General features: G+C 41.6%; 61 protein-coding genes and 1 pseudogene (1 of these 62 running past the window's edge). 36 read left to right on the forward strand and 26 right to left on the reverse strand.

Features of this window, described 5'->3' with window-relative positions; genetic code table 11:
• Positions 1–157: 157 nt before the first annotated feature.
• Positions 158–655, reverse strand: coding sequence for a phosphatidylglycerophosphatase A family protein (locus ACQKKK_RS17920; RefSeq protein ID WP_427617844.1), 498 nt, complete (start codon positions 653–655; stop codon positions 158–160).
• A 202-nt stretch (positions 656–857) separates the two neighbouring features.
• Between ACQKKK_RS17920 and yutH the strand changes: the two genes are divergently transcribed.
• The 5 genes from yutH to thrB all read left to right on the forward strand — a co-directional run bounded on the left by yutH (position 858) and on the right by thrB (position 6,343).
• Positions 858–1,859 (forward strand): spore coat putative kinase YutH, encoded by a 1,002-nt coding sequence (yutH, locus tag ACQKKK_RS17925; protein ID WP_427617846.1) that lies wholly within the window; start codon positions 858–860, stop codon positions 1,857–1,859.
• 108 nt (positions 1,860–1,967) lie between these two features.
• Positions 1,968–2,882, forward strand: a complete 915-nt coding sequence (locus ACQKKK_RS17930) for a L,D-transpeptidase family protein (RefSeq protein WP_427617847.1) — start codon at positions 1,968–1,970, stop codon at positions 2,880–2,882.
• A 190-nt stretch (positions 2,883–3,072) separates the two neighbouring features.
• Positions 3,073–4,368 (forward strand): homoserine dehydrogenase, encoded by a 1,296-nt coding sequence (locus tag ACQKKK_RS17935; protein WP_427617849.1) that lies wholly within the window; start codon positions 3,073–3,075, stop codon positions 4,366–4,368.
• On the forward strand, positions 4,368–5,429 hold the full coding sequence (gene thrC / locus ACQKKK_RS17940; RefSeq protein ID WP_427617850.1) for a threonine synthase: 1,062 nt from the start codon (positions 4,368–4,370) through the stop codon (positions 5,427–5,429). The genes ACQKKK_RS17935 and thrC overlap by 1 nt, the downstream gene beginning before the upstream one ends.
• Positions 5,426–6,343 carry a homoserine kinase gene (thrB, locus tag ACQKKK_RS17945; RefSeq protein WP_427617852.1) on the forward strand — a complete coding sequence of 306 codons (918 nt, stop codon included), beginning with the start codon at positions 5,426–5,428 and terminating at the stop codon, positions 6,341–6,343. Before thrC ends, thrB begins: the two co-directional genes overlap by 4 nt.
• Positions 6,344–6,569: 226 nt before the next feature.
• Here the strand turns inward: thrB and ACQKKK_RS17950 are convergent, their stop codons facing one another.
• Positions 6,570–6,806, reverse strand: coding sequence for a NifU family protein (locus ACQKKK_RS17950; RefSeq protein ID WP_034310199.1), 237 nt, complete (start codon positions 6,804–6,806; stop codon positions 6,570–6,572).
• 168 nt (positions 6,807–6,974) lie between these two features.
• Between ACQKKK_RS17950 and ACQKKK_RS17955 the strand changes: the two genes are divergently transcribed.
• Positions 6,975–7,304 carry a YuzD family protein gene (locus tag ACQKKK_RS17955; protein WP_427617854.1) on the forward strand — a complete coding sequence of 110 codons (330 nt, stop codon included), beginning with the start codon at positions 6,975–6,977 and terminating at the stop codon, positions 7,302–7,304.
• A 95-nt stretch (positions 7,305–7,399) separates the two neighbouring features.
• On the opposite strand, the gene ACQKKK_RS17960 is transcribed toward ACQKKK_RS17955, so the two are convergent.
• Positions 7,400–8,467 (reverse strand): NAD(P)/FAD-dependent oxidoreductase, encoded by a 1,068-nt coding sequence (locus tag ACQKKK_RS17960; RefSeq protein ID WP_427617856.1) that lies wholly within the window; start codon positions 8,465–8,467, stop codon positions 7,400–7,402.
• A gap of 305 nt (positions 8,468–8,772) precedes the next feature.
• Here ACQKKK_RS17960 and ACQKKK_RS17965 point away from each other — a divergent pair, with 305 nt between their 5' ends.
• The gene (locus ACQKKK_RS17965) at positions 8,773–9,009 is read left to right on the forward strand and encodes a YuzB family protein (protein WP_427617858.1); all 237 of its coding nucleotides are present in this window, start codon (positions 8,773–8,775) and stop codon (positions 9,007–9,009) included.
• A 52-nt stretch (positions 9,010–9,061) separates the two neighbouring features.
• Here ACQKKK_RS17965 and ACQKKK_RS17970 read toward each other — a convergent pair whose 3' ends face one another.
• Entirely contained in the window at positions 9,062–9,784 is a 723-nt protein-coding gene (locus ACQKKK_RS17970; protein WP_427618065.1) for a DUF2225 domain-containing protein, read from the reverse strand.
• A gap of 210 nt (positions 9,785–9,994) precedes the next feature.
• Here ACQKKK_RS17970 and ACQKKK_RS17975 point away from each other — a divergent pair, with 210 nt between their 5' ends.
• Positions 9,995–10,357 (forward strand): HesB/IscA family protein, encoded by a 363-nt coding sequence (locus tag ACQKKK_RS17975; RefSeq protein ID WP_061465461.1) that lies wholly within the window; start codon positions 9,995–9,997, stop codon positions 10,355–10,357.
• 628 nt (positions 10,358–10,985) lie between these two features.
• Here the strand turns inward: ACQKKK_RS17975 and ACQKKK_RS17980 are convergent.
• Positions 10,986–11,978 carry an NAD(P)/FAD-dependent oxidoreductase gene (locus ACQKKK_RS17980; RefSeq protein ID WP_427617860.1) on the reverse strand — a complete coding sequence of 331 codons (993 nt, stop codon included), beginning with the start codon at positions 11,976–11,978 and terminating at the stop codon, positions 10,986–10,988.
• Between the two features lie 466 nt (positions 11,979–12,444).
• Here ACQKKK_RS17980 and ACQKKK_RS17985 point away from each other — a divergent pair, with 466 nt between their 5' ends.
• From ACQKKK_RS17985 to ACQKKK_RS18000, 4 genes are all read left to right on the forward strand, one after another.
• Positions 12,445–13,662 (forward strand): NAD(P)/FAD-dependent oxidoreductase, encoded by a 1,218-nt coding sequence (locus tag ACQKKK_RS17985; protein WP_427617862.1) that lies wholly within the window; start codon positions 12,445–12,447, stop codon positions 13,660–13,662.
• A gap of 152 nt (positions 13,663–13,814) precedes the next feature.
• The gene (locus tag ACQKKK_RS17990) at positions 13,815–14,315 is read left to right on the forward strand and encodes an NUDIX domain-containing protein (RefSeq protein ID WP_427617863.1); all 501 of its coding nucleotides are present in this window, start codon (positions 13,815–13,817) and stop codon (positions 14,313–14,315) included.
• A gap of 108 nt (positions 14,316–14,423) precedes the next feature.
• Positions 14,424–14,741, forward strand: a complete 318-nt coding sequence (locus tag ACQKKK_RS17995) for a YuiB family protein (RefSeq protein WP_427617865.1) — start codon at positions 14,424–14,426, stop codon at positions 14,739–14,741.
• A 131-nt stretch (positions 14,742–14,872) separates the two neighbouring features.
• Positions 14,873–15,565 (forward strand): 3D domain-containing protein, encoded by a 693-nt coding sequence (locus tag ACQKKK_RS18000; protein WP_427617867.1) that lies wholly within the window; start codon positions 14,873–14,875, stop codon positions 15,563–15,565.
• Between the two features lie 99 nt (positions 15,566–15,664).
• Here the strand turns inward: ACQKKK_RS18000 and ACQKKK_RS18005 are convergent, their stop codons facing one another.
• On the reverse strand, positions 15,665–16,453 hold the full coding sequence (locus ACQKKK_RS18005) for a cobalamin-binding protein (RefSeq protein ID WP_427617869.1): 789 nt from the start codon (positions 16,451–16,453) through the stop codon (positions 15,665–15,667).
• Between the two features lie 11 nt (positions 16,454–16,464).
• The gene (locus ACQKKK_RS18010; RefSeq protein ID WP_061465453.1) at positions 16,465–16,947 is read right to left on the reverse strand and encodes a divergent PAP2 family protein; all 483 of its coding nucleotides are present in this window, start codon (positions 16,945–16,947) and stop codon (positions 16,465–16,467) included.
• A gap of 275 nt (positions 16,948–17,222) precedes the next feature.
• Between ACQKKK_RS18010 and ACQKKK_RS18015 the strand changes: the two genes are divergently transcribed.
• Positions 17,223–18,728: a leucyl aminopeptidase gene (locus ACQKKK_RS18015; protein WP_427617871.1), complete on the forward strand. Its 1,506-nt coding sequence runs from the start codon at positions 17,223–17,225 to the stop codon at positions 18,726–18,728.
• Positions 18,729–18,789: 61 nt separating this feature from the next.
• On the opposite strand, the gene ACQKKK_RS18020 is transcribed toward ACQKKK_RS18015, so the two are convergent.
• A complete protein-coding gene (locus tag ACQKKK_RS18020; RefSeq protein WP_427617872.1) occupies positions 18,790–19,185 on the reverse strand; it encodes a hypothetical protein in 396 nt (131 codons plus the stop codon).
• A gap of 252 nt (positions 19,186–19,437) precedes the next feature.
• Here ACQKKK_RS18020 and ACQKKK_RS18025 point away from each other — a divergent pair, with 252 nt between their 5' ends.
• The 6 genes from ACQKKK_RS18025 to ACQKKK_RS18050 all read left to right on the forward strand — a co-directional run bounded on the left by ACQKKK_RS18025 (position 19,438) and on the right by ACQKKK_RS18050 (position 24,345).
• Entirely contained in the window at positions 19,438–20,187 is a 750-nt protein-coding gene (locus ACQKKK_RS18025; protein WP_427617874.1) for a GTP cyclohydrolase II, read from the forward strand.
• Between the two features lie 14 nt (positions 20,188–20,201).
• Positions 20,202–21,302 carry a bifunctional diaminohydroxyphosphoribosylaminopyrimidine deaminase/5-amino-6-(5-phosphoribosylamino)uracil reductase RibD gene (ribD, locus tag ACQKKK_RS18030; RefSeq protein ID WP_427617876.1) on the forward strand — a complete coding sequence of 367 codons (1,101 nt, stop codon included), beginning with the start codon at positions 20,202–20,204 and terminating at the stop codon, positions 21,300–21,302.
• Between the two features lie 16 nt (positions 21,303–21,318).
• Positions 21,319–22,413, forward strand: coding sequence for an FAD-dependent monooxygenase (locus ACQKKK_RS18035; RefSeq protein ID WP_427617878.1), 1,095 nt, complete (start codon positions 21,319–21,321; stop codon positions 22,411–22,413).
• A gap of 15 nt (positions 22,414–22,428) precedes the next feature.
• Positions 22,429–22,992 (forward strand): 5' nucleotidase, NT5C type, encoded by a 564-nt coding sequence (locus ACQKKK_RS18040; protein WP_427617880.1) that lies wholly within the window; start codon positions 22,429–22,431, stop codon positions 22,990–22,992.
• Between the two features lie 128 nt (positions 22,993–23,120).
• Positions 23,121–23,513 carry a hotdog fold thioesterase gene (locus ACQKKK_RS18045; protein WP_427617882.1) on the forward strand — a complete coding sequence of 131 codons (393 nt, stop codon included), beginning with the start codon at positions 23,121–23,123 and terminating at the stop codon, positions 23,511–23,513.
• A 112-nt stretch (positions 23,514–23,625) separates the two neighbouring features.
• Positions 23,626–24,345 carry an MOSC domain-containing protein gene (locus ACQKKK_RS18050; protein WP_427617884.1) on the forward strand — a complete coding sequence of 240 codons (720 nt, stop codon included), beginning with the start codon at positions 23,626–23,628 and terminating at the stop codon, positions 24,343–24,345.
• Positions 24,346–24,397: 52 nt separating this feature from the next.
• On the opposite strand, the gene mnhG is transcribed toward ACQKKK_RS18050, so the two are convergent.
• The 8 genes from mnhG to ACQKKK_RS18090 form a co-directional block, all read right to left on the reverse strand.
• Positions 24,398–24,736: a monovalent cation/H(+) antiporter subunit G gene (gene mnhG / locus ACQKKK_RS18055; protein WP_125161579.1), complete on the reverse strand. Its 339-nt coding sequence runs from the start codon at positions 24,734–24,736 to the stop codon at positions 24,398–24,400.
• Positions 24,720–25,004, reverse strand: a complete 285-nt coding sequence (locus tag ACQKKK_RS18060; protein ID WP_061465443.1) for a Na(+)/H(+) antiporter subunit F1 — start codon at positions 25,002–25,004, stop codon at positions 24,720–24,722. Before ACQKKK_RS18060 ends, mnhG begins: the two co-directional genes overlap by 17 nt.
• Positions 25,004–25,480, reverse strand: coding sequence for a Na+/H+ antiporter subunit E (locus tag ACQKKK_RS18065; protein WP_427617887.1), 477 nt, complete (start codon positions 25,478–25,480; stop codon positions 25,004–25,006). Before ACQKKK_RS18065 ends, ACQKKK_RS18060 begins: the two co-directional genes overlap by 1 nt.
• Before the next feature lie 6 nt (positions 25,481–25,486).
• Positions 25,487–26,968 (reverse strand): Na+/H+ antiporter subunit D, encoded by a 1,482-nt coding sequence (locus ACQKKK_RS18070; RefSeq protein WP_427617889.1) that lies wholly within the window; start codon positions 26,966–26,968, stop codon positions 25,487–25,489.
• The gene (locus ACQKKK_RS18075) at positions 26,961–27,302 is read right to left on the reverse strand and encodes a Na(+)/H(+) antiporter subunit C (RefSeq protein ID WP_427617890.1); all 342 of its coding nucleotides are present in this window, start codon (positions 27,300–27,302) and stop codon (positions 26,961–26,963) included. Before ACQKKK_RS18075 ends, ACQKKK_RS18070 begins: the two co-directional genes overlap by 8 nt.
• Positions 27,302–27,724: a Na(+)/H(+) antiporter subunit B gene (locus tag ACQKKK_RS18080; RefSeq protein WP_427617892.1), complete on the reverse strand. Its 423-nt coding sequence runs from the start codon at positions 27,722–27,724 to the stop codon at positions 27,302–27,304. Before ACQKKK_RS18080 ends, ACQKKK_RS18075 begins: the two co-directional genes overlap by 1 nt.
• Complete coding sequence (locus tag ACQKKK_RS18085) at positions 27,721–30,126, reverse strand: Na+/H+ antiporter subunit A (RefSeq protein WP_427617894.1); 2,406 nt, start codon at positions 30,124–30,126, stop codon at positions 27,721–27,723. The genes ACQKKK_RS18080 and ACQKKK_RS18085 overlap by 4 nt, the downstream gene beginning before the upstream one ends.
• Positions 30,127–30,984: 858 nt before the next feature.
• Positions 30,985–31,155, reverse strand: coding sequence for a hypothetical protein (locus ACQKKK_RS18090; RefSeq protein WP_427617896.1), 171 nt, complete (start codon positions 31,153–31,155; stop codon positions 30,985–30,987).
• Positions 31,156–32,132: 977 nt separating this feature from the next.
• On the opposite strand from ACQKKK_RS18090, the gene kapD reads away from it, so the two are divergent.
• The gene (gene kapD / locus ACQKKK_RS18095; protein ID WP_427617897.1) at positions 32,133–32,756 is read left to right on the forward strand and encodes a 3'-5' exonuclease KapD; all 624 of its coding nucleotides are present in this window, start codon (positions 32,133–32,135) and stop codon (positions 32,754–32,756) included.
• 37 nt (positions 32,757–32,793) lie between these two features.
• Here the strand turns inward: kapD and ACQKKK_RS18100 are convergent, their stop codons facing one another.
• Positions 32,794–33,180: a kinase-associated lipoprotein B gene (locus tag ACQKKK_RS18100; RefSeq protein ID WP_427617899.1), complete on the reverse strand. Its 387-nt coding sequence runs from the start codon at positions 33,178–33,180 to the stop codon at positions 32,794–32,796.
• A gap of 178 nt (positions 33,181–33,358) precedes the next feature.
• On the opposite strand from ACQKKK_RS18100, the gene ACQKKK_RS18105 reads away from it, so the two are divergent.
• From ACQKKK_RS18105 to ACQKKK_RS18120, 4 genes are all read left to right on the forward strand, one after another.
• Positions 33,359–33,949 (forward strand): peptidylprolyl isomerase, encoded by a 591-nt coding sequence (locus tag ACQKKK_RS18105; RefSeq protein ID WP_427617901.1) that lies wholly within the window; start codon positions 33,359–33,361, stop codon positions 33,947–33,949.
• A gap of 133 nt (positions 33,950–34,082) precedes the next feature.
• On the forward strand, positions 34,083–34,307 hold the full coding sequence (locus ACQKKK_RS18110) for a hypothetical protein (protein WP_427617902.1): 225 nt from the start codon (positions 34,083–34,085) through the stop codon (positions 34,305–34,307).
• A gap of 194 nt (positions 34,308–34,501) precedes the next feature.
• On the forward strand, positions 34,502–34,978 hold the full coding sequence (locus ACQKKK_RS18115) for a GNAT family N-acetyltransferase (protein WP_427617904.1): 477 nt from the start codon (positions 34,502–34,504) through the stop codon (positions 34,976–34,978).
• Between the two features lie 26 nt (positions 34,979–35,004).
• Positions 35,005–35,619, forward strand: coding sequence for a PH domain-containing protein (locus ACQKKK_RS18120; protein ID WP_427617906.1), 615 nt, complete (start codon positions 35,005–35,007; stop codon positions 35,617–35,619).
• 41 nt (positions 35,620–35,660) lie between these two features.
• Here the strand turns inward: ACQKKK_RS18120 and ACQKKK_RS18125 are convergent.
• A pseudogene (locus tag ACQKKK_RS18125) lies at positions 35,661–36,332 on the reverse strand (manganese catalase family protein).
• 123 nt (positions 36,333–36,455) lie between these two features.
• On the opposite strand from ACQKKK_RS18125, the gene ACQKKK_RS18130 reads away from it, so the two are divergent.
• Positions 36,456–37,211 (forward strand): TraR/DksA C4-type zinc finger protein, encoded by a 756-nt coding sequence (locus tag ACQKKK_RS18130; protein ID WP_427617908.1) that lies wholly within the window; start codon positions 36,456–36,458, stop codon positions 37,209–37,211.
• A 42-nt stretch (positions 37,212–37,253) separates the two neighbouring features.
• On the opposite strand, the gene ACQKKK_RS18135 is transcribed toward ACQKKK_RS18130, so the two are convergent.
• Positions 37,254–38,429: a MalY/PatB family protein gene (locus ACQKKK_RS18135; RefSeq protein WP_427617910.1), complete on the reverse strand. Its 1,176-nt coding sequence runs from the start codon at positions 38,427–38,429 to the stop codon at positions 37,254–37,256.
• Between the two features lie 103 nt (positions 38,430–38,532).
• Between ACQKKK_RS18135 and ACQKKK_RS18140 the strand changes: the two genes are divergently transcribed.
• Entirely contained in the window at positions 38,533–38,793 is a 261-nt protein-coding gene (locus ACQKKK_RS18140; RefSeq protein WP_089361851.1) for a DUF1871 family protein, read from the forward strand.
• Positions 38,794–38,914: 121 nt separating this feature from the next.
• Here the strand turns inward: ACQKKK_RS18140 and ACQKKK_RS18145 are convergent, their stop codons facing one another.
• Entirely contained in the window at positions 38,915–39,757 is an 843-nt protein-coding gene (locus tag ACQKKK_RS18145; protein WP_427617912.1) for an alpha/beta fold hydrolase, read from the reverse strand.
• Positions 39,758–40,061: 304 nt separating this feature from the next.
• Here ACQKKK_RS18145 and ACQKKK_RS18150 point away from each other — a divergent pair, with 304 nt between their 5' ends.
• Together ACQKKK_RS18150 and ACQKKK_RS18155 are read left to right on the forward strand one after the other, a co-directional pair.
• The gene (locus ACQKKK_RS18150) at positions 40,062–40,562 is read left to right on the forward strand and encodes an Lrp/AsnC family transcriptional regulator (protein ID WP_427617914.1); all 501 of its coding nucleotides are present in this window, start codon (positions 40,062–40,064) and stop codon (positions 40,560–40,562) included.
• Positions 40,559–41,728: an aminotransferase gene (locus ACQKKK_RS18155; protein WP_427617916.1), complete on the forward strand. Its 1,170-nt coding sequence runs from the start codon at positions 40,559–40,561 to the stop codon at positions 41,726–41,728. Before ACQKKK_RS18150 ends, ACQKKK_RS18155 begins: the two co-directional genes overlap by 4 nt.
• Before the next feature lie 161 nt (positions 41,729–41,889).
• Here the strand turns inward: ACQKKK_RS18155 and ACQKKK_RS18160 are convergent, their stop codons facing one another.
• Together ACQKKK_RS18160 and ACQKKK_RS18165 are read right to left on the reverse strand one after the other, a co-directional pair.
• Positions 41,890–42,243 (reverse strand): helix-turn-helix domain-containing protein, encoded by a 354-nt coding sequence (locus ACQKKK_RS18160; protein ID WP_427617918.1) that lies wholly within the window; start codon positions 42,241–42,243, stop codon positions 41,890–41,892.
• Between the two features lie 141 nt (positions 42,244–42,384).
• Positions 42,385–43,728, reverse strand: coding sequence for a sodium-dependent transporter (locus tag ACQKKK_RS18165; protein WP_427617920.1), 1,344 nt, complete (start codon positions 43,726–43,728; stop codon positions 42,385–42,387).
• A gap of 345 nt (positions 43,729–44,073) precedes the next feature.
• Between ACQKKK_RS18165 and yugI the strand changes: the two genes are divergently transcribed.
• Positions 44,074–44,478, forward strand: a complete 405-nt coding sequence (gene yugI / locus ACQKKK_RS18170) for a S1 domain-containing post-transcriptional regulator GSP13 (protein WP_061465421.1) — start codon at positions 44,074–44,076, stop codon at positions 44,476–44,478.
• A gap of 140 nt (positions 44,479–44,618) precedes the next feature.
• On the opposite strand, the gene ACQKKK_RS18175 is transcribed toward yugI, so the two are convergent.
• Complete coding sequence (locus tag ACQKKK_RS18175; RefSeq protein WP_427617922.1) at positions 44,619–44,852, reverse strand: DUF378 domain-containing protein; 234 nt, start codon at positions 44,850–44,852, stop codon at positions 44,619–44,621.
• Between the two features lie 202 nt (positions 44,853–45,054).
• Here ACQKKK_RS18175 and ACQKKK_RS18180 point away from each other — a divergent pair, with 202 nt between their 5' ends.
• From ACQKKK_RS18180 to ACQKKK_RS18190, 3 genes are all read left to right on the forward strand, one after another.
• Complete coding sequence (locus ACQKKK_RS18180) at positions 45,055–46,218, forward strand: iron-containing alcohol dehydrogenase (protein WP_427617924.1); 1,164 nt, start codon at positions 45,055–45,057, stop codon at positions 46,216–46,218.
• A gap of 147 nt (positions 46,219–46,365) precedes the next feature.
• Entirely contained in the window at positions 46,366–47,712 is a 1,347-nt protein-coding gene (locus ACQKKK_RS18185) for a glucose-6-phosphate isomerase (protein WP_427617926.1), read from the forward strand.
• A gap of 298 nt (positions 47,713–48,010) precedes the next feature.
• The gene (locus tag ACQKKK_RS18190) at positions 48,011–48,415 is read left to right on the forward strand and encodes a YugN-like family protein (protein WP_427617928.1); all 405 of its coding nucleotides are present in this window, start codon (positions 48,011–48,013) and stop codon (positions 48,413–48,415) included.
• On the opposite strand, the gene ACQKKK_RS18195 is transcribed toward ACQKKK_RS18190, so the two are convergent.
• Both ACQKKK_RS18195 and ACQKKK_RS18200 read right to left on the reverse strand, forming a co-directional pair.
• Positions 48,412–49,404, reverse strand: a complete 993-nt coding sequence (locus ACQKKK_RS18195; RefSeq protein WP_427617930.1) for a potassium channel family protein — start codon at positions 49,402–49,404, stop codon at positions 48,412–48,414. The genes ACQKKK_RS18190 and ACQKKK_RS18195 overlap by 4 nt on opposite strands.
• A gap of 276 nt (positions 49,405–49,680) precedes the next feature.
• Positions 49,681–50,967: a glycosyl hydrolase family 18 protein gene (locus ACQKKK_RS18200; RefSeq protein ID WP_427617932.1), complete on the reverse strand. Its 1,287-nt coding sequence runs from the start codon at positions 50,965–50,967 to the stop codon at positions 49,681–49,683.
• A gap of 165 nt (positions 50,968–51,132) precedes the next feature.
• Here ACQKKK_RS18200 and ACQKKK_RS18205 point away from each other — a divergent pair, with 165 nt between their 5' ends.
• Complete coding sequence (locus ACQKKK_RS18205; protein ID WP_061465414.1) at positions 51,133–51,342, forward strand: alpha/beta-type small acid-soluble spore protein; 210 nt, start codon at positions 51,133–51,135, stop codon at positions 51,340–51,342.
• Positions 51,343–51,402: 60 nt separating this feature from the next.
• Here the strand turns inward: ACQKKK_RS18205 and ACQKKK_RS18210 are convergent, their stop codons facing one another.
• Positions 51,403–52,152, reverse strand: coding sequence for a glycerophosphodiester phosphodiesterase (locus ACQKKK_RS18210; protein ID WP_427617934.1), 750 nt, complete (start codon positions 52,150–52,152; stop codon positions 51,403–51,405).
• 147 nt (positions 52,153–52,299) lie between these two features.
• Here ACQKKK_RS18210 and ACQKKK_RS18215 point away from each other — a divergent pair, with 147 nt between their 5' ends.
• The 3 genes from ACQKKK_RS18215 to ACQKKK_RS18225 form a co-directional block, all read left to right on the forward strand.
• Positions 52,300–53,127, forward strand: a complete 828-nt coding sequence (locus ACQKKK_RS18215; protein ID WP_427617935.1) for an undecaprenyl-diphosphate phosphatase — start codon at positions 52,300–52,302, stop codon at positions 53,125–53,127.
• Positions 53,128–53,502: 375 nt separating this feature from the next.
• Entirely contained in the window at positions 53,503–54,825 is a 1,323-nt protein-coding gene (locus tag ACQKKK_RS18220; protein WP_427617936.1) for an APC family permease, read from the forward strand.
• A 165-nt stretch (positions 54,826–54,990) separates the two neighbouring features.
• A protein-coding gene (locus ACQKKK_RS18225) for an MFS transporter (RefSeq protein WP_427617938.1) crosses the window boundary here: on the forward strand, positions 54,991–56,060 show its 5' portion. It continues 124 nt past the right edge of the window; 1,070 of the gene's 1,194 nt are visible here — the first part of the coding sequence; its start codon is at positions 54,991–54,993; its stop codon lies beyond the right edge, outside the window.

Genomic DNA, 56,060 nt, shown 5'->3' on the forward strand with positions numbered 1-56,060 from the left:
AAGACGATTTCCATTCAAGTATCGAATGAGAATCGTCTTTTTTTAATTTGATTTACCGTACTAGTTAGAAAAACGTGAGTTTTTCAGCAGCCTCGCGAAAGCAGCCCTGTTTTTTTTATGTCGTAAAACAGTGAAAATCAATGAAATGAATGATTTGCTATTCTGCATTTTCAGTTCTATGGGCAAGCCGGCTTGAAGCGGCAGCTGCAATTGCTCCAACGATATCATCTAGAAAGGTATTTACCTTACCTGTGCTTTTATCGTTCAAATATTTTAAGATCCCCGGCTTTTGCTTATCAATGAAACCATAATTAGTAAAGCCAATGGATCCGTAAACATTCACAATAGAAAAAGCTAATATTTCATCCACCCCGTATAGGCCTTCATCTATTTCAATGATACTTAACAAGGGTTCCTCGAGCAATTTTTTCTCAGCTAGAATATCCAACTGAATACCTGTCAGTATGGCATTTTGGACCTCGCGTTTTGAAAGGACCCGTTCGACATTGTGAAGGCAATCGGACATTTGCAGATTTTCATGGTAACCTGCTTGTAAATACATGACAAGTTCAGCGATATCCTCCAATTTCACTCCTCTTTCACTTAACCATCTTCGAGCCGTTTGTTCAGATATTGATTGTTCAATATTAGCCATGTAATCACCCATTTCTCTATATTTTAAAGGGATGTTCTAATGCCGGCAGTTTTTAGTTGATTAAAATGAAAACCCATGAAAAATGTTTTAATGCGAATTTCCAATAAGGTTTCGATAATCATTCAGAAAACGGATTATTCCACATATATATAAGTATATGATGTCCAATATTTCTATATCCATTAATGAAGGGGGCCATTCCATGATAGAAGAAATCATTTTTAATAATTATGGTATACAGGTAGGGCCTGAAGAAGCCAATAGCAGGTTTCCAAGCTTCCGTTCAGGGAATATGGTTTACAGCATTGTTCCCATTGGAAATATGGAGCAGGAAGAATTAGTGGAACGGCATAAAATGTCTCAACACATGATTTCACAAGGAGATCGTCATGTATCGGTCTTTGTCCTTGCCAATCATGGAAGTTATGTTTCGGAAGCGGATGAACAGTTATTCATCCTTCTTGCTAATCAGGCTTTAGAAGGCCCGAAAAATTTCAACCCAGGAAGACGTCTGGCAAGATTTCACCAGCGCGGGAGAAATATTAATGCACCGATTCAAACATGTTCAAGGATTGGTAAATGGAAAGAACTTTGGGAACAAAGGATCGATCAGTTAGAAATGATTTGGAGGGATAAGCTCAATGCCCATCCTGATAACCAGTTTGAAAAATTATTTATAGAAACCTTTCCCTATTATATGGTACTTGGTGAAAATGCGATTCAATATTTAGTCGACACGGAAATTGATGATACCCCGGAAATTGTCGATAGTGGAACGGTATGTTATGAACGTTTTTTACATGATACCTGGAAAAACAATAAATGGATGAAAAATCCGTTTGATTGGGTATTCGATCACGGCACCAGGGATGTGGCGGAATGGGTGAGGGAACACTATTTTCAAAATGTGCATACTCATCAGCGAGGAATTGGCCATTTCTTTCACGAATATCAGACTATAGAACAATTCTCCAGCTTTTCAGCCCGGTTGTTATATTCGAGAATGCTATTTCCCATTCATTACTTTGAGACCGTAGAAGAATATTTTTCAAAACCGACGGAATCAAGGTCGAATGAATTGGAGGACAAAATATCGTCGATCACGAAATCCTCCCAACAATATGAATCATTCCTCAAACATTTTTATGAATTGGCGGAAGTTCCGGCCAAGCAATATAATTTGCCTCAAATTGACTGGATTTAGGAAAGAAATATGATTCATCCTTAATTACTATGTTATGATGATAACAAGATTTTTTTGAATAGTTAGATATTTAAAGCGAATTACTTAAAGATGTGGAAAGGTGAGTCCATGAAAAGATTGATAATGGCGGCCCTTTTATTCCTTTTAGTCATCCAGACGACAAATCTTGCTAAAGCTGAAATGAAAACAAATTGCGAAGCAACTCAATTCAAGATTGTTATGAAGTCTACTACGGATATGAAAGAAAAGGCATCGGCTGCAAGTAAAACATTAAAGAGCTATAAGAAAAATAAAGAATTATCGGCAAGTGGAAGAACTGGAAACTGGTATAAGGTCTGTCACTCAAAAGAGACTGCATATATCAAGATGGCAGATGCAAAAGAGGTTTTCAGTTCCGGTGAAGAAGCCCTTCTGCAGAAGTTCGATTCGAGAAAGGGCGTTAACCAAGTTGTATCGGTAAAAGGGAAATCGATGAGTGATACGGAGGTCACGATCCAAACCTATGAAAAGAAACAAGGTGAATGGAGACGGGCATTAAAGAAGATGGAGGGCGTCATTGGGAAGAACGGCTTCACGAAGAGCAAAAAAGAGGGTGATGGCAAATCCCCGGTTGGGATTTATTCATTTGGTACTGCCTTTGGAAGCAAAACGAAGCCGGCCGGAATGAAAATGAGCTATAGGAAAACGACCAATTATGACTACTGGATTGATGATCAAACATCCAAGGATTATAACAAGTGGAAAACCTATAAAGGGAATCCGGCAGATAAATGGAAGTCTTTCGAAAGGATGAATCATGAACTATATAGGTATGGGGCGGTCATCAATTATAATACGAATCCCATCATAAAAGGAAAAGGCAGTGCAATCTTTCTTCATATATGGAGAGGGGAAACAAAGCCGACGGCGGGATGCATAGCCACTGCCGAAAAGAACGTCCTGAGTTTACTGAAATGGATGGATCCCTTGCAAAAGCCACATATAGTAATGGGTACAAATGATTCATTAAAGAGCGTTAAGTAATAATCTTCAAAATGGTTTTCCCATAAAAAAATTAGTGCTATCCGTTCTTACTTATTCAAGGGATGGACCAAAAAAGTTCGTACATCCATCTTTTCTAACTATTGATAATTAGATGAATTAATCTTATAATGTCTACTATACAAATACAAATGTTTTCTTCAGGTAAACAGTTCTTAAGGGGGAACCAAATATGAAAGCCATCTCAATCGGTTTATTGGGGTTAGGTACAGTTGGATCAGGAGTCGTACAAATCATCGAAAGTCATCAGGACAAGCTCACGCATCAAGTGGGCTGTTCAATATCCATTAAGAAGATACTAGTCAAAGACACGACGAAGGAGCGGCTTGTCGATATTGATAAAGGTATGTTAACTGACAATCCTGAGGATATCCTTTCGAATCCCGAGATTGATGTTGTAATTGAAGTTATGGGTGGAATTGAAGAAACACGCGTTTATCTGATGGAAGCAATAAAAAATAAAAAGCATATCGTTACGGCCAATAAAGATCTAATGGCTTTATATGGACCGGAACTGCTGGAATTGGCCACCGAGAATCAATGTGATTTATTCTATGAAGCAAGTGTTGCAGGCGGAATTCCGATTTTACGCGGTCTTGTCGATGGATTGTCTTCTGACCGCATCACGAAAATGATGGGAATCGTCAATGGAACGACAAACTTCATTTTAACGAAAATGAGCAAGGAAGGCAGAGCTTATGATGACGTATTGAAGGAAGCTCAGGAGCTGGGATTTGCTGAAGCCGATCCTACAGCCGATGTAGGGGGATTGGATGCTGCCCGTAAAATGGCGATACTATCCACACTCGGGTTCTCAATGAACATTGGCTTGAATGATGTGGAGGTACAGGGCATCACCGAGATATCCGAAGAGGATTTGAGATATAGTAAAAAGCTTGGTTATACAATGAAGTTGATCGGCGTCGCTTCCAGGGCAGGGGATAGGGTCGAAGTCAGCGTCCAGCCTGCACTTCTTCCGGAGGCACATCCATTAGCATCGGTAAATAATGAATATAATGCGGTATACGTTTATGGTGAAGCTGTAGGGGAGACGATGTTTTATGGACCAGGAGCGGGAAGTCTACCGACCGCGACTGCAGTCGTTTCGGATATGGTGACGGTCATCAAGAATATGAGGCTGGGCGTAAATGGCCGTAGTGCCGTTTCACCGCAGTACCCGAAACAATTAAAAGCTGCTACTGAGATCTTCGCTAAGTTCTTCATTCGATTGCATGTTCAGGATGAAGTTGGCGTTTTAGCCCGAATCACGAATTTATTTGCCGAGCATGGGGTAGGGTTTGATAAAATCCTTCAATTGCCGCTGGATGAAAAGGAATCTTCCGAAATCGTATTAGTTACGCATACTGCCACATTGGCTGCATTTGAGCAAATAATACAGAAGTTACATGATTACAATATGGTAAGAGAAGTGAAGAGCACATACAGAGTTGAAGGAGAGGACATCTAATGAGCTGGCAAGGACTTATAAGCACATATAAAGACTTTTTACCTGTCAATGAAAATACACCTCCACTATCCCTTTTGGAGGGGAATACACCTTTAATTAGACTGAATCGATTATCCGAAGAGTGGGGAATCGACTTACATGTAAAATATGAAGGGGCGAATCCAACTGGATCTTTTAAAGACCGCGGAATGGTCATGGCCGTCGCCAAAGCGATCGAAGCGGGTAGCGACACGATCATCTGTGCTTCTACTGGGAATACATCGGCTGCTGCCGCAGCTTATGCCGCTCGTGCCAACCTGCGCTGTATCGTTGTCATTCCAGAAGGAAAAATAGCAATGGGTAAGCTTGCTCAAGCCGTTATGTACGGAGCGGAAATCATCTCGATCGAAGGGAACTTCGACCAGGCTTTAAAAATCGTCCGTTCACTTAGTGAGAGCTCACCGATAACTCTTGTGAATTCGGTCAACCCATACCGGATTGAAGGGCAGAAGACGGCGGCTTTCGAAATTTGTGACGCTCTCGGGTCTGCACCGGATATATTGGCGCTTCCAGTCGGGAATGCAGGTAATATCACGGCTTACTGGAAAGGGTTTAAAGAATATAATGAATCGAAACAAACGGGCCTTCCTGAAATGAGAGGGTTCGAAGCGGAAGGGGCGGCAGCAATTGTCAGGGATACCATTATCGAAAACCCCGAAACGATTGCAACTGCCATCCGGATTGGTAATCCAGCCAGTTGGAACTTCGCTGTGGAAGCAGCAAATGAATCCAAAGGTAAAATTGATGAGGTGACAGACGAAGAAATTCTGGAAGCCTATCATTTTCTCGCTAAAAAAGAGGGAGTATTTGCAGAGCCAGCATCATGTGCTTCCATTGCAGGCATCTATAAACAATTAAAAAGCGGTGAAATCAAAAAGGGCAGTAAGATCGTTGCGGTACTGACAGGAAATGGATTGAAAGATCCGAATGTGGCAGTCGATACAAGCACGATTCAACCGACATTGTTGCCAATGGATGAAGAGGTCATTTTAGGACATCTACAAGGTGTGAACCAGGCATGAGTGCAGATTCAGAGATGTTCTTGATCCGTGTACCGGCGAGTACGGCCAACTTAGGACCAGGATTCGATTCCATCGGTTTGGCGCTAGGACTTTACTTGGAAATACACGGATCTTCATCAGATCATTGGGAAGTCGTTCCGCTCTCAGAGGAAATGTCTGTTTTTCCAAGGGATGACCGTAATTATATCGTGCAAATTGCCAAGAAAACGGCTGCTTTTTATGGAAAGGAACTATCCCCATGCCGGCTTTTCGTCTCTAGTGAAATTCCACTGGCACGGGGGCTTGGAAGCAGTGCCTCTGCCATTGTAGCTGGTATTGAATTAGCGAACATCGTTGGTGAACTCCATTTATCCGATGAGGAAAAGAATAGGCATGCTTCCCTCTTTGAAGGGCACCCGGATAATGCAGGGGCATCTGTGTATGGTGGAATGGTTGTGGGTCTGCATTCAGAGGAAAGAACGGATGTCGTTTCATTTCCGATCGAGGGAGTTAAGGTGATTGCAGTCATTCCCAATTTTGAATTGCTTACTGAGGATTCAAGAGATGTCCTTCCGAATTCGCTTTCCTATAAAGATGCGATAAGCGGAAGTGCAGCCGCCAATGTTTTGCTTGCGGGAATTTTATCCAAAGACTGGAAGCTTGTAGGTGAAATGATGCAAAGTGATCGTTTCCATCAACCCTATAGGGCGGGGTTAGTCCCTCATTTAGCACTAATAGAAGAGGTTGTCCTTAAAGAAGGCGGATTTGGTACAGCCCTAAGCGGAGCAGGTCCCACGGTTTTATGCTTGGCATCCGCAGAAAAATGCGAAAGTGTGTTCACTGGATTGAAGGGGAAATTTCCGGAATTTCTTGTGAAAGAGCTGGAAATCGATAATGATGGCAGCCATACGGCAATCCTATCAGAACAAGAATAAAAGGAATTGAAATTTTTGAAATCGTAAGCCATGTTTGATTTAAACACAGTAGATTATAAAAAAGCTGACCCGCGTCAAGCCGTATCAAATCATTTGATAGGGCAAAAGCCGAGTCAGCTTTATTTTATAACAGTCCAGAAAAGGTTCCGGTCTGCACGAAAAAAGGTTGAACGTTTATAGATGAGGTGATCCTTCATCCATACGCTGCATGTTATTTAAAGGGCTATTAGAAAACTTGTTCAACTTCCACTACACCAGGGACTTCTTCAAGAAGGGCACGCTCAATCCCAGCTTTTAGCGTAATGGTCGAACTAGGACAGCTTCCGCAGGCTCCTAGTAATCGTAATTTTACAATTCCATCTTCTACGTCAACTAGTTCACAGTCACCGCCATCACGAAGAAGAAACGGACGAAGCTTATCTAGGACTTCTTGAACTTGAACTTCCATTGTTTGTTCAGACATTGCAATCGACTCCTTTCCTAATCATATTATAATGCGAAGGTAGTAAAAAATCCAACTGTAAACTTTGCGGAAATATAATCTATATTATTCTGGTAAGATGGAAACAGGTGAATGTTTCTAAAAAGTATTCAAAATGAAGTAAAAATACTAAAATGGTGGAGGAAGAGTATGGTAATGAAAGAAATTGAGATAGAAGTGTATGGAGCGGAGCAAATTTGCGCGAGCTGTGTAAATCTCCCCTCTTCTAAAGATACTTGTGAGTGGCTTGAGGCTGCTTTAACGAGAAAGTTTCCTGAGCAGAAATTCAAAATAACCTATATAGATATATATAATCCTCCAGAAAAGGTGAAGCAAAAGAGCTTTGCCATGAAGATGATCGAAGAAGATTTATTTTATCCACTGGTCCTCATTGAAGATGAAATCATTGAAGAAGGAAATGTGCGGCTAAAAAAAGTGGTGGAAACTATGGAAAGATATGGATATGTAATACAAGTGTGATATATAATGTAAGAAACAAAAAAATGACCCATGAATGAGCTGCACGCAGCTCCATGGGTCATTTATGAAATGTAATCGCATAAGAAGGTTTGGAATTAACCGTTATGGTATTTATACATCCAGAGAATGCCTGATTTCATTAATCGTGCCACTCTTCCAGTGATAGGGCGGTTTGCAACAAGACCAAAACCTTGTTTCTTCCCAAGAGAACCTAATGTCCCTTTTAATTTCATGGTAGGGAAGCTTTCTGGAAGTGGTTCATTTGCCCATTTTTTCACAAGGACTTGGACGATTTGCTCAGCTTGGGACTCCGCTAATTGAGCACTAGGTGCATGAGGCAGGCTTGCACAGTCACCGACCACAAAGATGCTGTCATTATTAGGAAGGAAATGCTGAGGAGTCAGAACCGCTCTTCCTTGACGGTCTTTTTCAATATCCATATCGCGGATGATTTTACTTGGCTGAATTCCAGCTGTCCAAACGATGACGTCACTCTGAATGGCTTCGTCGCCATTATAAAGAAGGTTCGGCTCAACTTTGGTTATATTTGAATGATGGATGATATCGATTGTATGTTTATCGAACCAAGACTCGACAAATGTGCTTAATCTTTCTGGGAAAGCAGATAGAATATGCGGTCCACGGTCAAATAACTTAACGTTTAAATCTGAACGGCTTTCAATCAATTCACTTGCAAGCTCAACACCGCTAAGTCCGCCACCTATGATAGAAACGGTTGCACCAGCCCCTAAATTATTCAAAGCTGAATATGTGCGGCGTGATTTATCGATTGTTTGGATACTATAGGTGTGTGTGTCTGCTCCAGGAATATTGTGGTATTTATCTTCACAGCCAAGGCCGATGACTAAATCATCATAAACGACAGGGTCTTGATTTTCTATAATGACTTGTTTATTTTCCATATCGATGGAAAGTACTTCTCCGTATACGTTCTTCAAGCGAGGATGTTCAGGAAATGCAACACGGATGTGCTGATCAGGAATGGTACCTGCTGCTAAAGCATAATATTCCGTTTTTAAGCAGTGATAAGGATTCCGGTCGATAAGCGTGATGCTCACATTTTCAGGAAGCTGATTAGGCAGCAATCTTTGCAACATGCGCATACCACCATACCCACCACCAAGTATGACTAAATTCTTCATATTATTTTCCCCTTTATTTGATCTCTTAAAAATTTGATAAATGCTTCACTTGTGAAAAACAACTATCCCATTATAGTATTTCCCCAAATGAACCTTTTAAAGTTATTTAAATATATATACCCCGATAGTAGTAAGAATAAAAAAATTAAATAATTTTCTTTTTTTACGTACCCCGACAAAAGTATAACGAATATAAAAGGAAATCACAACCTGTATCTTAAAATCGGCTTATTTTATATGCGTAAATATTGACTGTAACTGGGAAAAGTAATAAGATGGTTTGTTAGTAACTGTGAGGTGAAACAATGTACCCGATTATTGAATTTTGTGTAAGCAATCTGGCCAGCGGTGCTCAAGAGGCTCTGGAAAGATTGGAGCGGGATCCGAATTTAGATATCATAGAATATGGTTGTTTGGGATATTGCGGCAAATGCTCCAGTAACTTATATGCGCTTGTAAACGGTGAAGTGGTTTCCGGTGACACAACGGATGAATTGGTAGATAAAATATATAAGTTCATTGATGAATTTGACATGTTTTAATCATCAAGGACGTAAAAAGGCTGTCCCTGCCTGGGACAGCCTTTTCATTGCTTTATCCATTCATAGCTCCAGCAACGGGTGGGGTGTTGCCCTGTTCTTGCTTAATTTCCTGAAAGCGGTCCCTGGCCATCTGGATGATGGAGGTTTCCCGGGCATTTTTTTGTCTTTCGAATACTAACGAAAAGTACTTGATTGCTGCTTTTTCATTCCCTATTCTCTTGGAGATGTCGCCAGCGAGATATAGGATTCTGGCTTCAGATACCTGGGTACCGCTGAAGTCTCCCGTTGAATAGGATGCTTCATATTCCTTAAGTGCGAATCTCAAAAATCTTTCCTCTTGTTCCTTGGACCGATTGATCCTATATAGCCAGGCAATCCGTAAATGGATTCCGGCCAGGATAATATGTTTTTCCTTTTTTAAAGCCCCGCAATAACTTGCCAGCTTGTATGTATTGATAGCGTCTTTAATGGATCTCTCATTGCTGAAATGATGGGGAACCCATTGGGAGCTTACCTTTTCCATAATGATTTCCCTTGTGGCTGGAGGGAATTGCCGGGAGAAATCATCGGAATAGGAAAAGCCGCAGTGAGGGCAAACAAAAATATTATAGTAAAGGGCTTTAATGGCTGAATCAGCATAAATGGGGCAAAAGTCCGTATCATATTTAGCTACTTTTACAAAATGCGATCGTACCCTTTTTGTGGTTGATTTTTGTTTGCATAGAAGGCATTCCATGTTTTTGTCATATAGAGGCTGGATATCTTCGATGGAAATTACCTCCCTTCCTTTTTTTGATTAGGTCAAAGTATTCAGTTCGATATACCTATAATTCTTATTATAAACCATTTTTAAAATAATGTTGGTAAAATAGGTGCGGGAATATGAATTTTTTCAAGCCGGAAAATTGAGCGTGGGAAATTCTTTGGTATATACTATAAAGAGAAATAGTTCTATCTCACTTATAAGAAGAAGGAGGGATTTATTGTGAGTGAAGTTGTTCAAATAACGGAAGCTGCCGCTTTTCAGATAAAAGAAATGATGAAACAAAATGGTGAAGAGGGTTCCTTTTTAAGAGTGGCCGTCAAAGGCGGGGGCTGCAGTGGATTATCCTATGGAATGGGTTTTGAAAATGAGCCCGGAGAGAAAGATAGCCAGCTGGAACAGTTTGAAATTAAGATCCTTGTTGATAACGGGGATGCAGATATATTGAATGGAACGGTAATTGATTATAAACAAACGATGATGGGTGGAGGCTTTACGATTGAAAACCCAAATGCTATCGCTTCATGCGGTTGCGGGTCTTCCTTCAAAACGGCAAAAAACGCCGGTACACCGGAGAATTGCTAACAAACTCTGTTCATTTGGAAAAAAGGGGGGGCACTTTAACAAGTGCCCCCCTTCAGTTTGTAGACAAAAAGGAGTTCGGAATGTTCCCGAACCATTTAAAGAAATTTACGACACTCTGCCGAATAACTGGCTAGCGAGACACCAAAGGCGCTTGTGTCGAGGAGGCAAGGCAGAAAGTAGGCGGAAGGGGAGCGGATTATTGCGTGGACCGCAAAATAAATGCTCTGGAGAAGGTCGAATAAATTCGTGGACGGTCAAAAAAAGTGTCATGAAGGACGAAAAAGTGGTCCAGATCCTGCTGAAAAATGATGGCTTCGATGTTATCCACTCTTTATCCACATTTCCCTCTAAATCTGCAAGGATTGGATGCCCGCCGAGTTCTTTTATCGTTCGAGCCTGTTCCTTTCCGGATCATTCCATATCCATTCATTTGTGGATTTTTTGATGAGTTCCCCAATTATCTGTTTTCCGGTCGTTCCGTTTGCTCCTTCAATTAAAGTATATTCTCCTTTCCATCGAATAACATGGTTAGCACTGTGGATAACTAATGGGAAATAGTTATCCACAATCTTGGAATTGGGGACAAAAAAACCGGCTTAATGAAAGCCGGTTCTTTTTCGTAATATTGTTAAAACATTGAAGAACTGTGCATGGGCTGGACTTTTGCTTTTGGGTCAATATATTGCTTGGCATGATTGACAGCAGTGGGTGCCTCACCAAAACCACTTGCGATTAATTTGACTTTGCCATCATATGTTGCTATATCACCGGCTGCATAAATTCCTGGAATATTCGTTTCCATTCTTGAATTCACCAAAATACTGTTCTTCTGGATATCAAGTCCCCATTCCTTAATAGGACCAAGAGAAGAAACGAAGCCGTAGTTGACGATGACTGCATCTACCTCCATCGTTTCTGTATCTTCACCATTTGTATCCTTGATGACAACTGTATGGATCCGGCGGTCTGTACCAATCAACTCTGAAGGTATGTAAGGAGTCTTTATTTCAACTTTTGAATTTTTAAGGTTTTCTACACTATGTTCGTGGGCACGGAATTTATCTCTTCTGTGAATGATGCTCACTTTCTCGGCGATCGGCTCCAGCATAAGTGCCCAGTCCACTGCTGAATCCCCACCTCCGAAGATCACCACTTTTTTGCCAGCAAAATGATTGAGATCATCGATGAAATAGTGAAGGTTGCTGCTTTCATATTTTTTTGCATCATCAATTTCGATGCGGCGGGGTTGGAAAGCCCCATTTCCAGCTGTGATGATGATGGTTTTGGAATAATGGATTTCTTTATCCGTCGTTAACTTGAAAACTCCATCTGCTTGCTTCTCCACTTCTTGAACGGCTTGCTCCAAGACAACCTCTTGTTCAAACTTTGCCATTTGTTCTTTCAAATTATTCACTAGCTCCTGAGCACGCACTTTGGGGAAACCTGCGATATCATAGATATATTTCTCAGGATAAAGGGCCGACAATTGTCCGCCTAATTGTGGTAGGCTCTCGATGATTTTTACGGATGCCTGTCTCATGCCGCCATAAAATGCAGTAAATAATCCAACTGGGCCGCCGCCAATGATGGTGATGTCATAAACTTTTTCGTTAACTTCCAACTTTATCCCTCCGATATACTAGGTTTGCTGAAATTTATTCTCTTATTTTAACATAGATAATCTTTTAAAAAAGGGAGTAAGATTAGAAAAGTTAGAAAGTTTTGAATATAACTGAACGGTTGCATTATGAAGACTGGTCACCCCCTTTCATAAGTGGATAAAAATACTCTTTACCAAGGTTGAACATATAGTATGAATATGGTCCGTCACCGGGTGAAAAGCATCGTTTTTCAGCTTTATTTTTCACGAGAAAAAGTTCGGTTTGTTACTTGAAAAAGGTATGGAAAAAGACTAATATTTACTTATACATCATTTAGTGAATTTTTTATGACAATTACGAAGTATTACGTGAAATACGTCACAAATGTATAAGAGTGCTTTTTATAATGGAAATTAATAAGATAGACAATAGATTTTAGTTATGGAAAGCATCACAAGAAAATATCGTAAAGGTGGACGAATACTTTTGAAAAAGCCAACTATCGTTGTTTTAGGAGCAGGTTATGGTGGACTGATGACTGTTACTCGCTTACAGAAGGCATTAGGTCAAAATGAAGCAGAAATCGTATTAGTTAACAAAAATGATTACCACTATGAAACAACATGGCTGCATGAAGCATCTGCTGGTACGCTTCATCATGATCGTGTGCGCTATCCAATCAAAAGTGTCATTAACGGCAGCAAAGTTAAATTCATCCAAGATTCTGTTTTAAAAGTGAAAACAGAAGACAAAAAAGTCATCCTTGAAAAAAGCGAAATTTCTTATGATTACCTAGTGATTGGACTTGGACCTGAATCGGAAACATTCGGGATCCAAGGGCTAAAAGAATATGCTTTCTCTATCTCTAACGTGAACACTGCACGTGAAATCCGTGATCATATCCAATTGCAATTTGCTACGTACAGTTCTGAGGTCGAGAAAAATGAAGACCGCTTGACGATCGTTGTTGGCGGAGCAGGATTTACGGGTATCGAATTCCTTGGCGAATTAGCTAACCGTGTTCCTGAACTTTGTAAAGAATACGACATCGATTTCCAAAAGGTTCGTATGTATTGTGTGGAGGCAGCACCAGCCGTCCTCCCTGGCTTCGATCCGGAATTAGTGGATTATGCAGTTTCCTACCTTGAGAAAAAAGGTGTGGAATTCAAAATCGGTACACCGATCAAGGGGGCAACTCCTGAAGGAATCATCGTCGCTAGAGGCGAAGATGAAGTGGAAGAAATCAAAGCGGGGACTGTTGTATGGGCAGCTGGCGTGCGTGGTAACTCAGTGATTGAAGCATCAGGTTTTGAAGCAATGCGCGGACGTATTAAAGTGAACCTTGACATGCGTGCACCGGGTCATGATGATATTTTCATCGTAGGGGATTGCGCTTTGATCATCAACGAAGAAATTAATCGTCCATATCCGCCTACTGCACAAATCGCCATGCAACAAGGTGAGGTCATTGCGAAGAATCTGACTAAATTGGTTCGTAATGAAAGTGACCTTGAAACGTTCACTTTCGAAAACAAAGGAACGGTATGTTCACTTGGTCATGATAATGCGATTGGAGTTGTATTCGGCAAGAAAGTTACAGGCAAGACTGCATCATTCATGAAGAAAATGGTTGATAACAGGGCATTGCTAATGATTGGCGGAGCTTCCTTGGTTGCTAAGAAAGGTAAATTCAACGTCCTTTGATTTTTTGCGATATATAATGATGGCCATTTGGGGATTGTCCCTGAATGGCCTTTTCAATGGCATCAATCGATGAGCGTGCCATGGGCACCTTTTATATGTGGTACATCATCGTATGTTCACTAGCGATTTGGAATTTACACTACTTATAATGAATGAAGGGGAAGTGTGTTTTGGTGGAACGATGCAAAAATGTTTGGTTGGCAGTGTCCGGTCTTGTGATATCTGATAAAGGCGAGTGGCTGGTCGTGAACAAAAGGTATGGCGGATTGAAAGGGCAGTGGTCGCTTCCGGCAGGTTTTGTCAAAAATGATGAAACCGTTGATGAAGCTGTCGTAAGGGAAGTGTTGGAGGAGACGGGCATTCATACAGAAATCGAAGGAATTGTTGGAGTGAGAAGCGGAGTCATCAAAGGGGAAATAAGTGATAATATGTTAGTATTTTTACTTAAACCGATCAGTTTTGAAGTCACCGCTCAATTGGATGAGTTATATGAGGCTAAATTTTATGACCCTGATTTACTCATACAAGAGGGGAAGCAATCGTTATTATTGGAACAGCTTTTAGCTTTTAAAAAGGAAAGAATGCAGACGATGCTTGATGGGTTGAACCCGGGAGACCATTTTGGCTATACATCATATAAATTATTCATGTGATTTGGGTAATTATCTTTTCTTCGGTATTATTTGGCATTAAGTCGTTGACGTAGCAATTATTTTTTCAGTAAACTAAAGGTGTCGCTTTTAAGGAGGGTCAAGAATAACATGCCATTGCCTGTTTTAATTATCTCAATACTCTTATTTTTTATATTGTTTTTCGGAATTGGCTTTTTGCTGAATATGCTCTTCCGTTCTTCGTGGATCATGGTCATTTTATTTCCAATCGTCTTCATCATCATTGTCAATGAAACGAAGCTAATAGAATATTTTAGAAACCCGGGAATATCTTTTTCACATCTTGGAACGAACCTTACATCCTTGCATTCAGCAGACATCATTATTTTATCAAGCGGGCTGCTTGGTGCGGTTTTAGCTGGTGTGGTCATCAGGATTCTAAGGAATAAAGGATATCAAATGTTTTGATAATGGGAAGGGCCGTCATTTATGGACGGTCCTTTTTTTGTAAGGGAAAATTGGATCTTTTCATATTTTATGAATACTTTCACTCTGGAAAGGGAACAAATATCCTTGTGAGAGGAGTGGAATTAATACATATGAAGATTGTAAAGGCATTATTTTTGAGGGTTGCTATTATCATATTATTTATCTTGGCCATCGACTCAACCTTAAATCATGTTTTTGGGGCTGCGCCTGAAGATCATCCTTTTGAAGAGGCAATGAGACAACATCGAATGCTTGGTCTCGAATATAAAGCGATCCATAGTGGAGGTCAAGTGGCAACGCTAATGGCATCCGCATCCATGAGCAATGGTCCCACGACGATATTGGAGGCAATGGAGCTCTTGAAATATCCGAAGCATGAAGTTTTGGCTACAGGCTATACAGCAGGGTATGAATCAACCGGAAAGTATCCGGAAAGCCCATCCTATGGAATCACTTATTCAGGGGTGAAGGTGAAACGGGATTTGTTTTCCACCATTGCCGCCGATCTTGCCGTATTCCCTCTCGGAACCATCCTTTGGATTCCGGGCTATGGATATGGGGTTGTAGCGGACAAGGGCGGTGCGATCAAAGGAAACCATCTGGATCTATACTATGACACCGTACAAGATGTGTACGAAAAGTGGGGAAAGAAAACCCTTGAAGTATATGTTGTGCAGAAAGGGAACGGCGAATTATCTGAAGAACAGCTAAACAAGTTGAATGAAACCAAGATCAGGCAAGTATTCAAGCCTAAAATCGCCGGAAAAACATTGAACGAGAATGTATCTTCCTTTGCTTTTTAATGAAATGATGGAAAAAATCTATTAAAAGCCAAATCGGTGAAAGCGAAAGTAAAAAGGCTGCCTCAATTGGGGCAGCTTTTTTGTTCATTTTAAACGCCCTTAAGACATGCCTTTGTACTCTTCAGGATGCAGAGTCTTTGCCAATTTTGACAGCCCATCCAGTAAACGGGGGGAAGGCCGGCAGAATAAGGGTTCTTCCATAATGTGAATATTGTTAGCCCGGACTGCCTTCATATCGGTCCACCCTTTCCGTTTCTTGACAAGCGCCGGGTTGACTTTTCGTAAAGGGACACCGACCCAAGCTAAGCAAATATGGTCTGGATCCTTTTTCTGAACCTCTTCGGACGTGACTTGAATGCTTGCCATGTCCACATCTTCGAAAAGGTTATATCCTCCCGCAAGAAGGCTGATCTCGGATAACCAGTTAACTCCCCCAGGGCTGAATAAGGGATTTGGCCACCATTCCCAATATAGGGACGGCTTTGTTTCGATTTTGGCGGCGACGTTTTTATATTGAAGGATGGTATCCCGGAATTTTGCTGCCTGCTCCTCTGCTTTATCATTAAGATCCATGGCCCTGCCCAAGGTCAGCAAATCCTTTGCGATATCTTCAAGTGATTGCGGATTGAAGATAATGTGAGGGAGGTTCCGTTCTTTTAATCCTTCAATATTTTTTTCCATACCCGGTACACTGAGGGAAGCCAGCACCAAATCGGGTTTCAGTGATTTTACATGATCGATATCAATCGATAAATCCGGTCCCACTTTAGGAAGGTGCTGTATGGTTTCGGGCCAATCAGAATAGTCATCGATAGCGATCAGCTGATCTTCTATCCCTAGATATGTGCAGAGTTCCGTATTGCTTGGGCAAAGAGAGATTATTTTCAAAACTTGACCACCTACCCTTGAAAGATGAAAAAGTGAAGTGCCAGTGCAATGAATACTCCGGTCAAGGCTCCGAAAAATACCTCGATTGGCTTATGGCCCAACAGTTCCTTTAATTGTTGCTGTTTCTGTTTATCCGCTTTTTTCTGCCAGTTCTTTGCTTGCTCGACAAGTGTATTGAAGTCCGTGACGAGCTGGTTCAAGACGGCTGCCTGTTCTCCTGCCTGCCGTCTTACTCCTGTCGCATCGAACATCGTGATGACGGCAAAGATCGCGGCAACGGCAAATACAGGGGAATCCATTCCGGTTTCAATCCCTACTGCTACGGTTAAAGCTGACACGGCCGCAGAGTGGGAGCTTGGCATACCGCCTGTTGAGTTAAGAAGTGACCAGTTAACTTTGCGAAAAGCTATGAAGTGGATGGGTACTTTAATGAATTGAGCAAAGAAAATGGCAATCAATGCTGCGATTAAAGGGAAGTTGAGAAATAATTCCAAGAGTATCAGCCTTCTTTCTAGTTATAAGTAACGATGAAATCCATATATAGGTAAATAAGGAATCCTGCTCGGTACAAGGCCCTTATTATTAGTTCCATTCAGTCCTGCCGATTCCCTGCTGGTTATTAGTATTAAATATGGTCTTCCTTATACTATTACTCTAAAGTCACACATTCTAAACAATATCCCTTGTTATTATTATTTCCATGGGCCTTATTCGAAAATTTTGAAAGATTTCGTTATAATGAAGGTAATCGAATGGAGGAGGTAGCAGAATGTTCACAGTAAAAGATTCCTTGAATATAGATTTGATTGACGAATGCCTGATTCTAGGCGTATTTGACAGACCCGTAAAATTCTCAGGCATAGGGAAAGAAGCAGATGAACGATTAGATGGTCAGCTAACCGAGTTAGTAAAAGCGGGAGAAATCCCTTCCAAGAAAAAATCAGTAGTTAAAATACATACATTAGGTAAATTAGGCATAAAGAGATTGATTTTTGTAGGGTTGGGCAAGGAAAAGGAGCTATCCTTTGAAACGCTGCGCGAAGCGTTGGGGAAAGCGCGTAAAACGATTAAAGAATCCAAGCTTACGACGCTATCGATTGCTTTGGATACATTCACGACCGAAAACCTGGATGCATTGGACGCAGCGCATGCTTGTTCCGAGGCTTTTGAACTCGCTTCGTATAAATTTGATGGATACAAGCAAAAATCGAACCAGGTCGAAAAAAGCATTGAATCGATTACGGTTTACAGTGAATCGGATAAAGAAGAGGTCGGGGCCGCACTTCATGTAGGGAAGGTCTTCGGAAGGGCGACGAACTCTGCAAGAACATTGGTTAACACACCAGGCAATTTGTTGACTTCCACGGATATGGCGGATTATTCATCTGCTTTGGGCGAACGTTATGGCTTTGAAGTGGAGATCCTGGAGAAGGAAGATATGCTCAAATTGGGAATGGGAGCCCTCCTTGCTGTCAATCAAGGTTCCGCCGAACCTCCGAAAATGATCGTCCTGAAGTACCAAGGTAAAGATGAATGGAAAGATGTTATCGGGTTGGTTGGTAAAGGCATCACATTCGATACCGGTGGATACTCATTGAAAACGAAGGCCGGAATCGTTGGAATGAAGACCGATATGGGCGGTGCCGCAGCTGTTTTAGGTGCTATGGAAATTATCGGCGAATTAGGACCGGATCAAAATGTCGTGGCTGTCATTCCATCCACTGATAACATGATCAGCGGTGAGGCACTCAAGCCGGATGATGTGATCACTGCCATGAGCGGCAAGACGATAGAGATATTGAATACGGATGCGGAAGGCCGGCTCGTTTTGGCGGATGCCATAACTTACGCTAAACATCATGGTGCCGACTATCTTATTGACGTTGCTACTTTAACGGGTGGTGTTATAACGGCCTTGGGCATGGATATGACGGGTGCAATGACCAATGACGCGGATTTCTATGAACAAGTGGTTAAAGCCTCAGAGGAGGCCGGGGAGCCTATGTGGAGATTGCCTATTACAGAAAAGGACAAAGAGAGGGTACGCAATAGTAAAATAGCGGATTTAAATAATTCACCTGGCGGGGCAGGACATGCCATCATGGGTGGAGCCTTCATAGGCGAATTTGCCGAAGACACTCCGTGGGTCCATCTGGATATTGCCGGAACATCCACAACCTCGAGCAGCTCCGAATTGTGCACGCCGGGAGCGACAGGTGTGATGGCACGAACGCTTGCACTATTTGTTGAAACCTTTGAATCGAAAACAAGATGAACCAAAAAAGATCCGAAGCCGAAAATAGGCTTCGTTTTTTTTACAAAAAAGATGTTGGACGTTATATGTCCCTCCATTTCAAGCTGATGATGATATGACAATTTTCAGCCCCTGTTTTGGGATAGAAATCAAAACGGATCCCATCAGGGTTATACTTGATATCGGGTTCGTTTTTAATCCCTATCTTTCGAATCATATCAGCAACTAAACTCTGATTCGATGCTTGGGCGGCAGTCATCAACCTGTTTGAGAAAGGCTTGGATGTGGCTAATGTATCGATGACTTTTTTTACATCAACCAATAAAGCTTGCGATGACTTTGCCGATTTAACTAACAGATCTGGATTGGTTGCCGAGTATGGACGCAATGTTCCTTCCAGTTCCCGATTCATGTTCACTGACCCGACGGGAAGCGGAAATAGGTCAGGGTCATATAAAAAATAAGGGAAATCCTCCAAAAGGTTTCATTCCTTTCCTTAAGTCTGTCTATAGACACGTTTTCTTTATACGTTAAACTATGTATAAAGGCCAGCCGTTATGATTAGATTATGGATCACCCTTTTCCGAAAAAAATCTTCTTGAATTTATGAAGAAAGACACACTATTATTTGTAAACTGCTTCATTGACAGGTATAGTGTATAGTAATATACTTACTTACCTAAAGTAAGCAGAAGGCACACTATAAAATTATAAAATAGGTGATGTTAACATGAAAATAACCCAGCAAACAAAAGACCTTTTAATAGATAAAATCAATATCCTTAAAACTCCGGGAAAGGCTGATATATGCCTAGTGGGGCCTGTGAACCTGCCTATTGAACAAGGAGAATTCTCAACGGTTTTTCAATGGTATACATGGCTTCAGCTCGATGGCGTGGATAATGACAAGGAAGCGGTGCTTGATTCGCTTTCGGAAGCCAACCTTGCTTTTGGCCAGCAATCCTCCGTATTGGTGTATGGGGATTTTAAAAAGTCGGATGATGCACTGGTCCGGATGCATAGCATCTGCCATACAGGTGATATCTTTGGCAGTAAACGCTGTGATTGCGGCTACCAGCTCCACCAATCGATGAAGATGATAGCCGAGCATGGGTGCGGGGCCATTTTTTACCTTGCTGACCATGAAGGAAGAGGGATCGGCCTATTTTCCAAATCTCTTGCATATTTGCTTCAGCAGGAAGGTTATGACACGGTCGAGGCGAATCAGGCTTTAGGATTCGAAGACGATACGCGGTCTTACGAGGGAGCCATTCGAGTGTTGAAGGAACTGCGTGAGGATCCGGTCACTTTAATTACGAATAACCCCAAAAAGTTGGACGCCCTTATGAAGCATGGACTTGCAGCAAAGGACCATATTCCGCTTTGGGGCGGTTTGACGGAAGATAATAGTTTCTATCTGGATACAAAGGTTAAGAAGTCTGGACACATACCCCACAAGAAGCCAACTATGATTGTATAAGGAGAGCTAACCGTATGAATGATGATCAATATTACATGAAGCTGGCACTGGATTTGGCGGCAAGTGCTAAAGGAAAGACGAATCCAAATCCAGTTGTCGGTGCAGTCATAGTTAAAGACGGTGTGATAGCCGGGACAGGAATCCATCGTAAAGCGGGTGAACCGCATGCAGAGGTACATGCTTTCAAAATGGCGGGTGAGTATGCAGAAGGGGCAACGCTATACGTAACTCTTGAGCCGTGTTCCCATTTTGGAAAAACCCCTCCTTGTGCAAATTTAGTGAAAGAATCAGGTGTCCGGCGAGTTGTGGTGGCTACGCAAGATCCGAATCCGGAAGTTGCGGGCAGGGGTATATCGATCTTAAAGGATGCAGGCATTGAAGTGGAAGTTGGCGTCCTGGAAAAGGAAGCTCAAAGACTGAATGAGCGTTTTATTCACAATATGCTGACGAGCCGTCCATTTGTCATTTCGAAGTATGCGATGACACTCGATGGAAAACTTGCAACCCACAAAGGCCATTCAAAATGGATAACAGGAGAAGAATCCCGTCATTCCGTTCATTTGCTCCGAGATGAGGTGGATGCCATTCTCGTTGGAATCGGGACTGTTTTGGCTGATGATCCATCACTTACGACCAGACTTCCGGAGGGCAGAGGAAAAAATCCGATCCGAATCATTTTAGACAGTGAATTACGTGTTCCAATGGAAGCCAACGTTCTCCAGGTATCAGATGCGAGAACCATGATCGTAACGCAGGAACATGCAGCTGCGGATAAAATGGCAGCTCTACGTGAAAAAGGGATTGAATTCATTTTCGTCCCCAAAAACGATTCGGGCCTGAATTTAAGGACCTTGATGGAAGAGCTGTATAAAAAGGGGATTACGGATGTCTTGCTGGAAGGTGGAAGCGAAGTGAATGCCTCTTTCCTAAGGGCAGGGCTTATCAATAAATACTTGATTTATATAGCTCCTAAACTATTGGGCGGACGAAACTCACTAACACCGTATAGTGGAATGAATGTTGATACGATGGATGAAGCGATGGATGTTTCCTTCTCTGGCGTGGAAACGTTTGGAGAGGACATACGCATCACTGCTTATCCTAAATTAAAATAGACAACAGGTGATAGGCATGAAGGTTAAATCAGATGTATGCATAGTCGGATCGGGACCTGGAGGAGCGCTGCTAGCCTATCTATTGGCCAAACAGGGCATTTCAGTCGTCCTGCTTGAGAGGCATTCTGAAGTTGCACGGGAGTTCAGGGGCGAATTCTTGAACGAAGAAGGAGAGGGCATTCTGAAAAAGCACGGTTTATTCGAGAGTGTGGAAAGACTAGGCTTGCTTAGGATGGAACAAATTGAATATTGGCATGACGGCCAAATATTTAAAAGGATTTTCCCTGAATTGCCGGTAGATCATGTTGGGATACATGTCCCTCAGAATCATCTCCTTACAGCAATATTGAATGAAGCTGAAAAGCTGGACTCTTTTCAATTGATGATGAATACGAGGGTTACGGGCTTGATTCAGAATGAAATGGGCCGGTTTTCGGGTGTTAAGGCCCGAAAGGATGGAAATGACCTGGAAGTGCAGAGTTCATTGATAATCGGAGCGGACGGTAGATTTTCCATGGTTCGAAAAAAAGCGGGGATACCAGTAGTGATTAAAAATCATGGCTATGATTTACTGTGGGCAAAAATTCCCGCTCCAGAGGGGTGGAAGCCTTCGATCAAGATGGCATTGGTCAATGACTCCCAGGTTGCCCTTTTCACTCAGGCTGGAGGTTTCATCCAAATTGGATGGAATATAGAACATGGTTCATTTCCCCATTTGCGAAAACAGCCCTTTGAGCCATTCATTGAAGATTTACTTTTCGCCTTTCCTGAACTAAAAAAGGTTGTGTGTGAAAATATCCGCTCTTGGCATGACTTCATTTTATTGGATGTTTACAGCAGCTATTGTGAAACGTGGTCAAAGGATGGCGTTGCTTTATTAGGTGATGCAGCCCATACGATGACTCCTACAGGCGCATATGGACTCAATTGTGCCCTGAAAGATGCCGATATATTAGCCGATCTTATTAAAGGATGCATCATGTGGGAGGATACTGGCTTCCTTGGACTTAAAATCGCTGAACCGGAAAGAAAAGCCGAAATTGAAAGATTACAGGCCATACAGGTGGACAAGGAAACTTTCTTCGCAGCACAGTTTGCCGCTAATGTTTGAATAGGAGTGAAGGATATGAAATTCGGTTTTGATATTGACGATACCCTTATTAATTTGAGGGAGTTCGCGTTCCATCTTTATAATGAAAAGCTTAATAAGAACATAGAGTTAACGGAATTCAGAGCTTTAAAGACGTTAGAGATCCATGAAGCTTTCGGACTTGATAAAGAGGCTGGGGGCAAGATGTGGAACAGCCTTGCCGAGGAAGTGTATTATTCATCCTGTCCAGCCTTCGAGGGAGCAGTGGAAACGCTGCAGGAGCTTGAACGCGATGGCCATGAGATTTACTACATCACTGCTAGAAAATCGGAGCATGGTGAACGGACGAAAAAATGGTTGATTGAAAACGGCTTTCCCGTTAAGGATGACCAATTTTACTGCGGCATGAAGGATCATGAAAAAATTGATACGATTCGCAAATTGGAATTGGATTATTATTTTGATGATAAACCGGCAGTGCTGGAAACTTTATTGGATATTCCAACGAAAGTGTATGCAATGGATAACTCCTATAACAGGGATTTGGATATTCCAAGACTGACAAGCTGGTTTGAATTAAACGAAATACTCTCCAAATAATACAATTCATATTATTGCCGGATGACTTGATAGACTTGGGTCATCCTTTTTTTGTATACTGATATGAATATTGATTCATTTTTTTGATGTACATGGCAAGAAAAAACATAAGAGTTGGGGGTATTGGGATGGAGAGAAATATTGAAAGTTCTTTGATAGGCACGCTTGGGATAGAAATGAAGGAAATCGGTGATGGGAAAGTCATTGCGACGATGCCGGTGGATGAACGAACGAGGCAGCCGTTTGGATTATTGCATGGGGGGGCGTCCGTTGCCCTTGCCGAATCTGTTGCGAGTTTTGGCGGAATCCAGCTTGTAGATAGGACAAAACAAGCTGTCGTCGGCCTTGAAATCAATGCCAATCATGTAAGGAGCGTCCGTTCTGGTTTTGTTACCGCAGAAGGGAACATAATCCATCGCGGGAAGACGACGATGGTATGGGACGTGAAAATCCGTGATGAAGAGGATCGTCTTATCTGCATTTCACGCTGTACATTGGCCGTTATCGACTTACCAAAGTGAATCAGGGAACTATCGCTTTCATGTAACGTAATGATTTTACAGCCGTTCACTATTTTTATTTTACAGTGTACGATTTAAATATAAAGACTATTGATTGAAAAGGAGTTTTTTTATGCTGGTTGGTCATATACAAGAAATCACCCGCCATCCTGTAAAATCATTCACTGGTGAGCAGGTGCAGAAAACGAAGGTGATGGACTATGGGCTATATGGAGATCGCAGTCATGCCTTTAAAGACAAGAATGGGAAGTTTTTAACGATAACCCAAGTTCCTGAAATGGTCCGTTATCAAGCTGTTTTTTCTGGTGAGGAAACCCTTGAACAATATCCGGAAATTAAAGTGAAGACCCCTTCAGGAAATGTGCTGGCTTGGGGAGAGGAAGCCTTTCAGGAGGAAATGGAACGGTTGTTGAAACAGGAGGTAACATCCGTTGTTTATCCGCCTGCACATATCCCGTTTGGTGCGATTGAGGAAGAAAACATCCTGCTTGTCAGTGATGCCTCGATTGGCGAATTGACAAAGCTCTGGGGAAACGAAGTGGATGGCAGGAGATTCAGGCAAAATTTGGTGCTATCTTTAGTGGACAAAACGCCCTTTTTAGAAGAGCAATGGTTCGGAAAAAGGATTCTGATTGGAAATGATGTAGAATTGGAGATAAAAAGGCATTGTGAGCGTTGTATGATCATAACAGTCAATCCAAGCGATTCCCAAAGAGATCCATCACTCTTGAAAACTGTCGTCAAGGAAAGGAACAATCATTTTGGCGTATATGCCTCGGTCATTCGTACGGGTGAAATCAGTTTAGGGGACCAAGTATTTTTAAAGGATTGATACATGAAAAGAGCTGCTCCTAATCGGAGCAGCTCTTTTGCAATGGCAGGAATCACCGGATCTTCTTTAAATCATCCTGGACACTTCGATCCCACATTTTAACGCCTGAATGGTATGCAGAGCGATTGATTAAATGCCCGGCAACAGGGCTGGTCATGAAGATAAAGATAATCGCGAGCACGACCCGGAAATCGAAAAGGCTATGTTTATAATAAAAATATAACAAGGTGCCAATCAGGATGAACATGATTCCAAGTGTTGAGCTTTTTGAGGCAGCGTGATTTCTTGTATAGACGTCGGGCAGACGGATGACTCCGAAAGCCGAGACTAAAAAGAGAAAGACCCCCATTAAAAGGAATAAGGCTGATAGTATTTCAACGATTGCGGTCATTTTCGATAATCTCCCCTTTCTCAAGGAATTTGGCGAAAGCGACCGTTCCGATGAAAGATAGGATTCCGAGCAGAAGAATGGCTTCCAGATAAGCGCTTGTATCCATGACAATGGATACAAGCGCAACGATTGCGATAAGATTTATTCCCATCGCATCGAGCGCGACGACCCGATCCGGTACAGAAGGCCCTTTGATTAAACGGTATAAGAATCCTATCATGGAAAGCGAAACACCGAGCAACGCGATTTTAAGTATAAGATCGAACATTATTTGCTCACCTCCATGATCGCCTTTTCAAATGTATTTTTAATGCTGTCCACGGCTTCTTCTTTGTCGGCAATATCCATCGCATGGATATAAAGAATCCGATTATCCTCCGATACTTCAACGACAAGTGTTCCTGGTGTCAGTGTAATTAAATTCGATAGTATCGTAATTTCCCAATCCTTAGTTAGCGCGGTTTCGAATGCGAATATGCCAGGTTTTATATCCATATTCGGTTTAAGCACGACCTTAAGGACGCTAACGTTGGAAAGTAAGAGTTCCCTTGCGAATATAAGCAGTAATTGAAGGACGGCATTCACCCTGTTCAGGTAAAAACGGTCATTGAAAAAATGACGGAAGACGAACATGATGCCGAGCCCCAATACATATCCGATGATAAAAGTGCTCCCGTTAAACTCATTTTTCAAAAACATCCAGATAAACGCAAGGAACACATTCAGTAAAATTTGGAATGACATCAGGCACTACTCCTTTAAAACCGCTTTAATATAAATATCGGGATTCATTAATGTTTCTGCAGCTTGTGTAATGAATGGGTAAATCGATTCTGTTCCTACTCCGAATAAAACGGAAATGATAACAAGGAGGACGGCAGGAACCAGCATTTTATTCACCGTATTATTAGTTAAGGCATAATCAGCTTTTGGGGTTCCCCAGAAGCCATTCATGAATATTTTCATAACGGAATATAGAACCATCAAGCTAGAAAGCAAGACAACGGCCATTCCAAAGTAGGCTCCTTTTTCTGCAGCTCCCTGAAGAATCAAGAGTTTGCCGGCAAAACCGCTGAACGGCGGTATTCCCGCCAATGATATGGCAGCTATGAAGAAAGTCCATGCAAGGGCCGGGTATCGCTTGATCAAGCCGCCCATATCCCGTAAATCATCCGATCCGCTGATTTTGATCATGATGCCAACCAGCAGGAAGAGTGCAGCCTTGATCAGCATGTCATGAATGATATATAGGATGGAGCCCGATAAGGCCTGTTCATTCATGACGGAGATGCCGAACATGATCACCCCGACAGCGATGATGATATTGTAAATGATGATTTTTTTAACATCCCAATAGGCTATCGCACCAATGACACCGATGATGATGGTCAAGATTGCAAGTATCGCAAGGAAAGTATGGGTGAAATCCTGGTCATGGTAAAACATGACTGTATAGGTCCTGAAAATGGAATATATCCCGACCTTTGTCAGCAATGCCCCGAATAGTGCCATCACCGGGATTGGTGGAGCATAATAGGACCCAGGGAGCCATTGGAATAGCGGGAAAATGGCTCCCTTCAAACCGAATACGATTAAGAAGCCAATTGCTATCACCGAGATGATCCCAGGCTGGTTTACTTCCGCTATCCTTTGGCTGATGTCCGCCATGTTCAATGTACCTAGAACTGAATAAAGGTACGCAACCATGATGACGAAAAAGGAAGAGGAAAGCACATTGACGATAATATACTTCAATGATTCCCTCAGTTGGATTTTCGTCCCTCCCAGTACAAGCAGCACGTAAGACGCCATCAGCATGACTTCGAAGAAGACGAATAGATTGAAAAAGTCCCCCGTAAGGAAGGCGCCGTTAACACCAATCAGCAAAAATTGAAATATAGGGTAATAATAGTATCTCTCACGTTCTTCACCTATGGAGTAAAACGAGTAAATCAGTATAGCAAATCCAATGATATTCGTGGTCAGGACCAGCAGCGAAGAAAGCATGTCTGCGACGATCACGATCCCGAATGGCGCATCCCAGCTGCCGACACCGAGAGTCAAGATCCCATGAGCATGAACCGAGAACACCAGATAAAGGGATATTACGATTCCGATAAGAGAAGAAAAAAGAGATATCCCTCTTTGCAGCTTGATTTTTTTTGAAAAGAAAATGAGAAAGATGGCTGTGAAAAGCGGCCATAAAACAGGTATGAAAGTAAGATTATTCATTCGCTTCTGTACCTCTCATTTCTTCCATATCATCCGTTCCGAGTTCTTGGTATGTCCGATAAGCAAGAACCAGCAGAAATGATGTGACACCGAAACTGATGACGATCGCCGTTAAAATAAGCGCTTGCGGAAGCGGATCGACATAGGATGTAGCTTTATCACTTAGCAATGGAACGGAACCGCCTTTCAGACCGCCCATCGTCAAAATCAAAAGATGGGCGCCGTGACTGAGCAGCCCAGTACCGATTATGATTCTTAAAATGCTTTTTGAAAGCATTAAATAGGTCGCACACATAAATAGTATTCCAATGACAATGGCCATTAAAAGTTCCATTATTCACTCTCCCCTATCGTTTGAATAATGGTCATCGTTACACCAACAACCACAAGATAAACACCCAAATCAAACAGTACCGCGGTATGAAGCGAGATATGCCCAAGAAGAGGCAAATCGATATAATGATATACATGTGTCATGAGCGGCACCCCGAACAATAACCCGCCGGCAACGGTCAGGCTTGATATGAGCAAGCCTGAACCAACCATTAGCTTATAGTCAATCGGCAAGATGCCTGCGACGGTTTTAATGTCGAAAGCGAGCAACAGCAAGACTATGGCAGCTGAGGTCATTAAGCCTCCGACAAACCCGCCTCCTGGCGAATAATGCCCCCCTAAAAAGATGGCTACCGCAAAAAGCAAGATAACAAAGGCAGCGACCTTCGTAACCGTTTGGAGAATCAGGTCATTTTGCTTCATGATTTCTCTCTCCCCCCTGTCAAACGCAATTTGATCATCGCGAATATTCCGAGCGCAGCAATGGAAAGGACACCGATTTCAAACATCGTATCTAGTCCGCGGAAGTCAACGAGAATGACATTTACGACGTTTTTCCCGCCTGCTTCCTTATAAGCATTTTCAAGGTAGTAACTTGATATGGAATCAAATAGTTTATTGCTATGTGCCGATAAGGCAATCAATGTCACAATGACTCCTACACCAATGGATATCAGGGCATTATTCAACCTGAATGTCATCCGTTCTTCCTTTCTGCTTGCCAATAACGGAAGGTGGAAGAAACAAAGTAAAAACAGGGATACCGAAATCGTTTCGATGACCAGTTGAGTCAGGGCTAAATCCGGTGCCCGCAACAATACGAAAAATAGGGAAATCGTATAACCGACCGCTCCTAGAATGATAATGGAAGTTAAACGGGACCTTGCAAACAAGATGGCGATCGAGCTAATCACGATGACTGCCGCTAATACCAATTCATATAAGCCGATCGGGGCAAAATTTCCTGTATCCAATTTAAAGGCATCCTTCCAATAGAGTGTAAAGCCCAATGAAAGAATGAAGAAAATGAATATGGAAAGCAAATACGTCCGAATCGAACCTGTCATTAAAAATTTCATAACGGAGGATGCTGCCCGTTCTAGCCCCCTTATCCCGTTATCATAAAGAGCATTCAGTGATAAACGTTCAGGCATCCACTGATGGATCTTTTGCCACTTCGGAAACGTTTTGTATAAAATGATTCCAAATGCAATGATGCCGACCGTCATCCAAAATTCAGGTTTGAATCCATGCCAGAATTCGATATGGACATGGAAATCGGGACCCGCCAAGCTTGGCTGTATGCTAGCTACCGCAGGTTCAATGATCGATGAAGATAGCAAGTTTGGAAAAATACCGAAAATGATGACCAACGAAGCAAGGATGACCGGGGAAATCAACATCCCAATCGGTGCCTCGTGGGGCTTCTTGTCCAATAGGTGTAACTGAAGTTTGCCTGTAAAAGGTTTGAGCACAACGATCATGCTGTAAATAAAAGTGAATACACTGGCAACCCATGCTACAACAGGGAACAGTATGCCCCATGTCTCCATATTGAAAATATTCAGTTCCAATACATTCACCATGCTGGCCAAGAACATTTCCTTACTTAAAAAGCCATTGAAGGGCGGAAGGCCAGCCATTGAAAAAGCACCTATGACGGCGACGGTGAAAGTAATCGGCATCAACTGCATCAATCCGCCAAGCTTCCTGATATCACGTGTACCGGTTTCATGATCAATGATGCCTGCAACCATGAAAAGGCTGCCTTTAAATGTCGCATGATTAATTAGGTGGAATACGGCTGCAACCGTGGCTGCCAAGTATATATTCTCCCCTAAAGAATCATAGTGGAGAGCTGCGGCACCAAGTCCCAAAAGTGACATGATCAATCCGAGCTGACTGATGGTGGAAAAAGCGAGAATCCCCTTTAAATCGGTTTGCTTGATTGCAGAGAATGAGCCCCAGAACAAGGTAATCAATCCGGCAATCGAAACGAGCCAGAACCACGATCCGGATTCTGCAAAAACAGGACTTAAGCGGGCAACCAGATAAATTCCGGCCTTGACCATTGTCGCGGAATGAAGGTAAGCGCTGACAGGTGTCGGAGCTTCCATTGCGTCAGGAAGCCAGATATGGAACGGGAACTGGGCGGATTTAGTGAACGCACCAAGTAGCACAAGTAAAAGTGCAGGAGTGAAGAGCTGGTGGTCCATAAGTTCCCCACTTTGTGCTATCAATTCACGTATGCTGAATGTGTTCCCCATAATGGAAAGGAGAATGACTCCTCCAAGCAGGCTTAAGCCTCCAAGCACGGTGATCAGCAGGGATTTCTGCGCTCCATAACGTGAACGCTCCCTTTCATTCCAATATCCTATTAATAAAAATGATGATAAACTCGTGAATTCCCAAAATGTATAAAGAACAATTAGATTATCGGAAAGGACGACGCCCAGCATTGCTCCCATGAAAAGCAAAAGGAAGACGTAAAATTGGTTCAGCTTTTCTTTCTCTTTCGATAAATAGAAAACCGAATACAGAACGACAAGTGAACCTATCCCTGTAATGAGCAAGGCAAACAAAAGCCCTAGTCCATCTACATAGAAATCAATGTGAATTCCGAGAGAAGGAATCCATGCAGCCCTTTCCGTAATGATATCCCCTTGTTTGGTCAAGGTAATGAACCTTGAAAAATAGGTGAACAGGAGAATCGGTAAAACCAATACAAACCATCCTGTATGTATTTGACGAAATAGTTTGTATAATATTGGTACAATAAGTGCAAATAGAAACGGTGATAATACCGCCCAATGCAGTAAAGACATAAACTCCCCCCTTATTAAAACGATGTCATTCGTCTTATTATGCTTTTTTTACGCAATCTTAGACGTTAGAAAACCTTCGTTGAATATGTATTTTTGAGTCGATACTTGTCACGCTTAAAAGTATAACGCAAATTTTGTGGGTTTGCATGGCTTTAAGAACAGTGAAGGCCGACTAAAATGAAGTTTTATATATAGGTAGAAAAGGAGGGGAAATCGTCCCGAAAAATTTTAATTTAAATGTTTTTAAAGGGTGAATTAGTAGAGAATTTATTGTTAAATGATGGAATAGTTTGCATAATGTAGGGGAAAGGATGCATGGATCGAGAAATCATGAAAAACACTTATTTACTTAGCTACTTTCCAAGCATTTCAATCCTACTATTCTTCTTTTCCATTTATACGAAAAGGCGAAGGCTCATGTTATTTGGAAATCTGCTGATCTTATTGCTCCTATTATTCTTTATGGTTTTTGCCAGATTAAAGTTGATCCTCGAGTCTTTATTATTATTCTTTTCCAGGCTTCGGAAGGTAAAGCCCTGAACAGTGTAAGAAGGGAATCTGTCATATATATAATTGCGGTACCTGTCCAAACAAAGATCGGAAAGAAAACCAATTCGGCTAGCCTGGACAAACCCAGGCCTGCCTTGGTTTCAATAGTCACTTATTTTTCACTAGGCACTCTGGCTGATATCTTTCCGGTATGGTCACCTTTTTAAAGTCGAAAGCATCCAAATACTTAAAACTTCTCTAATCCTTATGCCGGGTTTGAGACAGGACTGAGCAAAGGCAGTCCTTAGTGTGACCAACCCAAAGCTGTCACCGAATAGTTATTGCTCAATAGCTTGCTCCGTTTACGGGCTAATTGATGTCAGCATCCGTTCTTCTATATAGTGGGGCAGAATCAAGGAGTGTCTTAAAGGCTGACCCTGGCTGCCGATAGTTTTGGTATGCTCCATTGAAAGAATTTTTTTTATAATCCTTTTCCCCAATCAAAGAGACAAGCTCGTGCGTATGATGCTGTATAACCACTAAAGTTCCTTCGATATCAATGCACCGATTTTTGATTGTAAAGCAGTCTTGGGTTTAGTTTACAGCTTGGTATCGAGTCGGTATGGATGGTTACACCGGAATCAAAAGCTTTTCGATCCTTTTATCCAGCTCTGCCTCACCTGCTGACGTATGGAAGAGACATTCAGAGGAGGCCACTGGGTTTTACAATTCCTGAGGAGCATATGCCACGTAATCGGTATAATAAGTCGATCGAGGTGGACAAGTCTAATTTAATCGTACTCTGATCTTCGACTAAGAGACTATAGTTTTCGGTTCGCCCTAACATGGGAATGGCAAATTGCAGGGTAACGGCACTGCCGCCTTGTTCGATTGTTTTATTTTGTGAATTGATAAGAAGCGCCCTTTCTGCCGGATAGGTCAACGCCTGCATGATCATAAAAATTTGTGATCCTCTGTTATGCTGAAAAGGTTTTGCCGGAAAAAGGGGATGTCATCAAGTTTAAAGTAAGTCCGTTTTTCACCATTGGAAATTTCACTGATCAATTGTCCATTTGCAGCCGTCATGTAACTAGTCCTGAGCCAGCTCTATCGAATCAATGGGAATTCGCCCGTCGAGTACATGATTGGGAGTTGGGGCTAATGATCACTCCTGATAGGAAAGGAAAATGAAAAGGACAATGCAGGAACTATGAAGAAAATCGTGATATAACCAAGATACGTGCGCATAGTTCAACTTCCTAACTAATATATTTTAGTATATTATTGGGAATAATGCAGGGATTAAAAGAATGGTGCTTTCGGTTCGTTCATCCACTAATATCCAATTGAGGAAGACAGTATATGGTTTTGAGTAAATCAGGAATGAAGGCAGTAGTCGTTCTGAATGGTGTAATATGAAAAACTTTCTAAATCTTCTGTTATAATATTCTCAAGAGAAAATAAAAACCAATTTTCGTTTATATATTGACGTCAAGAATAAGAAGGGGGTCATTAAAATGGAGGAACAACAGCAATATGTATTCATTGATTTTGAATTTACGATGCCGGAAGGAAAAGCGAATCCGGTAGGTTTTTATCCAGAAATCATTGAGGTCGGTTTAGTCAGCGTCATTAATGAGACGATTCAGGAACAATTCTCTTCTTTTGTTAACCCATTGAAATTTCCAGTCCTAACGGGAAGATGCAAGAAGTTCTTGAATATTACCCAAGATCAGGTGGACCGGGGGATTTCATTTGAAGAGTTGATTTCTTTATTGAAGAAAATAGATGAGCAGCACCCGACGACGATTGTGACTTGGGGAAATATGGACATGAAGGTACTTCGCCAGAACTGTCAGAAATCAGAATTGGATTTCCCTTTTTCAGGAAAACAAATAGACCTTTGCCTGGAGTATAAACGCTTTTTCGGAGATCAAAATCAAACCGGACTTTGGAAGGCTGTACAGGCCTATGGCAAAGAAGGGACAGGCAAGCATCACAGGGCGTTGGATGATGCAATTACGACATATAATATATTTAAGTTAGTAGAGAAAGATAAAAGTTATATGCAAAATCATGAACCGACGACAATTGGCGATCGCATTGATTTATCAAAGGTATTGAATCATTTAGCGTTATAAAAGCCAAATCATATACTACTGATTTGGCTTTTATGCTTTATTTGAAATAATCCGCCGCCAGATCTTCAAGCAACTGTAGGCTTTTATCATTCCACTCTGTGTTTGCTTCGCTTAAGGTGCGTTTCATTTTCCCAACAGCTTCTCTTAAGGACTCCTTATACTCAGGAATCTCCTCTTCAAAGCCCCTTACCATATTCTTAGGTACATTGGTTTGCTCCCGGAATGCAAGAGCACGCCGCTGATGGAACATGGACACTTCCGTTTGCTTCGGGTTATGAAGGTCCCCCTGCATGGGATGCTTCATGACAGCCAACACTTTAACAAGATATGCAGCAGGTCTGATATCGGTGATTTCCCCGATGTATTTTCCGGTTTTATATATAGCGGTAACCTTATCGCCGATTTTAAAATCCTGTTCTGACATTTCCCTACCACCTTTCTTTTAACTTCCTTCATGATACATAAGAACAACGATTTTTCACAGCGAATTCGTGCAATTTCGCAAAGATGCTTTTTTTATAAAAATCGTGTAAAGTGTACAAATGAAGATGGAAAATGGCGTTACAGGCCATTTATTTAAAAAAAGAAAGAGGGTATATACAATGACAAACTTTCCACAATTAACAAGTGAAGTTTTGGAAAATGAAAAAGCGGTCATCATGCAAACGACGATGGGCGATATTAAAATTAAATTATTCCCTGAACTGGCTCCAAAGACAGTGGAAAATTTCATGACTCATGCTGAAAATGGTTATTACGAAGGAATCATTTTCCACCGTGTCATCAAGGATTTCATGCTTCAAGGCGGAGATCCGACAGGTACTGGAATGGGGGGAGAAAGTATTTGGGGAACTCCATTTGAGGACGAGTTCTCCATGCAATTATTCAATTTGCGTGGAGCGCTTTCCATGGCAAATGCAGGCCCGGGAACAAATGGCAGCCAATTCTTCGTCGTACAGGCTCAGCATGTAGATAGCAGGATGGGTGAGCAGATGAAGCAAGCCGGTTATCCGGAAGAAATCATCAACGCTTATATGGAACAAGGCGGCACACCATGGCTGGACCATAAACACTCTGTTTTTGGACAGGTGGTCGAAGGCATGGACGTTGTTGATACGATTGCTAATGTTGAGACAGTTGCGGGAGATAAGCCAGCAGTGGATGTAGTCATTAAAGGAATCACCATTTTATAACTAAAAGAGAAGCGGGGGGCTTAGTGCCTCTCGTTTTTTTATGTTTTAGCTGATTTGCTCCACTAGTGGATTGTTTTGGAAATTGATATAATGGGATAAAGCATTTAAATTCCTATCAGGAAGGATGTATCGGATGAACTTTCTCAATCATACTTTACTAGGTTTGTTTCTTTACTTTCCAGAAGACAAGACTGAATATATCTCTGCAGGTATAACTTGCTTCATCTTTTTAGTAGCAGCCGTTTTTACGATGAGGGCAATTATAAGATATTCAAAAAAAGAAGAACTGAAAACCAAGCAATTCGAAGATGAAGTCACTAAAAGGAACCAGCGTATTAAGGATGATACTATTTCTTGATTCCGTAATATGCAAGTGCATTCACTAGAGTTCCAGCCTTTTTTTATACGAATATTGCTAATTAGAATATGAATGGTATTATGTTTTGTTAGAAGGCCGTAAAGGACTTGACTGAAGAATAAACTGTTCCCTTATCAGCATAAGCAATTTATACTATAAGCATAGAGATAGAAACTTTGGGGGCGTAAATAGTTATGCAAATCGTAGCTAAAAGAATGATTGCGACGGATACGGTTAAAAGTTTTTTCATTCAGCACTGGGAGACGACACAAGTCGTCTTTTCAAGGGGCTTGTTTCATTATGCGGAACTTGAGGGTTTTGGAGTGATGGACGAGAATGAAAAAATCATGGGGTTAGGAACGTACAAGTTGTCCGACCATGTATGCCAAATCATTTCTTTGAATAGTGAGCATGAGAATCAAGGAGTGGGCTCATCGTTGCTTTATGTAATGGAAAATATCGCCAAGGAGAAAAATTGCCATACTATTAAAGCGATTACAACGAACGATAATTTACAGGCATTGAAGTTTTTTCAAAAGCGTGGTTATGTCATTTCGGAAATCGTTAAAAATGCGGTTGAAGAATCACGGAAAATCAAACCTGAAATACCATTTTACAGTTTTGAGGGAATTCCGATCCGAGATGAGATAATACTGGAGAAATACTTATAATACCTGAATTGATAGGAGGAATAGGGATGTTTAAGAAAATTGCGGCTGATGCCCTTGGACTTAGTGATATTGGAAGTGTGATTGGCCCTGCCAATTATGACAAGGTGGATGCAGATGACTATATCATGCATGAAGACGAGGAAAAAATTTATTTCCTGATTAAATCGAAAACCGATGAGTACTGTTTCACGAATCAAGCGTTCATACATTTGGACGGTACAAGTGCCATAAGCAAAAAACGTACACTTACAAGATATAGCTACAGCCAGTATAATATTTCCAACGTTACGCTTGAAACGGCAGGGACCGTGGATTTGGATGCGGAAATTAAATTTACGATCGGTGCAAAGACGTTCTCCATTGATGTCCATAAGAAGTTCATTGAAGAATTAAAGGATTTATTCAAATCTCTAGTTAAAATATCGGAAATTTGCCATGAAAATGAATATGCCCTTCAATTTGCCCAGCAAAGCGTAAACCTTGCTTCTTCCACCCTGAACCAGGTTCGGACAGAGGGAAGCCAAATGGCTGCAAGTTTCTCGGAAATTAATTCCGCAGCTTTCGAATGGTTGATGGACAGTAGGAAAAAGTACCATGTGAAAGATTTTGGCTATGTTTTTGAGAAATATATCAATAATTAAAACAAGGAGGCGAACACGGAATGATGTGTCCGCCTTCTTTTTTACTTGTTCAAATCACTCAAACCAGGGCTGTGTTCATTTGGCCTATCTGGCATTTGAGGGACCGGGAATCCTTTTGGCGGCTCGGTGTCTCCCCTTGGAAAATTTCGCCGATTTGAGTTTGATCCAGCCTGAAATTGAATTGAGCATTATGATAGCCTAAATCCACATATTTGCGGCATTCAGGATATTTGTTCAAATCATAATTAGGTATAGGGAAGATTTTCCCCCAGCTGACCCCAAGGGTTTCCAATGCTTTGGCAAATGCATTTTGATGGGCATTGTCGCGGACCATTAAAAATGCCAATGTTTCACGCATGGCTTTATTGGAACTCATTTCATATATCCTCGACTTTTGCAGGACCCCCGTAGATTCAAGGATGACATTATTCAAAAGGTTCGCCACAAGATTGGAGCTGGTTGATGGTTGATTGGACAAGTTCAACGTGGCTTAGCTCCTCTAAGAAAACCCCGCGAATTAAATCACGATATTGTTTAGCGTTGCCGCGGAAGTTGGCACTTTGGAAAGAATACTGCATCATCGTCCGCATTTCACCGAATTGCCCACCAAGCGTTTCCTGAAGAACCTTTGCTGCATTCGGATCAGGCTTATCTGAAACGATCATATTGATTAAATCTTCTTTATAGAAATAAAAATAAAGCCCCCCTAGAATCAATATTTCTAATTTAGCTTCTGTTATCTCAATTAAATTATTCCTAAGGTAAAAAGTACCTTTATGGAATGGAGGGAAGAGAGAAATACTAGAGGGAAGAACGATTTTGAAAGGATGTTGCACATGCTATCCAATCATCAGCTAAAAGAATTTCAACAGCAATTGCAGCAAACAAAGCAAGAGTTGAAAGAGCGATTAAATGAATCAGGCAACTACGATTTAAGAAGAAGCTTGGAGGATTCGACAGGTGAGCTATCGAGTTACGATAATCATCCCGGCGATGAAGGAACCGAGTTATATGAACGGGAAAAGGATTTGGCCCTTTCCGAGCATGATCGGGATGAAATAAGGGATATTGATCGAGCGCTTTCTGCCATCGAGGCAGGTGAGTATGGAAAGTGCAAGGTTTGTTCAAAGGAAATACCACTTGAACGTTTGAAAGCCATCCCTACAACGACTTATTGTGTCGAGCATACTCCATCACAGGAAACTTCCCACAATCGGCCGATCGAAGAGGAAGTGCTGGGACCACCGTTTGGAAAGTTTGATTATGATGACCGGCACGAATCGGTTGCATTCGATGCGGAAGATTCGTGGCAGGATGTTGCCAGTTATGGAACATCTGAATCGCCTTCCGATTTTGTAAATCCGCCAAGCGATTACGAAGATATGTATGTCGAGTCCGAAGAAAATATCGGATATGTCGAAGATTATGAAAATTTTGTTGGTGTGGATATATACGGTAAAGAGATAACGGTTTACCCGAACTCCCAATATCAAGAATTGAAGGAAGAACTTTTTGAAGAAAATATTCAAACCCCGTTTGGTGATTTACCGCGATATGAGCATGATCCTTATGTTGATGAAGAGAAAGATTGAAAAAGAAGAACCAGGATTTTATTAACCCTGGTTCTTTTTTATTTATGGAAAAGCTAATTTCAAACGGTTTAAACCTTCCATCATAATGCTTCGTGAACAACCTAGATTCATTCGGACGAAACCTTCTCCGCCAGGTCCATATTTTGAACCAGGCTCCAATGCGAGCTTCCCTTGATGGATCAGCCGTTCCTTAATTTCCATGTCATTCAATCCAAGATCACGGCAGTCAATCCATAAAAGGTAAGAAGCATCCGGATGCATGACATGCAAAGAAGGAATTTCAGCAGCAATGAATTCCTCAGCCACTTTTATATTCTCCTCAATGTAGCCAATCATGTCTTCCAGCCAGTCTAAGCCCTCTCGATACGCAGCTTCCATCGCTGTTAAAGCGAAGATGTTAAGGCCATGGAAAGCCAATTTCGTTTGTGCCTTTTGTAATTTCTGCTGCAATTTTTCATTACTGGTGATTAGGAATGAAGCCTGAAGACCGGCAATATTGAATGTTTTACTTGGCGCCATTAACGTGACGGTTATGTCGGCTAACTTCTCTGAAAGCGAGCCTATCGGATAATGTCTGGATGTTGTATGGAATAAATCAGCATGAATCTCATCACTGACGATGACTACATCATATTTTTCACAGAGCTCCCCGATTCGAAGGAGTTCTTCTTTTGTCCAAACGCGTCCGCCAGGGTTATGTGGACTGCAAAAAAGGAAAAGTTTCACTCCGCTTTTCAGCTTGTCCTCAAAATCAGCGAAATCAATCTTAAAGCGATCTTCTTCTATGATAAGGGGACTATTGACCACTTCCCGGTCATTATTTTTGATCATATCAAAAAATGGTGTATAGACGGGTGATTGTAATAATATTTTATCGCCTGGGTCAGTGAAAGCTTGGATTGTTGTACCGATTGCAGAAACGACGCCAGAGCTAAATGAAATCCACTCTTTATCGATTTGCCAGGAGTGCCGGTCCCTAAGCCAGCTTTGAATTTCGGTGAAAACCGCTTCGGAAGGGACGGTATAACCGAAAATTGGATGATTCAAGCGTTCCATTAACGCTTTTTGAATGCCCTCAGGAGATGGGAAGTCCATATCGGCAACCCACATTGGCAGAACATCTTCGCGCCCATACAATGATTTGAGCGAGTTTTTATCCCATTTTACGGATCCTGAATTTTCCCTGTTAATGTGTTCTTCAAAAATTGACTTGTTCAAAATGTCCACCGCCGAATAAAAATTTGTCGTCTTCGCGAAAAGCCTGTTGTTATGATACTATGATATCATGTTCTTTGAAAATATTGAGCAGGTGATGATTAATATGGATACACAGCAAATGAATTTAGCGTTGGTTGCCGTTTTGCAAGAATGGGACCCTTTTCAAATAGGATGGGATCTATATGAACCGGAAATTGCGGATACGGTTGTAGCAATCCGGGATATAGATAGCCCGCAGGAACTGGCGGAAAAAATAAAGTCCATTTACGAGTTCGCTTTCGATGAAACCGTTAAGATGGAAAAGTGCCTGGAAGTTGCACAGAAGCTGCTCATTATAAAAAATGATGCCAGTTGTTCGATATAAAGGTGAAAAAGGGTGTACCCAGAAATCAGGGTCACCTTTTTTACGTTGTATTTTTGCTGTTTATTCATAGTTTGTGCTGTTTACTCGTGAATTGTGCAGGTTACTCGTGAGATTTGCTTTTTTACGTTGGAGAGGCTACTCCAATGAATTCCTTAATTAATTGATAAACTTCTTCCGGTTTCTCCTCTGGAAGAAGGTGCCCGGTATCCTCAATGATAACAAGCTCGGAATTAGGCAGGTCATCATGGAGCCTTTGGCCAATTTCCAACGGTACCACTCTATCATGCCTTCCCCAAATAAGCAGGCAAGGCGTATGGATATCACTAAGGTCTTCCTTCAACAAATCGATTTCCTTATCTCGGAGCATTCTCCCCAATGCACGGAAAATATCATGCTTCTTTATGAATGGCCCTAGATAGCCCTGCCGCATTTCATCGTCAATCATGGCCGGGTCATGGACGACTTTTTTCAAGTTCTTTTCGATCCCTGACTTTTGTAAATACCGTTTTATCCCGTATGAAAAGAAAGGCAGGTAACTGACCATCTTCATTTTTTCCGAATAGCCGGGCTGATAGCCTGATCCGGCAAGGAGGATGGCATGGTCGACAAGATCAGGGTGTGATTTTATGAGCTGCAGGGAAATCTGCCCGCCCATGGAATGGCCGATAATACTGAATTTCCTGATATTTTTCCCCTCTAAGAACAGAACAACGGAATTAGCAATGTTCCGGAATGAATATGTATATCGATGATCCTTTCCGCTTTGCCCAAATGGGGGAAGGTCTATTGAGATTACATTGAATTCCTTGATTAAATAGGGCACTAATTTACGGAAACTGAAGCTGGATGACAAAAATCCATGAAGCAGTACAAGGGTGGGGAAGGAATCATCCACATGGTCATATTCAAAATAGATTTCTATATTTTCCACCCGTTCAACGCCTTTGATTGTATGAATTTCCATAAATCCCTTTCTCCTCCGGTATTAGTCATTGATACAAGTGTATGTTCACCTGAATATTCCAAAAAAGGTCCTTAATTACTGTTGCATAACAGTAATTGTAATAATAACGATGAAAAAAGACAATTACTATAACAGGTCGCCAACCAATTTTGATATAATAGTATAAGTTTATCCTGACAGAATAGGACTTATTAATTTATATTGTCATATAGGATTCTAAAAAAGTCTAATAAGGTAATTCTGAGACTATCTGCCAGCCAAACATCACGTCTAAATTAGTGAATTCCAAAAGGGGGGTTTTCCAATGCACTTGAATGAAGAGGAATTGGAAGTCTTGAGAATCATTGAAAATAACAGCCGGATTGACCTGAAGGATTTGGCTAAAATGACCGATCTATCAAAAGCGGACATTGAAATAACATTGAAGAAATTAGAAGATATGCGGGTTATTGTACGTTATTTAACAGTCATTAACTGGGCGAAAGTGGATGAATACCATGGTGTCACAGCGATGATTGATGTAAAAGTCACTCCAAAACGCGGTGTCGGTTTTGATGAGGTAGCAAAAAGGATTTACAAATTCAAAGAAGTCGAGTCCGTTTATTTAATGTCAGGGGCTTATGATTTATCAGTCATTGTCGAAGGGCGTTCGATGAACGAAGTGGCAAACTTTGTTTCAGAAAAACTTTCGACACTGGATTCCGTCATTTCTACGACGACTCACTTCATTATGAAAAAATACAAGCACGATGGCACAATTTTTGATCAAACTGAAGAAGACAAGCGGATAGTGGTGTCACCATGATTAAAACGAGTTATGTTTCAAGAACGATTGCAGAGCTTAAACCATCAGGCATCCGCCGCTTTTTCGACCTGGCAGCCAATTTGGAAGGGGTCGTCTCACTTGGTGTGGGTGAACCGGATTTCGTTACATCTTGGGCAGTGAGGGAAGCTGCGATCAACTCCTTGGAGGAAGGGTATACCTCTTATACGGCTAATGCCGGATTATTTGAATTAAGGTCGGAAATCAGCTGGTATATGGAGAAGCAGTTCCATGTTTCATATAGACCAGAGGATCAAATCATTGTCACGGTCGGAGCAAGCCAGGCTCTCGATATTACCCTGAGGACCATCTTGAATCCAGGTGAAGAAGTCATTGTAGTGGAACCTTGTTTCGTCGCCTATGCACCGCTTGTGACCATGGCAGGGGGAATACCGGTTACGGTCCAAACTTCAAAGGAAGATGACTTTAAGTTGACCCCCGGGCAACTCGAAGCGGCAATCACGCCTAAAACGAAGGCGGTTTTAATTTGTTCACCGAATAACCCGACTGGAACCCAGCTTGGACAGGAAGAATTAGTGATGCTTGCTGATATCATTAAAAAGCATGACTTGCTTGTCATTTCCGATGAAATCTATGCTGAACTTGCTTATGATGAGAAATTCACCTCTTTTGCTGCCATTGACGGCATGCTTGAGCGGACAATTGTCATCAATGGGTTTTCGAAAGGTTTTGCGATGACTGGATGGCGTCTTGGGTTCGTTTGTGCACCTAAGGAAATTTCTGAAGCGATGCTTAAGCTTCATCAATATGCGATGATGTGTGCGCCAACCATTGCTCAACATGCTGCATTGGAAGCTTTAAAGCACGGAATGCAGGATGTGGAAGAAATGCGTCGGAGTTATCGGAGAAGACGAAATTATATCGTGAATTCATTTAACGATATGGGTCTTGATTGTCACAATCCCGGCGGGGCATTTTATGCTTTTCCTTCCATCGAGAAAACAGGGATAACTTCGTTGGAATTTGCTGAAAAACTTCTGACGGAAGAACTTGTAGCCGTTGTACCGGGAGATGTATTCGGGGAAAGCGGTGAAGGTCATATCCGCTGTTCCTATGCATCCTCCATGGAACAACTTCAAGAAGCGCTTAGAAGAATGGAACGTTTCATGAAGAACCATAGCCAATAAAAGCAAAAAAATAGGGATCCGGCCGTTACAAGCAGCCGGATCCCTTTCCATAGGGGGAATTAGAAAAAAGAGTTAATCTAATGGATTAACATAGAAAGTGTTAATCATAGTATATCCAGCACCCTGAAAAAAAATACACATACTAAGACCATTTTTTTCAATTATGCTTGTGTATTATATAAAGTATGCATAACATTCAGAATTTGTTCTTCGCTAAAATCTTTAGCTGTTCTTAGGATGAGCTCAGCTTTTTTGGATCCGATTTCTTCAATCAGCTTTTTTATGTCCTCGTCAACACCAGAAGCGTTCCCGGTTGGGGCATCCTTCAAGAATTCTGAAGCTGGAATGTCAAGAACGGTGGAAAGCCGCAAAATGGTTTGAGTATCAGGAACCGATTCACCAGATTCATACATTTCAATCTTTTTGGTGCCGATTCGTAATTTTAAAGCCAGTTCCTGTTGAGTGAGGTTATGATCTTCTCGATATTGCCGGATATTCTTCGCGATATTTGACATAGTCAGGCACTCCTTTTTCAGGAAAAAATTTTCTTTATGTAATGATTTTACCATATTATAACTAAAGGAAATCAAATGAATATGAAGGTTTTGTGAAAGAAAATGCCGCTTCGAGAAATATCGAAACGGCATTTTGGATTTTTAAATGAGATTAATTGACTTAAGAAATACGAGTATAATCATGATCGGCACAATGTAGCGAATCAGGAAGTACCAAAGTTTAAAAAGTGACCGGCCGGAATCTGCACCAGTTTCGAACTCTTTTTGAACCTCGATCCTTTTCATTTGATAACCGATGAAAAGGGATATGAACAAGGCGCCGACAGGCAGTGCGATATTGCTTGTCAGATAATCAGCCAAATCGAATATGGGTAAATTGAAAATCTTCACATCCGAAAGTACCCCAAATGATAATGCGCTTGGAATTCCAATCAAGAAAACGATGATACCAGCTATCCAAGAAGCCTTCTTCCGCTTTGCGGTATCACCTTTGATTATGGCTGCAACGACGATTTCGAGAATGGAGAAGGCCGTTGTAAGGGTAGCGAATAATAATAATATGAAGAAAATGACCATGAAGATCCCGCCGAGCGCCATTTCATTGAATACGGCAGGCAACACGACGAATACTAGTCCAGGACCGCTAGAAGGGCTGAAGCCCAGTGCGAAAACAGCTGGGAAGATGACTAAACCTGCTAACAAGGAAATGAAGATATTCAGTCCAACCACTGAAAAGGCCGATTTAGTTATATCTTCTTTTTTACTTAAATAGGATGCATAGGTTACCATCACTGAAACACCAACACTAAGTGCAAAGAAGGATTGGCCAAGAGCTAATAGGATCGTTTCCCCTGTTAAAGCGGAAAAGTCCGGCTTCAAGAAGAATTTTACACCCTCCATTGCTCCATCCAGAGTCAAGGAACGGATGAGGAGAATAATGAAAAGAATGAACAATGAAGGCATCATATATTTATTCGCTTTTTCAATTCCTTTGGATACGCCACCTTGCACGACCCAAATGGTAAAAACCATGAATAATAATTGAGCGATAACCGTTTCATAAGGATTGCTGATTATCGTATTGAAGAAGTTTCCATATTCAGTCTGTGTTAAGTTTGAAAGAGAACCGGTTAAACTTCTTCCTAAATAGGAGACAATCCAGCCACCAACGACACTGAAGAAGGAAAGCAGAATGATGGAAGCGACGACACCGCCATATCCGATCAAAACCCAAGGCTTTCCTGGGGCGATATATTTATATGCGCTAACGGCATCCTTTTGTGCATTTCGGCCAATGGTGAACTCCGCTATTAAGATAGGTGCACCGATAAGCAGGGTGAATAGAATGAATAGTAGGAAAAAGGCCCCGCCACCATTCGCCCCAGTCATGTATGGGAGTTTCCAGATGGCGCCTAATCCAATAGCGGATCCCGCGGCTGCCAGGATAAACCCAAGTTTTGAAGTCCATTGATCTTGTTTTGACATGATGGAAAAACTCCTTTAGATGTAAAGATTATTTAGCTGTAAATTACTTTCTTTAAAACATTTTCTCATCTTACTATGATTATGAGGAAATGGATAGTGTTTTAATATTACAATCTTTAGAAAAATGAGTAAATATCTTAAGGAAATGAAGGTTATTTGCAAATTTTTAGGATAAGTTATAAATAACGATCTTATAATATTTATTATTTCCAAAAAACAAACATTTTTAATGAGTAAAACTTCAGAAAGTATGGTATACTTAACTTTGATTATTTTCCAATTATGTGATATAATTTTTTATTGCGTGAAAAGACGAAAAAATATATATAAAATAGGAGTGTTACCATGTCTGAAAAATTCGAAATTGGTGCGGTAGTTACTGGTAAAGTAACTGGTATTCAACCATACGGTGCTTTTGTTGCTTTAGATGAATCAACTCAAGGTTTAGTTCATATTTCTGAAATTACTCACGGATTCGTTAAAGATATCAACGAACATTTAAAAGTGAACGATGAAGTAAAAGTTAAAGTGCTTTCAATCGATTCAGCTGCTGGAAAAATCGGCTTATCGATCCGCGCAACAGAAGAAGCTCCTGAGCGTACTGAAGCTCCGAAAAAAGCTCCAAAAAAACGCCAAGCATCTGTTAAAGCAACATCTCACATCGAATCTACTGAAGGTTTCAACACATTGAAAGACAAACTTCAAGAGTGGATTGAACAATCTCAACGCGAAGACTTAATCAAAAAATAATTTTGTGAACCGACAGATCAATCGATCAGTCGGTTTTTTTTATCATTTTCAGGATTTCATGAAAATGAATTAAATAAAGCCGGGTCATGGATTTTATCCATGGTCCGGCTTTATTTTTATAGAACATAAACAAATCCCTTTCAACGAGTCGGTTTGGTTTCTGGCTCTCTGACAATTTCAGGACTTGGTTTAAAGAGAAGACCAAGATTAATGAGGCCGGCAATTCCAACCAATCCATAAATGATACGGGCCAATGCAGCACCTTGCCCTCCGAAAATCGAAGCGACTAAGTCAAATTGGAAAAAACCTATTAATCCCCAGTTTATTGCCCCAATTATTGTAAGAACAAGTGCAATTCTTTGTATTCCACTCATTGTACAGCCTCCTTTTTTTGAAAAACGTAGTTCTTTACTTATCATGCTTTTTCATCATGTAAATATACATCCTTGCAGATGTTCCGGACGGATGCTTTGTGTTTATATGGAACATTGGTCATAATGAAGAAAAGAAAAAATCTGCCAGTGGCCCAGTAGACAATTTTCGAGAGGCCGATGGGGCGTTAAGGAGAGAAATCTTTTGGAAAATTTCACTTATAAAAACCCTACTAAAATAATTTTCGGGAAAGATCAGCTTGAAAGTTTAAAAACGGAAATCCCTGCATATGGTGATAAGGTTTTACTTGTATACGGTGGAGGAAGCATCAAGAAAAATGGCTTATATGAAAAAGTGGTCAATGCCTTGAAAGAGATTAATGCAGAGGTACACGAACTTTCCGGAGTTGAACCGAATCCGCGCATCTCAACAGTCCGGAAAGGTGTGGAACTTTGTAAAAAACATGGTACCGACTTTGTGCTTGCTGTTGGAGGCGGCAGTGTCATTGACGCGACAAAGGCCATTGTTGCCGGTGCTAAATATGAGGGGGATCCATGGGATCTTGTCATTAAAGAGGCACCAGTAAAAGATGCCCTTCCGTTTGGAACGATACTGACTTTAGCTGCAACCGGTTCAGAGGCAAATTCCGGCTCAGTCATTACAAATTGGGAAACGAAAGAGAAATATGGATGGGGAAGTCCATTGGTATTTCCTCAATTCTCCATTTTGGATCCAGAAAATACTTTTTCGGTACCAAAAGATCAAACTGTATACGGAATGGTCGATATGATGTCACATGTGTTCGAAACGTACTTCCATCCGGAAACGCATGCACCTCTTCAAGACCGTTTTTGTGAATCGCTGTTACTGACCGTGATTGAAACGGCCCCTAAACTATTGGAAGACCTGAAGGATTATGAGCACCGGGCTACTATCCTTTATGCAGGAAATATTGCCTTGAATGGTTCGCTTGGGGTTGGTTACAGTGGTGATTGGGCAACGCATAACATTGAACATGCCGTTTCAGCTGTTTATGACATCCCGCATGCGGGAGGATTGGCCATCTTATTTCCAAATTGGATGAAACATGTGCTCCATGAAAATGTTGCACGGTTTAAACAGGTTGCAGTCCGTGTATTCCATGTAGATCCGGAAGGTAAAACGGATGAGGAAGCGGCCCTTGAGGGCATTGAAAGACTTAGGTCGTTTTGGAGCAGCTTAGGTGCGCCGACCAATCTTTCGGATTATGGCATCGATGACTCACAATTGGAAGTCATGGCTGATAAAGCGATGAGCAGAGGGGAATTTGGTCGATTCAAAATACTGAACCGTGAAGATGTCCTTGCCATTTTACGGGCTTCATTATAATTCAAGTGAAATGTTCATTTCTCCCACCTTGTCAGGTGGGAAATTACTTTGAATGCATAATTCGTTATTTACTTGACCGATATCTTGATTATGAGAATTACATCAGATAAAGTGATAGTGAAACTTAAAAATCAAGGAGGAATTTGAATGGCCCATATTCGTTTCGATTATTCAAAAGCCCTACCGTTTTTCGGGGAGCATGAAATTACCTATTTACAGGATGCTGTAAAAGTGGCACACCATTCTCTGCATGAGCAGACAGGGGCAGGCAATGAATATCTTGGCTGGCTTGATTTACCCGCCAATTATGATAAAGAAGAGTTCTCAAGGATTAAAAAAGCTGCGGAAAAAATAAAAGAAGATTCAGATGTGTTACTGGTTATCGGAATCGGTGGGTCATATCTGGGAGCGCGCGCGGCAGTTGAGATGCTTCAACATAGTTTTTATAACATTTTGCCAACAGATAAAAGAAAAACACCGCAAATTTTATTTGTAGGTAATAATATAAGCTCTACATATATGCAGGACGTAATGGACCTTTTGGAAAATAGGGATTTCTCAATCAATGTTATCTCTAAATCCGGTACGACGACTGAACCTGCACTAGCCTTCAGGATTTTCCGGAAACTGCTGGAACAAAAATATGGCGTTGAAGAAGCTAAAAGCCGAATTTATGCGACCACTGACAAAGAAAAGGGCGCATTAAAAACGGTAGCAACTGAGGAAGGTTTCCAAACTTTCGTCATTCCTGATGATGTTGGCGGACGTTACTCTGTCCTAACAGCGGTTGGGTTGCTTCCGATTGCGGTCAGCGGGGCAGATATCGATCAAATCATGGAGGGAGCCGAGCGTGCAAGGCTGGACTTCAGTTCTTCCGAGCTAGCTGATAATCAGGCATACCAATATGCGGCGGTTCGAAATATCCTTTACAATAAAGGGAAAACCATTGAAATGCTGATAAACTATGAGCCTGGACTTCAATACTTCTCTGAGTGGTGGAAACAATTATTTGGAGAGAGTGAAGGAAAGGATCAAAAAGGGATTTTCCCTTCATCCGCAAACTTTTCCACTGACCTGCATTCATTAGGGCAGTATGTTCAGGAAGGGCGGCGTGATCTTTTTGAAACAGTCATCAAAGTGGAAAAGGCCCGTCATGAAATTTTAATTGAAGAAGCGGACAATGACTTGGATGGCCTGAATTACCTTTCTGGTGAAACGGTGCAATTCGTAAATAATAAAGCATTTGAGGGCACTCTTTTAGCACATACGGACGGTGGCGTTCCCAACCTAATCGTAACGGTTCCTAAGCTTGATGCTTATACATTTGGCTACATTGTATATTTCTTCGAGAAAGCTTGTGCAATGAGCGGTTACTTACTGGGTGTCAATCCATTTGATCAGCCTGGAGTGGAAGCCTATAAGGTGAACATGTTTGCGCTTTTAGGCAAGCCAGGGTATGAAAAGAAAAAAGCGGAGCTCGAACAGCGCTTATAATAAAAAAGCATGAAGCAGGAATTACATCCAGCTTCATGCTTTTTTTTCCAATTACACAGGTTCAGCAAATTCTGCAGCAAGCGGTTCGGGATGGACGAAAGGGCTTTAAGCAAAGCGAATGAAAATCCAGGAGTGCCGAAGCTGAAGGAACTTTATAAAAGAGAGTAAGGATACCTTGGGAATCAGTGATGAAGCCAATCCTCTTTATCCTAAATCGAGGGTACAATCGACCATTCCAGGATTTTTTAAAGGCCTTTTGGTTAAGCTAATAGAAAAATAGCGAAAGAGGTTTTTTACAATGATTAAAATTTCTTCTGAGTTGGAAGGGAAAACATTCGGTTTGTTCGACCTGGAGACGAAGTTAAAGCCGGAAGGGTATGTGATAGGCGGAGGCTGGGATTATGACCACGGGTCTTTTGATTATAAAATGGATGACAGTGATGGGTACCAGTTCTTGCGTGTCCCTTTCAGGGCCGTTGATGGTTCACTCGATAAGGATGGGGTAATGGTCGAACTTTTACAACCGTTTTTGTTATCTCATAAATACGAGGACGGTGTTGACGGTGAAGGAAATATCGGAAACCTCACCGCTTCCTTCAATCAGTTTGCTGAGCCGGAAAATCCGGATGCCGAATTTCCGGAAAACTATATCTCTTATGGAAAATCGCTTGTCCGTGATTTGGAAAAGCTTTTATTACATTAATCTTCAATGATGAGCAGGGTGTCATTGCGATGTATGATTACATTTGCAGGGGGCTTGATGAATGTCTCGCCTCCTGAAATGATGCCTACCAATAGAATGTCTTGATCGAATAGCTTGGCGCTCAACTGTTTAAACGTCAATTCCTCCCAGTCACTCTGGATGGCCAGCTGTTTGATGTTCAATCCATCCCATTCGTTTTGCTCTTCGGCTTCCACAATAATCCCTCTCGATAAGCAATCCTGCATATATTCACTTGCAAATTTATTCGTTTCGACAATTCCATCCGCTCCAGCCCGCAAAGCATTTTCCTTTTGTTCAGGCGTCAATATTTCCACAAGACAATACACATGCGGATTCAGCCCTTTGACGGCCAGTAACGTTAATATCGAGAACATATCCGTATGCAGCTCGTCTTGCTTGAGGTCAGCAGTGATAAGGACACGTATGGCCTGTTTTATATTAGCTTTTTGCAAAACGGAATCCAATGTAGCTTTTCCTTGGATAAAGTGGATATTCGTTCTTGGTAGCGGGTGCTTTTGCAGCGTATCATCTATAAGGATAATGGCTTGATGATGATTACTATCATGAATGTTTTGGATGATTCTCTTGGAACGGCCATTCCAGCCCACAATGATAAAATGGCCACCGCCGCTGAATACTTTCTTTCCTGTTAGAAATTGCTGTTCATTGGAAATGGACATTTTAGCAATGAACGCAAAATAAGAGGTGATTAGGCCGGCACCTGACAAAATGAGGATGATCCCAATGACTTTACCAAGATTGGTCACAGGTGTGTAATCTCCGTAACCCACCGTTGACATAGTCACGATTGCCCACCAGATGCCATCGAGTAAAGTGGGAAATCTTTTCGGCTCCACAAGGTGGATCAATACCCCGAAGGAGAGTAGAAATAATGCGATGGTAGAAAGCAATCTGATGAAACGCGGAATTCTAGGAACGGTGCTAATGTATGGACCGAATCGAATCATGTTTTTCACCCCCTTAAGCTATTCCTTTTAGTATGGTCAAAAAAGGCTTTGGTCATAAGGGCAGTCAGACAAACTTTGAATCACAATTTCGGCAAGAATTAATCTGGAAAGTTGTAACCCGGATAACAGGGAAATGATAAAAGCCTTCCGGAAGACGTCGGAAGGCTTTTATTGCTGAGTCACGTATCCTGAACTGGACTTCATGCTCGTTGATGGATTATATGTCCGTTTGCGCTTCGGTATTCCAAAGGCTGGATAAATAGGCTCAATCGGTTCTTAGACCCTTCTGCGTACGTTGAAGTTATCACTGATGAGCAGCCAGTTTTGAGGGAAGGCCAGGCCGAGCTTCCAATAACTCATCCCCCTTAGATTCAATTCTTTGAGTAAATCAAATTTTGCCTGTATTGATCTGGCATCTTCAAACCACACCTCATGCTGCCTATCCTCAATATCCGTATAATTGAAGTGCGGGGCCTGTGCGGTTTCATCATACTCGATGGCAACATTATTGGCAGCTGCAATCTGGATGGCCTGCTGCGGACTTATAGCCTTAGCCGTGGATCCCTGTACAAAAGGCAGGGTCCAATCATAGCCATATAAATTTTGCCCCATCAGGATTTTGTTGGCAGGAATTTCAGTGATGGCATATTCGAGCACATCTCGAACAGGTCCAATTGGCGATACAGCCATTGGCGGTCCCCCGCTATACCCCCATTCATAAGTCATGATGATAACGAAGTCGACGATTTCCCCATGTGCTTTATAGTCATGAGCCTCATACCAACGGCCTTTCTGTTCCGCACTTGTTTTGGGGGCAAGTGCCGTAGAAATGAACCATCCTTCTTTCTTGAAACGTTCCTTGGCTTTTCGGAGAAATTGATTATAAGCTTCTCGATCAGACGGCCTTAAAAACTCAAAGTCAAAGTGGATATCCCGAAATCCATATTTCTTTGCAGTTGAAACGATATTGTTCAGGAACTTATTCTGAACGGAAGTGTTCGTCAAGATGATATGCCCGAGCTCATCGCTGAATTGGTCATTTTCCTGATTCGTGATCACCATCATCAAGACATTTTTATTTTCCCTGGCGATGGCAGGGAATTCATTGAGCAATGGCTCCTTTAAGGAGCCGTCACGAAGCGCCTGGAAGCTGAAAGGGGCCAAATAGGTTAAATAGGGCGCAGCTTCCCTTGCGGCCGTTTCAAGGGCCGGTGCAACCGACGTACCCCTCGGCTCGACATACCCGTTGAATTCGGCGGTCCTTTTCTTACGTGCTGGAATATAGAGCCGGTATCCAACGGATAAGCTTTGATTTTCGGAAATGCCATTTATTTTTGCCAATTCTTGAAAAGGGACATCAACCTTTTGGGAAATAGAATAAAGACTATCACCGGGTTGAACGAAATAATAGCTGCCGACAATTGGAATGACAAGGGCCTGCCCAGTAACAAGATTAGTTGGGTTAGGAATCTTATTTGTTTCCACGAGCCTATCAACGGTTACGCTGTACGTCTGGGCGATGCCATATAACGTCTGGCCTGGCCTAACCACATGTATTTGCAAATCTTTTCCCTCCTACTGAAAGTTTCTTAACAGTTTATGAATAGAAAAAGAAATTCATGATAAAGAGCTTTGGATTGAAGGTTCGTAAAGAAAAATAATTCAATAAATTGGCAATAATAATTTAAGCCTAAAATGCTAATTAATATTAGTAGGAGGTGAAAACACATGGCAAACAACAATAACAGCAATCAACTAGTAGTAGCTGGTGCAGAGCAAGCCCTAGAACAAATGAAGAATGAAATCGCTAGTGAATTTGGTGTAAACTTAGGTGCAGACACTACTTCTCGTGCTAACGGATCTGTTGGTGGGGAAATCACAAAACGTTTAGTTCAAATGGCTGAACAACAATTAGGCGGATCAAACTTTTCTCGTTAATTAACTGAATAAATATGGATTTGAAAGAGAAGGGGCATCGCTCCTTCTCTTTCGCATTATTCAGCCATGTGACTGCAAAGCCTTTAAAACCTTGATTGCCTTTTCAGGGAAATCGGTCATGATAACGTCGACATCCATCTCTGCGAGCTTGACGATGTCTGCTTCATCATTGGCGACCCAAGGGCGGATTTTGTATCCAAGTTTTTTCGCTTTATCACTTATTGCTTGAGTCAGGCTATTTTTATCCGGATGAAAACCAGCTTCTTTTTTATCACTTAAGATTTCTTCGAAGTTTTCAGGAAGCCCTTCGAACAATAATGCACGCTCAAGTTCTGGGGCAAGCATCTTCACTTTTTCAATTGATTGATGGTTGAAGGAAGATAGGATCACCCGATTTTCCATTCGATATTGACGAATTAAATCAATGATCTTCTGTTCGATCCCTTCGTAAGCGAGTTTATCCGTTTTGATTTCGATATTCATCAATAAAGCATTATCCCTGGCCCAGTCGAAAACATCTATTAAAAAAGGAATTCGCTCCCCAAGGAATTCCTTGGAGAATTTGCCCCCGGCATCAGCCGTCTTCAGCTTTTGTGACGAATGATCTTTTACATAACCAGTAAGGTTGGTCGTTCTATCGAGTGTTTCGTCATGGATGATGATCAATTCCCCATCAGAACTGAGATGGACATCGAACTCGATCCCCTCGGCACCGATTTCAGCTGCCTCTTGAAATGCAGCCATGGTATTTTCAGGATGCGTCCCTTTGGACCCTCTATGGGCGAAAATCAATATGTTTTGCAAATTCATCACTTCCCCTTTAAACTTTATCTTGAACCCTATCATACATGTACCCCTAAATTGTTTCAGCAATGTTTAATAGACAATATTTTAAACAACGAGTAAAATACATATGGTATTTCCATAAACAGGTGTTCGAATTATGAGGTGAAAAAAATGAATATGTGGGAAATTTTTGTTGCAATTGTCCTTGGTCTTGTTGAAGGATTAACTGAATTTGCTCCTGTATCGTCTACAGGGCATATGATTATCGTTGATGATTTATGGCTGAAATCGAACGAGCTTTTCGGGAGTGAAATAGCCAATGCGTTCAAGGTGGTTATCCAGCTTGGTTCGATACTCGCTGTAGTCGTGCTCTTCTGGGGGCGATTCATGGACTTGCTTGGTTTAAGGAAAATGAAAGACCCATCTGCTGTGAAGGGCCAAAAGCTTAACCTCTTGCAGATCATCGTCGGATTGTTACCAGCTACCGTATTAGGTCTAGTGTTCGAAGATTATATCGATGAAAATTTATTTACCATGAAGACGGTTATCGTTGGATTAATCTTGGGTGCAATTTTAATGATTGCTGCGGATAAATTCCGTCCAAAGCTGACTGCAGAAACGGTTGACCAAATCACTTATAAACAAGCTTTGGGTGTAGGGTTAATTCAATGCTTGGCCTTATGGCCGGGGTTCTCACGTTCAGGTTCAACCATTTCCGGTGGTGTGCTTTTAGGGATGAGCTATCGGGCTGCTGCCGATTTCACGTTCATCATGGCAGTGCCGATCATGGCTGGTGCCAGTCTTTTGAAGATAGTCAAATACTGGGATTACTTCACACCTGAAGTTCTGCCATTCTTTATCGCAGGTTTCATCAGCGCATTCATCTTTGCGTTATTCTGTATCCGCTTTTTCTTGATTTTAATCAATAAAGTTAAATTGACTCCTTTTGCCATTTACCGGATTGTCTTGGCGATTGTGCTTCTATTCATTATTTGGTAATACGAATTGAAGCTTGAAAGAGGAGTGGAACCACCCCGTTGATTCGGAGTGGTTTTTTTGTGTTCGAGAAAAAATCTGGAATCTCAGAAAATATATAACGAATGATATTTGCATTTTATGATTTTTAATTCGTTATTGTTGAGTTAAAATTCTATAAAACATTTTGCGGACGAAAAAATATTCGGTTTTTGGCGCGGTTCCAGACATAATTAGTAAAAATAATATAAATGTAATAAAGCTTGCTGAGCACAGTAATACCAATGTGTCTGGGGTTTTAATAGAATATTCAAATTATTGAATAAGCTATTTCCATATAATTTATATGATATAATTTTAGTATAAAATAAGTACATGTGTACACCTGGGGAGGACATCATGGGGAATGACCAATTGAAAAAAACGATTGGCTTTTGGGTTGGAACATCTATTGTAGTTGGTACAGTTATCGGTTCTGGTATTTTCATGAGACCGGGTGACGTGCTTGAGTTAAGTGGTAATTCAACCATGGCCTTATTAGCTTGGCTGATAGGTGGCCTGATTACCCTGGCAAGCGGATTGACGATTGCGGAAGTAAGTACTCGGATTCCTAAAACTGGGGGCTTATATGTCTATATGGAAGAAGTGTACGGAAAAGCATGGGGATTTCTATGCGGCTGGGTTCAGACATTGGTATATGGGCCTGCAGTCATGGGCGCACTCAGTTTATATTTCGGGTTATTAGTCGCAGGAATATTTAATATCGCTTCAGATTACACTTTGGCAATAGGAATTCTTACGATCGTATTTATAGCAGGCATGAATCTGCTGGGGACAAAATACGGCGGTATGATACAAACAGTATCGACCGTTGCTAAATTGATCCCCATCATATTCATAGCGGTGTTCGGTATCGCGCAAGGTGATATGCCTGTATTCAATATCAATAGTGAAAGTTCAATGAAAATCAGTATGGCCGGTGCGATTTTGGCTACCCTCTGGGCGTATGATGGCTGGATGAATGTCGGCTTCATGGCAGGGGAAATGAAAAATCCACAGAAAACGTTGCCGAGAGCAATCATAACGGGAATAGTCGTGGTCATGGTCGCTTATTTAGCTGTGAACCTTGCCATGCTTCATATTTTGGGAGCAGAGGGAGTCATCGCTCATGGTACGAATGCAGCGAATGTTGCGGCAACGCTTCTATTCGGTGAATTGGGCGGGAAATTGATATCAATCGGAATAGCGATTTCAATCTTCGGATGTTTGAACGGAAAGCTTCTGACCTTTCCGCGTATAACCTTGGCGATGGCCACTGATAAAATGATGCCTGGCCATAAACAAATTGGGAAAATATCGCCCAAGTTTAAAACGCCAATAAATGCTACGATATTACAAGTAATCATTGCAATAATCATGATGGTTGTAGCAGACCCTGACAAACTTACCAATATGGCCGTATTCTCTGTCTTCTGTTTTTATGGATTAGCCTTCTTTGCGGTCTTCATCTTACGCAAGAAAGATCCGGATGCAAAAACATATAAAGTACCGTTTTACCCAGTCATTCCCATTGTAGCCATTGCTGGTGCAATATATATTGTTGGAAGCACATTAATCCATACACCTTTAAATGCCCTGTACTCGGTGGTCATCCTCATTATAGGAATGCCTGTGTACTGGCTGCTTAAAAAAAGTGAGCGGAATGATAAACGGTCATATTAATGATAAAACCCTTCACTAAAGCGTAGTGAAGGGTTTTTTCCTATAAAGAAGAAGCGATTGCCGAAACTAAAATTTTCCCTTTGGCCATGAGTTGGCTAAATAGACAACTCAGGAAGTTCGTATTAACATAGGGGGGAAGTTTAATAGTGAAGGGTCTGAAAAAAAGTGAATTATATCGAGCCTGCTGGTAAATCATTCAGGAAAACAATCTTGGCTTTATTTCTAGGTAGCTTTGTAACGTTTGCCGATTTATATAGTACCCAACCGGTCATTCCGGTATTCGCGAAGCAATTTGGAGTCTCTCCTGCAATGGCTAGTCTTACATTATCTTTCGCAACAGGAACGCTTGCCATTTGTTTATTGCTTGTTTCCTTTTTCTCAGAAAATATCGATAGGAAAAAAATAATGGGGACAGCGCTCACTCTGTCTGCATTGTTATCCATATGTGTCAGTTTCATCCAGGATGACCTATATATCCTTATCGCAATACGAGCGATTCAAGGAGCAGTGCTTGCAGGTTTCCCGGCTATCGCGATGGCCTATATCAATGAAGAATTTCATCCGAAAAGTCTGGGCTACGTGATGGGGATTTATGTAAGCGGTTCGAGTATCGGCGGATTGGCCGGCAGGCTGATTGTCGGGGTACTGACCGATCATTTCTCATGGAACATAGCGATTGGCAGCCTTGGTGCTTTAAGTTTGATCATCAGCCTGGCTTTTTGGTTGATGCTTCCACATTCGCAGCATGCTGTCCGTAAAAAAGTATCATTGTCGAGAATTAAAACCTCACTTATTAATAACTTTAGGAATAGCAGACTAGTACTTTTATTCGGGATGGCCTTCCTATTAATGGGCTCCTTTGTTACCGTTTATAACTTTGTGGGTATACCTTTAATGGGACCGCCATATCATTTATCACAGACATTGATCGGCTTCATTTTCATTATCTATCTTGTGGGGACATTTAGTTCTACATGGATGGGGAAGCTTGCCGATCAATATAGTCGGAGGTTTGTTCTTCTTTCCGGAATCGCAATCATGCTGCTGGGGGCCCTTTTAACCTTATTGGATCCACTTTTGTTGAAGATAATCGGGCTTGCCCTGTTTACATTTGGCTTTTTTGGAGCTCATTCAATTGCGAGCAGCTGGGTCGGAAGGTTAGCTGATAAAAGTGAAAAGGCGCAAGCATCCGCTTTATATCTCCTGTTTTACTATGCGGGGTCCAGTGTAGTAGG

This window comes from Peribacillus sp. NPDC006672, assembly GCF_050274955.1.
Lineage (GTDB): Bacteria > Bacillota > Bacilli > Bacillales > DSM-1321 > Peribacillus.

Bases quoted from the DNA above. Each gene is read 5' to 3' on its own strand.
- ACQKKK_RS17920 (WP_427617844.1), bottom strand. From the start codon at position 655: ATGGCTAATATTGAACAATCAATATCTGAACAAACGGCTCGAAGATGG.
- yutH (WP_427617846.1), top strand. From the start codon at position 858: ATGATAGAAGAAATCATTTTTAATAATTATGGTATACAGGTAGGGCCT.
- ACQKKK_RS17930 (WP_427617847.1), top strand. From the start codon at position 1,968: ATGAAAAGATTGATAATGGCGGCCCTTTTATTCCTTTTAGTCATCCAG.
- ACQKKK_RS17935 (WP_427617849.1), top strand. From the start codon at position 3,073: ATGAAAGCCATCTCAATCGGTTTATTGGGGTTAGGTACAGTTGGATCA.
- thrC (WP_427617850.1), top strand. From the start codon at position 4,368: ATGAGCTGGCAAGGACTTATAAGCACATATAAAGACTTTTTACCTGTC.
- thrB (WP_427617852.1), top strand. From the start codon at position 5,426: ATGAGTGCAGATTCAGAGATGTTCTTGATCCGTGTACCGGCGAGTACG.
- ACQKKK_RS17950 (WP_034310199.1), bottom strand. From the start codon at position 6,806: ATGTCTGAACAAACAATGGAAGTTCAAGTTCAAGAAGTCCTAGATAAG.
- ACQKKK_RS17955 (WP_427617854.1), top strand. From the start codon at position 6,975: ATGGTAATGAAAGAAATTGAGATAGAAGTGTATGGAGCGGAGCAAATT.
- ACQKKK_RS17960 (WP_427617856.1), bottom strand. From the start codon at position 8,467: ATGAAGAATTTAGTCATACTTGGTGGTGGGTATGGTGGTATGCGCATG.
- ACQKKK_RS17965 (WP_427617858.1), top strand. From the start codon at position 8,773: ATGTACCCGATTATTGAATTTTGTGTAAGCAATCTGGCCAGCGGTGCT.
- ACQKKK_RS17990 (WP_427617863.1), top strand. From the start codon at position 13,815: ATGAAGGGGAAGTGTGTTTTGGTGGAACGATGCAAAAATGTTTGGTTG.
- ACQKKK_RS17995 (WP_427617865.1), top strand. From the start codon at position 14,424: ATGCCATTGCCTGTTTTAATTATCTCAATACTCTTATTTTTTATATTG.
- ACQKKK_RS18000 (WP_427617867.1), top strand. From the start codon at position 14,873: ATGAAGATTGTAAAGGCATTATTTTTGAGGGTTGCTATTATCATATTA.
- ACQKKK_RS18015 (WP_427617871.1), top strand. From the start codon at position 17,223: ATGTTCACAGTAAAAGATTCCTTGAATATAGATTTGATTGACGAATGC.
- ACQKKK_RS18025 (WP_427617874.1), top strand. From the start codon at position 19,438: ATGAAAATAACCCAGCAAACAAAAGACCTTTTAATAGATAAAATCAAT.
- ribD (WP_427617876.1), top strand. From the start codon at position 20,202: ATGAATGATGATCAATATTACATGAAGCTGGCACTGGATTTGGCGGCA.
- ACQKKK_RS18035 (WP_427617878.1), top strand. From the start codon at position 21,319: ATGAAGGTTAAATCAGATGTATGCATAGTCGGATCGGGACCTGGAGGA.
- ACQKKK_RS18040 (WP_427617880.1), top strand. From the start codon at position 22,429: ATGAAATTCGGTTTTGATATTGACGATACCCTTATTAATTTGAGGGAG.
- ACQKKK_RS18045 (WP_427617882.1), top strand. From the start codon at position 23,121: ATGGAGAGAAATATTGAAAGTTCTTTGATAGGCACGCTTGGGATAGAA.
- ACQKKK_RS18050 (WP_427617884.1), top strand. From the start codon at position 23,626: ATGCTGGTTGGTCATATACAAGAAATCACCCGCCATCCTGTAAAATCA.
- mnhG (WP_125161579.1), bottom strand. From the start codon at position 24,736: ATGACCGCAATCGTTGAAATACTATCAGCCTTATTCCTTTTAATGGGG.
- ACQKKK_RS18060 (WP_061465443.1), bottom strand. From the start codon at position 25,004: ATGTTCGATCTTATACTTAAAATCGCGTTGCTCGGTGTTTCGCTTTCC.
- ACQKKK_RS18065 (WP_427617887.1), bottom strand. From the start codon at position 25,480: ATGTCATTCCAAATTTTACTGAATGTGTTCCTTGCGTTTATCTGGATG.
- ACQKKK_RS18070 (WP_427617889.1), bottom strand. From the start codon at position 26,968: ATGAATAATCTTACTTTCATACCTGTTTTATGGCCGCTTTTCACAGCC.
- ACQKKK_RS18075 (WP_427617890.1), bottom strand. From the start codon at position 27,302: ATGGAACTTTTAATGGCCATTGTCATTGGAATACTATTTATGTGTGCG.
- ACQKKK_RS18080 (WP_427617892.1), bottom strand. From the start codon at position 27,724: ATGAAGCAAAATGACCTGATTCTCCAAACGGTTACGAAGGTCGCTGCC.
- ACQKKK_RS18085 (WP_427617894.1), bottom strand. From the start codon at position 30,126: ATGTCTTTACTGCATTGGGCGGTATTATCACCGTTTCTATTTGCACTT.
- kapD (WP_427617897.1), top strand. From the start codon at position 32,133: ATGGAGGAACAACAGCAATATGTATTCATTGATTTTGAATTTACGATG.
- ACQKKK_RS18100 (WP_427617899.1), bottom strand. From the start codon at position 33,180: ATGTCAGAACAGGATTTTAAAATCGGCGATAAGGTTACCGCTATATAT.
- ACQKKK_RS18105 (WP_427617901.1), top strand. From the start codon at position 33,359: ATGACAAACTTTCCACAATTAACAAGTGAAGTTTTGGAAAATGAAAAA.
- ACQKKK_RS18110 (WP_427617902.1), top strand. From the start codon at position 34,083: ATGAACTTTCTCAATCATACTTTACTAGGTTTGTTTCTTTACTTTCCA.
- ACQKKK_RS18115 (WP_427617904.1), top strand. From the start codon at position 34,502: ATGCAAATCGTAGCTAAAAGAATGATTGCGACGGATACGGTTAAAAGT.
- ACQKKK_RS18120 (WP_427617906.1), top strand. From the start codon at position 35,005: ATGTTTAAGAAAATTGCGGCTGATGCCCTTGGACTTAGTGATATTGGA.
- ACQKKK_RS18130 (WP_427617908.1), top strand. From the start codon at position 36,456: ATGCTATCCAATCATCAGCTAAAAGAATTTCAACAGCAATTGCAGCAA.
- ACQKKK_RS18140 (WP_089361851.1), top strand. From the start codon at position 38,533: ATGGATACACAGCAAATGAATTTAGCGTTGGTTGCCGTTTTGCAAGAA.
- ACQKKK_RS18145 (WP_427617912.1), bottom strand. From the start codon at position 39,757: ATGGAAATTCATACAATCAAAGGCGTTGAACGGGTGGAAAATATAGAA.
- ACQKKK_RS18150 (WP_427617914.1), top strand. From the start codon at position 40,062: ATGCACTTGAATGAAGAGGAATTGGAAGTCTTGAGAATCATTGAAAAT.
- ACQKKK_RS18155 (WP_427617916.1), top strand. From the start codon at position 40,559: ATGATTAAAACGAGTTATGTTTCAAGAACGATTGCAGAGCTTAAACCA.
- ACQKKK_RS18160 (WP_427617918.1), bottom strand. From the start codon at position 42,243: ATGTCAAATATCGCGAAGAATATCCGGCAATATCGAGAAGATCATAAC.
- ACQKKK_RS18165 (WP_427617920.1), bottom strand. From the start codon at position 43,728: ATGTCAAAACAAGATCAATGGACTTCAAAACTTGGGTTTATCCTGGCA.
- yugI (WP_061465421.1), top strand. From the start codon at position 44,074: ATGTCTGAAAAATTCGAAATTGGTGCGGTAGTTACTGGTAAAGTAACT.
- ACQKKK_RS18175 (WP_427617922.1), bottom strand. From the start codon at position 44,852: ATGAGTGGAATACAAAGAATTGCACTTGTTCTTACAATAATTGGGGCA.
- ACQKKK_RS18185 (WP_427617926.1), top strand. From the start codon at position 46,366: ATGGCCCATATTCGTTTCGATTATTCAAAAGCCCTACCGTTTTTCGGG.
- ACQKKK_RS18190 (WP_427617928.1), top strand. From the start codon at position 48,011: ATGATTAAAATTTCTTCTGAGTTGGAAGGGAAAACATTCGGTTTGTTC.
- ACQKKK_RS18195 (WP_427617930.1), bottom strand. From the start codon at position 49,404: ATGATTCGATTCGGTCCATACATTAGCACCGTTCCTAGAATTCCGCGT.
- ACQKKK_RS18205 (WP_061465414.1), top strand. From the start codon at position 51,133: ATGGCAAACAACAATAACAGCAATCAACTAGTAGTAGCTGGTGCAGAG.
- ACQKKK_RS18210 (WP_427617934.1), bottom strand. From the start codon at position 52,152: ATGAATTTGCAAAACATATTGATTTTCGCCCATAGAGGGTCCAAAGGG.
- ACQKKK_RS18215 (WP_427617935.1), top strand. From the start codon at position 52,300: ATGAATATGTGGGAAATTTTTGTTGCAATTGTCCTTGGTCTTGTTGAA.
- ACQKKK_RS18220 (WP_427617936.1), top strand. From the start codon at position 53,503: ATGGGGAATGACCAATTGAAAAAAACGATTGGCTTTTGGGTTGGAACA.